This window comes from Roseateles sp. P5_E4 (assembly GCF_054049255.1).
Map to the genome: position 1 here is coordinate 1 of NZ_JBFUMS010000019.1, position 54,773 is coordinate 54,773.

Annotated in this window: 52 protein-coding genes, 1 pseudogene and 1 riboswitch (1 of these 54 running past the window's edge); of the genes and pseudogenes, 29 read left to right on the top strand and 24 right to left on the bottom strand. The window is 66.8% G+C overall.

Annotated elements, in window-relative coordinates; translation table 11 throughout:
* Positions 1–196 (top strand): integrase core domain-containing protein (locus ACXJLH_RS27190; RefSeq protein ID WP_457446189.1); only part of this gene is annotated, 196 nt, incomplete at its 5' end.
* A 261-nt stretch (positions 197–457) separates the two neighbouring features.
* On the opposite strand, the gene ACXJLH_RS27195 is transcribed toward ACXJLH_RS27190, so the two are convergent.
* Genes ACXJLH_RS27195 through ACXJLH_RS27215 form a run of 5 tightly spaced genes read right to left on the bottom strand, consistent with a single transcriptional unit; the run spans position 458 to position 7,107 of the window.
* Positions 458–1,597 carry a caspase family protein gene (locus tag ACXJLH_RS27195; protein ID WP_457447474.1) on the bottom strand — a complete coding sequence of 380 codons (1,140 nt, stop codon included), beginning with the start codon at positions 1,595–1,597 and terminating at the stop codon, positions 458–460.
* The gene (locus ACXJLH_RS27200; protein ID WP_457447476.1) at positions 1,594–4,074 is read right to left on the bottom strand and encodes a GAP1-N1 domain-containing protein; all 2,481 of its coding nucleotides are present in this window, start codon (positions 4,072–4,074) and stop codon (positions 1,594–1,596) included. The genes ACXJLH_RS27195 and ACXJLH_RS27200 overlap by 4 nt, the downstream gene beginning before the upstream one ends.
* Entirely contained in the window at positions 4,074–4,925 is an 852-nt protein-coding gene (locus tag ACXJLH_RS27205) for a TRAFAC clade GTPase domain-containing protein (RefSeq protein ID WP_457447478.1), read from the bottom strand. The genes ACXJLH_RS27200 and ACXJLH_RS27205 overlap by 1 nt, the downstream gene beginning before the upstream one ends.
* Complete coding sequence (locus ACXJLH_RS27210) at positions 4,922–5,893, bottom strand: TRAFAC clade GTPase domain-containing protein (RefSeq protein WP_457447480.1); 972 nt, start codon at positions 5,891–5,893, stop codon at positions 4,922–4,924. The genes ACXJLH_RS27205 and ACXJLH_RS27210 overlap by 4 nt, the downstream gene beginning before the upstream one ends.
* Positions 5,890–7,107 carry a GTPase-associated system all-helical protein GASH gene (locus tag ACXJLH_RS27215; RefSeq protein ID WP_457447482.1) on the bottom strand — a complete coding sequence of 406 codons (1,218 nt, stop codon included), beginning with the start codon at positions 7,105–7,107 and terminating at the stop codon, positions 5,890–5,892. The genes ACXJLH_RS27210 and ACXJLH_RS27215 overlap by 4 nt, the downstream gene beginning before the upstream one ends.
* Before the next feature lie 774 nt (positions 7,108–7,881).
* On the opposite strand from ACXJLH_RS27215, the gene ACXJLH_RS27220 reads away from it, so the two are divergent.
* Genes ACXJLH_RS27220 through ACXJLH_RS27230 form a run of 3 tightly spaced genes read left to right on the top strand, consistent with a single transcriptional unit; the run spans position 7,882 to position 9,983 of the window.
* Complete coding sequence (locus tag ACXJLH_RS27220; RefSeq protein ID WP_457447484.1) at positions 7,882–8,235, top strand: GntR family transcriptional regulator; 354 nt, start codon at positions 7,882–7,884, stop codon at positions 8,233–8,235.
* Positions 8,232–9,101, top strand: a complete 870-nt coding sequence (locus tag ACXJLH_RS27225) for an ABC transporter ATP-binding protein (RefSeq protein ID WP_457325000.1) — start codon at positions 8,232–8,234, stop codon at positions 9,099–9,101. Before ACXJLH_RS27220 ends, ACXJLH_RS27225 begins: the two co-directional genes overlap by 4 nt.
* 15 nt (positions 9,102–9,116) lie before the next feature.
* Complete coding sequence (locus ACXJLH_RS27230; RefSeq protein ID WP_457447486.1) at positions 9,117–9,983, top strand: hypothetical protein; 867 nt, start codon at positions 9,117–9,119, stop codon at positions 9,981–9,983.
* 68 nt (positions 9,984–10,051) lie between these two features.
* Here ACXJLH_RS27230 and ACXJLH_RS27235 read toward each other — a convergent pair whose 3' ends face one another.
* The 3 genes from ACXJLH_RS27235 to corA all read right to left on the bottom strand — a co-directional run bounded on the left by ACXJLH_RS27235 (position 10,052) and on the right by corA (position 13,320).
* Positions 10,052–10,924 carry a ferritin family protein gene (locus ACXJLH_RS27235; RefSeq protein WP_056200052.1) on the bottom strand — a complete coding sequence of 291 codons (873 nt, stop codon included), beginning with the start codon at positions 10,922–10,924 and terminating at the stop codon, positions 10,052–10,054.
* Between the two features lie 27 nt (positions 10,925–10,951).
* Positions 10,952–11,866 carry a MerR family transcriptional regulator gene (locus ACXJLH_RS27240; RefSeq protein ID WP_457350807.1) on the bottom strand — a complete coding sequence of 305 codons (915 nt, stop codon included), beginning with the start codon at positions 11,864–11,866 and terminating at the stop codon, positions 10,952–10,954.
* A gap of 464 nt (positions 11,867–12,330) precedes the next feature.
* Positions 12,331–13,320 carry a magnesium/cobalt transporter CorA gene (gene corA / locus ACXJLH_RS27245; RefSeq protein WP_056200057.1) on the bottom strand — a complete coding sequence of 330 codons (990 nt, stop codon included), beginning with the start codon at positions 13,318–13,320 and terminating at the stop codon, positions 12,331–12,333.
* A 420-nt stretch (positions 13,321–13,740) separates the two neighbouring features.
* Between corA and hpf the strand changes: the two genes are divergently transcribed.
* The 3 genes from hpf to hprK all read left to right on the top strand — a co-directional run bounded on the left by hpf (position 13,741) and on the right by hprK (position 15,803).
* Complete coding sequence (hpf, locus tag ACXJLH_RS27250; RefSeq protein WP_056200061.1) at positions 13,741–14,082, top strand: ribosome hibernation-promoting factor, HPF/YfiA family; 342 nt, start codon at positions 13,741–13,743, stop codon at positions 14,080–14,082.
* Between the two features lie 259 nt (positions 14,083–14,341).
* Positions 14,342–14,812, top strand: a complete 471-nt coding sequence (locus ACXJLH_RS27255; RefSeq protein ID WP_056200063.1) for a PTS sugar transporter subunit IIA — start codon at positions 14,342–14,344, stop codon at positions 14,810–14,812.
* Between the two features lie 34 nt (positions 14,813–14,846).
* A complete protein-coding gene (gene hprK / locus ACXJLH_RS27260; RefSeq protein WP_056200066.1) occupies positions 14,847–15,803 on the top strand; it encodes an HPr(Ser) kinase/phosphatase in 957 nt (318 codons plus the stop codon).
* Positions 15,804–15,826: 23 nt separating this feature from the next.
* Here the strand turns inward: hprK and fur are convergent, their stop codons facing one another.
* Complete coding sequence (gene fur / locus ACXJLH_RS27265) at positions 15,827–16,267, bottom strand: ferric iron uptake transcriptional regulator (RefSeq protein ID WP_056200069.1); 441 nt, start codon at positions 16,265–16,267, stop codon at positions 15,827–15,829.
* A gap of 113 nt (positions 16,268–16,380) precedes the next feature.
* Here fur and ACXJLH_RS27270 point away from each other — a divergent pair, with 113 nt between their 5' ends.
* The 9 genes from ACXJLH_RS27270 to ACXJLH_RS27310 are packed head-to-tail and all read left to right on the top strand — an operon-like array spanning position 16,381 to position 26,060.
* Positions 16,381–16,959: an outer membrane protein assembly factor BamE gene (locus ACXJLH_RS27270; RefSeq protein ID WP_457321221.1), complete on the top strand. Its 579-nt coding sequence runs from the start codon at positions 16,381–16,383 to the stop codon at positions 16,957–16,959.
* The gene (gene dapB / locus ACXJLH_RS27275) at positions 16,956–17,696 is read left to right on the top strand and encodes a 4-hydroxy-tetrahydrodipicolinate reductase (protein WP_268795276.1); all 741 of its coding nucleotides are present in this window, start codon (positions 16,956–16,958) and stop codon (positions 17,694–17,696) included. The genes ACXJLH_RS27270 and dapB overlap by 4 nt, the downstream gene beginning before the upstream one ends.
* A gap of 1 nt (position 17,697) precedes the next feature.
* A complete protein-coding gene (locus ACXJLH_RS27280; protein WP_056200074.1) occupies positions 17,698–18,342 on the top strand; it encodes a MotA/TolQ/ExbB proton channel family protein in 645 nt (214 codons plus the stop codon).
* A gap of 2 nt (positions 18,343–18,344) precedes the next feature.
* Positions 18,345–18,770: an ExbD/TolR family protein gene (locus ACXJLH_RS27285; RefSeq protein ID WP_457447487.1), complete on the top strand. Its 426-nt coding sequence runs from the start codon at positions 18,345–18,347 to the stop codon at positions 18,768–18,770.
* A 40-nt stretch (positions 18,771–18,810) separates the two neighbouring features.
* Positions 18,811–21,471, top strand: coding sequence for a leucine--tRNA ligase (gene leuS, locus ACXJLH_RS27290; RefSeq protein ID WP_457447489.1), 2,661 nt, complete (start codon positions 18,811–18,813; stop codon positions 21,469–21,471).
* Positions 21,471–21,956, top strand: coding sequence for an LPS-assembly lipoprotein LptE (locus ACXJLH_RS27295; RefSeq protein WP_457321213.1), 486 nt, complete (start codon positions 21,471–21,473; stop codon positions 21,954–21,956). The genes leuS and ACXJLH_RS27295 overlap by 1 nt, the downstream gene beginning before the upstream one ends.
* Positions 21,956–23,026: a DNA polymerase III subunit delta gene (gene holA / locus ACXJLH_RS27300; RefSeq protein ID WP_457321211.1), complete on the top strand. Its 1,071-nt coding sequence runs from the start codon at positions 21,956–21,958 to the stop codon at positions 23,024–23,026. The genes ACXJLH_RS27295 and holA overlap by 1 nt, the downstream gene beginning before the upstream one ends.
* Before the next feature lie 39 nt (positions 23,027–23,065).
* Positions 23,066–23,656 carry a methylamine utilization protein gene (locus tag ACXJLH_RS27305; protein ID WP_457447490.1) on the top strand — a complete coding sequence of 197 codons (591 nt, stop codon included), beginning with the start codon at positions 23,066–23,068 and terminating at the stop codon, positions 23,654–23,656.
* A 10-nt stretch (positions 23,657–23,666) separates the two neighbouring features.
* Positions 23,667–26,060: an EAL domain-containing protein gene (locus tag ACXJLH_RS27310; RefSeq protein WP_457447492.1), complete on the top strand. Its 2,394-nt coding sequence runs from the start codon at positions 23,667–23,669 to the stop codon at positions 26,058–26,060.
* Here the strand turns inward: ACXJLH_RS27310 and ACXJLH_RS27315 are convergent.
* The 3 genes from ACXJLH_RS27315 to thiL are packed head-to-tail and all read right to left on the bottom strand — an operon-like array spanning position 26,057 to position 28,019.
* Positions 26,057–26,554, bottom strand: coding sequence for a CinA family protein (locus ACXJLH_RS27315; RefSeq protein ID WP_056200091.1), 498 nt, complete (start codon positions 26,552–26,554; stop codon positions 26,057–26,059). The genes ACXJLH_RS27310 and ACXJLH_RS27315 overlap by 4 nt on opposite strands.
* A gap of 2 nt (positions 26,555–26,556) precedes the next feature.
* Entirely contained in the window at positions 26,557–27,084 is a 528-nt protein-coding gene (locus ACXJLH_RS27320) for a phosphatidylglycerophosphatase A family protein (protein WP_457321205.1), read from the bottom strand.
* Positions 27,081–28,019 carry a thiamine-phosphate kinase gene (gene thiL / locus ACXJLH_RS27325; protein WP_457447494.1) on the bottom strand — a complete coding sequence of 313 codons (939 nt, stop codon included), beginning with the start codon at positions 28,017–28,019 and terminating at the stop codon, positions 27,081–27,083. The genes ACXJLH_RS27320 and thiL overlap by 4 nt, the downstream gene beginning before the upstream one ends.
* Before the next feature lie 90 nt (positions 28,020–28,109).
* Between thiL and ACXJLH_RS27330 the strand changes: the two genes are divergently transcribed.
* From ACXJLH_RS27330 to ACXJLH_RS27340, 3 genes are all read left to right on the top strand, one after another.
* On the top strand, positions 28,110–30,407 hold the full coding sequence (locus tag ACXJLH_RS27330) for an NADP-dependent malic enzyme (RefSeq protein WP_457447496.1): 2,298 nt from the start codon (positions 28,110–28,112) through the stop codon (positions 30,405–30,407).
* 243 nt (positions 30,408–30,650) lie between these two features.
* The gene (locus ACXJLH_RS27335; RefSeq protein WP_457321200.1) at positions 30,651–31,079 is read left to right on the top strand and encodes a ribonuclease domain-containing protein; all 429 of its coding nucleotides are present in this window, start codon (positions 30,651–30,653) and stop codon (positions 31,077–31,079) included.
* A gap of 46 nt (positions 31,080–31,125) precedes the next feature.
* Positions 31,126–31,521, top strand: a complete 396-nt coding sequence (locus ACXJLH_RS27340; protein WP_056200105.1) for a barstar family protein — start codon at positions 31,126–31,128, stop codon at positions 31,519–31,521.
* A gap of 239 nt (positions 31,522–31,760) precedes the next feature.
* Here ACXJLH_RS27340 and rsmA read toward each other — a convergent pair whose 3' ends face one another.
* The 3 genes from rsmA to ACXJLH_RS27355 are packed head-to-tail and all read right to left on the bottom strand — an operon-like array spanning position 31,761 to position 36,276.
* Positions 31,761–32,540, bottom strand: a complete 780-nt coding sequence (gene rsmA, locus ACXJLH_RS27345; RefSeq protein WP_457447498.1) for a 16S rRNA (adenine(1518)-N(6)/adenine(1519)-N(6))-dimethyltransferase RsmA — start codon at positions 32,538–32,540, stop codon at positions 31,761–31,763.
* Positions 32,528–33,838: a peptidylprolyl isomerase gene (locus tag ACXJLH_RS27350; protein ID WP_056200108.1), complete on the bottom strand. Its 1,311-nt coding sequence runs from the start codon at positions 33,836–33,838 to the stop codon at positions 32,528–32,530. Before ACXJLH_RS27350 ends, rsmA begins: the two co-directional genes overlap by 13 nt.
* Positions 33,835–36,276, bottom strand: a complete 2,442-nt coding sequence (locus ACXJLH_RS27355) for an LPS-assembly protein LptD (protein ID WP_457447500.1) — start codon at positions 36,274–36,276, stop codon at positions 33,835–33,837. The genes ACXJLH_RS27350 and ACXJLH_RS27355 overlap by 4 nt, the downstream gene beginning before the upstream one ends.
* A gap of 179 nt (positions 36,277–36,455) precedes the next feature.
* On the opposite strand from ACXJLH_RS27355, the gene ACXJLH_RS27360 reads away from it, so the two are divergent.
* Complete coding sequence (locus tag ACXJLH_RS27360) at positions 36,456–37,019, top strand: hypothetical protein (RefSeq protein WP_056200112.1); 564 nt, start codon at positions 36,456–36,458, stop codon at positions 37,017–37,019.
* A gap of 59 nt (positions 37,020–37,078) precedes the next feature.
* Here the strand turns inward: ACXJLH_RS27360 and ACXJLH_RS27365 are convergent, their stop codons facing one another.
* The 3 genes from ACXJLH_RS27365 to ACXJLH_RS27375 all read right to left on the bottom strand — a co-directional run bounded on the left by ACXJLH_RS27365 (position 37,079) and on the right by ACXJLH_RS27375 (position 40,209).
* Positions 37,079–37,633 carry a PEP-CTERM sorting domain-containing protein gene (locus ACXJLH_RS27365; protein ID WP_457447502.1) on the bottom strand — a complete coding sequence of 185 codons (555 nt, stop codon included), beginning with the start codon at positions 37,631–37,633 and terminating at the stop codon, positions 37,079–37,081.
* Positions 37,634–37,785: 152 nt separating this feature from the next.
* Positions 37,786–38,733, bottom strand: coding sequence for a LysR family transcriptional regulator (locus tag ACXJLH_RS27370; RefSeq protein ID WP_056200116.1), 948 nt, complete (start codon positions 38,731–38,733; stop codon positions 37,786–37,788).
* On the bottom strand, positions 38,734–40,209 hold the full coding sequence (locus tag ACXJLH_RS27375; protein ID WP_457447504.1) for a M20 family metallopeptidase: 1,476 nt from the start codon (positions 40,207–40,209) through the stop codon (positions 38,734–38,736). It abuts the gene before it with no gap.
* Between the two features lie 128 nt (positions 40,210–40,337).
* Between ACXJLH_RS27375 and ACXJLH_RS27380 the strand changes: the two genes are divergently transcribed.
* The 3 genes from ACXJLH_RS27380 (at position 40,338) to ACXJLH_RS27390 (ending at position 43,617) form a co-directional block, all read left to right on the top strand.
* Complete coding sequence (locus ACXJLH_RS27380) at positions 40,338–41,660, top strand: hypothetical protein (protein ID WP_457447505.1); 1,323 nt, start codon at positions 40,338–40,340, stop codon at positions 41,658–41,660.
* Positions 41,657–43,363: an MORN repeat-containing protein gene (locus ACXJLH_RS27385; RefSeq protein ID WP_457447507.1), complete on the top strand. Its 1,707-nt coding sequence runs from the start codon at positions 41,657–41,659 to the stop codon at positions 43,361–43,363. Before ACXJLH_RS27380 ends, ACXJLH_RS27385 begins: the two co-directional genes overlap by 4 nt.
* Before the next feature lie 65 nt (positions 43,364–43,428).
* Positions 43,429–43,617 (top strand): hypothetical protein, encoded by a 189-nt coding sequence (locus tag ACXJLH_RS27390; protein WP_056200133.1) that lies wholly within the window; start codon positions 43,429–43,431, stop codon positions 43,615–43,617.
* 279 nt (positions 43,618–43,896) lie between these two features.
* Here ACXJLH_RS27390 and ACXJLH_RS27395 read toward each other — a convergent pair whose 3' ends face one another.
* The 4 genes from ACXJLH_RS27395 to ACXJLH_RS27410 all read right to left on the bottom strand — a co-directional run bounded on the left by ACXJLH_RS27395 (position 43,897) and on the right by ACXJLH_RS27410 (position 48,460).
* On the bottom strand, positions 43,897–44,748 hold the full coding sequence (locus tag ACXJLH_RS27395; protein WP_457447509.1) for a hypothetical protein: 852 nt from the start codon (positions 44,746–44,748) through the stop codon (positions 43,897–43,899).
* A gap of 69 nt (positions 44,749–44,817) precedes the next feature.
* Entirely contained in the window at positions 44,818–45,393 is a 576-nt protein-coding gene (gene metW / locus ACXJLH_RS27400) for a methionine biosynthesis protein MetW (protein ID WP_457323143.1), read from the bottom strand.
* Positions 45,390–46,562: a homoserine O-succinyltransferase MetX gene (metX, locus tag ACXJLH_RS27405; RefSeq protein WP_457447511.1), complete on the bottom strand. Its 1,173-nt coding sequence runs from the start codon at positions 46,560–46,562 to the stop codon at positions 45,390–45,392. The genes metW and metX overlap by 4 nt, the downstream gene beginning before the upstream one ends.
* A 41-nt stretch (positions 46,563–46,603) precedes the next feature.
* Positions 46,604–46,679: riboswitch (SAM riboswitch) on the bottom strand.
* A gap of 221 nt (positions 46,680–46,900) precedes the next feature.
* Positions 46,901–48,460: a methyl-accepting chemotaxis protein gene (locus ACXJLH_RS27410; RefSeq protein WP_457389249.1), complete on the bottom strand. Its 1,560-nt coding sequence runs from the start codon at positions 48,458–48,460 to the stop codon at positions 46,901–46,903.
* Positions 48,461–48,590: 130 nt separating this feature from the next.
* Between ACXJLH_RS27410 and ACXJLH_RS27415 the strand changes: the two genes are divergently transcribed.
* The 4 genes and pseudogenes from ACXJLH_RS27415 (at position 48,591) to ACXJLH_RS27430 (ending at position 52,128) form a co-directional block, all read left to right on the top strand.
* Entirely contained in the window at positions 48,591–49,220 is a 630-nt protein-coding gene (locus ACXJLH_RS27415) for a TetR/AcrR family transcriptional regulator (RefSeq protein ID WP_056200148.1), read from the top strand.
* Between the two features lie 9 nt (positions 49,221–49,229).
* Positions 49,230–50,171 carry an HlyD family secretion protein gene (locus ACXJLH_RS27420; RefSeq protein ID WP_457447513.1) on the top strand — a complete coding sequence of 314 codons (942 nt, stop codon included), beginning with the start codon at positions 49,230–49,232 and terminating at the stop codon, positions 50,169–50,171.
* Positions 50,168–50,917: pseudogene (ccmA, locus tag ACXJLH_RS27425) on the top strand (heme ABC exporter ATP-binding protein CcmA); the annotation flags it as partial. The gene ACXJLH_RS27420 and the pseudogene ccmA, both read left to right, overlap by 4 nt.
* Positions 50,918–51,000: 83 nt before the next feature.
* Positions 51,001–52,128 (top strand): ABC transporter permease, encoded by a 1,128-nt coding sequence (locus ACXJLH_RS27430; protein WP_457389246.1) that lies wholly within the window; start codon positions 51,001–51,003, stop codon positions 52,126–52,128.
* On the opposite strand, the gene ACXJLH_RS27435 is transcribed toward ACXJLH_RS27430, so the two are convergent.
* Entirely contained in the window at positions 52,129–52,755 is a 627-nt protein-coding gene (locus tag ACXJLH_RS27435) for a glutathione S-transferase family protein (protein WP_056200154.1), read from the bottom strand.
* 120 nt (positions 52,756–52,875) lie between these two features.
* On the opposite strand from ACXJLH_RS27435, the gene ACXJLH_RS27440 reads away from it, so the two are divergent.
* On the top strand, positions 52,876–53,508 hold the full coding sequence (locus ACXJLH_RS27440) for a DUF6515 family protein (RefSeq protein WP_457447515.1): 633 nt from the start codon (positions 52,876–52,878) through the stop codon (positions 53,506–53,508).
* A gap of 89 nt (positions 53,509–53,597) precedes the next feature.
* Here the strand turns inward: ACXJLH_RS27440 and ACXJLH_RS27445 are convergent, their stop codons facing one another.
* Entirely contained in the window at positions 53,598–54,596 is a 999-nt protein-coding gene (locus ACXJLH_RS27445; RefSeq protein ID WP_457447517.1) for an XdhC family protein, read from the bottom strand.
* Between the two features lie 119 nt (positions 54,597–54,715).
* Between ACXJLH_RS27445 and ACXJLH_RS27450 the strand changes: the two genes are divergently transcribed.
* Positions 54,716–54,773, top strand: partial view of a nuclear transport factor 2 family protein gene (locus ACXJLH_RS27450; RefSeq protein ID WP_457320769.1) — the start only. Its footprint extends 434 nt past the window's final position; only the first 58 of its 492 coding nucleotides appear in the window; the start codon lies at positions 54,716–54,718; its stop codon lies beyond the right edge, outside the window.

Genomic DNA, 54,773 nt, shown 5'->3' on the forward strand with positions numbered 1-54,773 from the left:
ATGTCTGAACGAGCATTGGTTCGAGACATTGAAGCAGGCCAGAACCGAGATCGCCGCCTGGCGCCGTGACTACAACGAGGTCCGTCCGCACGGCAGCATTGGACGAATACCGCCGGCGCAATTTGCTGAGCAGCACCGCAGAAACGCGGCCGATCCCGCCCTGCACGCCGGACTCATCAATACAGAGATCCAGTAACCTTCAACCAGGGCTCCGAACTATCAATTGGCACGGCGTTTGGGGGCAGGTCACACGGTCGCTCGCCTGCACCAAGACGCCGGACGCCCTTTCAGCAACGTCCTTCTCTTTGGCCATGGTCAGTTCATCAACGCYATGCGCTGGCGGCGGAGCCACGGGCAGGCGATGTCTAGCTTCCGGGACTTTGATCTCAAAAATCCCGTTGCGCATTGCGAACCGATTGCGCTAGTACCGCTCGATTCCAATAGGCGCCCCAACGGCCTATGAACCGGAAAGCTCCAGCAAGTCCGAATGGCTAGGGTATTCATCGAGCGCTGCTGCGATCAAGGAGGCGTAGCTGATCCCAGCACCGCCACCGCCGTTATCGATGGCTTTCACGGCCGCATGCCATGACGCCTTCCCGCTACCAGATAGCCGAAGGGTCGATACGTCGCCACCGGCTCTAGACCAGATCTCATCGTGAAGTGGGCCTGTCGGATACAGGATCGCAAGAACGCGCTCGAGGCGCCGCGGATCTACGGACGAGGCGCGCGTGGTGGCGGCCGGTGCGCGCGCAGGGTTCGATGCAGGTATCGGACTTTCAACGCCTTTCAGCCATCCGCCTCTTCGCAGCGCGAGTGGAAAGTTCGTCTTACCGCGCATCAGGATCACCGGGGTTTGAACTTCCCCTCTCTGCGGCCGCGCAGGCACTTCCCTAGATAGGTAGATGAACAGATCAAGTACTCCGATGACCCCATCTTCAATTTCGGGCGCCGCGCCCTTCAATCCTTCGAGAAGGAAGTGCGTAAAGAGACTCTGACCCTTGGCACTGTAGGTATAGGAACGCTCGTTCTCACTGCACGAGGCCAGAACGACACGTCCGCTTCCGGAACTCAATTTCTGAAGCACCGGCGCGCGCAACCCCTGCGGCAAAAAGCCTTTCTTTGCTTCATCGGACTTAACAACGGCAGCGGCTTCAGCATGGCAGGCATCAAGGATCAGAACGACGCGCGCAGCCGGAATGGCGTTGACCAAGTTGCTGAGTTCGTCCGTCTTGATACCGGTATTCTCTGGGTCCAGGAAGACATAGTCGGCTGGACAGATATAGCCAAAGGGATCCGCCCCGACCGTCCAGTGCCCGCCGTGGCCAGAGAAGAAGATGATGACCGTGTCGCTCGGTTTGGCGTTGTCCACCAGTTCCCGAAGCGCCGAGAGTATGTTGACTCGTGTCGCGTCAGCGTCCAGGAGCAGACGCACTTGACTCGCTGGGTAACCACACAGGTCTGGATCTCGCAGCACCACGCCCAACGCCTCGGCGTCATGACGCACGACGTCGGGCAGTTCCAAGTGTCCTGAATAGCCTTTGCCGATCCCGATCAGCAGGGCACGCCCCCCCGGGAATTCCTTTCGCTGTCCAGTCATCGCCAAAACCTTTGCCGCTGAAGTTGCTTGAGCGTGTTGTTGTGAGGTAGGTCTTCGATCATCTTTTTGAGGACGGCCTCGGCCCCTGGCGCCATCCCATTTCGGAGGTCCTGTATGCAGCGGTGCCAAGTGGCCTTGCCGGTGCCCTGATAGACCAGATCCTCTTCATCCCCGCCGCTTCGGCTCCAAATCGCATCGTGCCACGGCCCGCTCGGATAGAGATGCGCGGCCTCGGTCGCAAAAGCCTCCCAAGCCTGATCGACGGTGAGGGGCGACGACAAGCCCAACTCCCAGCTCACCCACAGCGTATCGAACATTGATACGAGCGACAGGCACTCGCGGTACATGGGCCGCAGGTCTGGCCGAGCATGCAGCCAATACACGGCACCTCTCGCGGCATCGCGCCAGCCATTCGCAACGAAGGCCTGACCCAGCGCCTTGGATGAGGTTTCCGCCAGGCGCAGGTCGTTGGCTTTGAGCCCGGTGAGGAACCGAAATGCGTCGGCGTCGGTTGCAAAGGAGAAGTCGGCCAGAAATCGAGGAAGTGAGGCCGGCTCACGTCGAAGCGCATCCAGGACATAGTCGGGTTGCCTGGCCATGCCAGAGACGATCGGCTCCAGCCTAGGGTCGAGGTCCGCGGCTGACACAAGCCCTTGTTCGAAGCGACTTAGCCAGCCGCGTGCTGTGGCGTCCAGAATCCCATCAACAAGGTGCGCGGGGATGAGATCCCAGGCACGCTGCCGAGCTGCAACCTCGGACAAGTCAGCCAGCGGGGTGGCAGCCACAACCTGCCAGATCGTTAGCGCCGCCATTTGCGCGGCGATCATCCGCCCCATGCCATCGACTCGATCGGGCAACGCGTCAATGACGTCGGTTGAGAGGTCGTAGGCCGCTTTGAAGAGCTCGAACCACTCGAAGCGCTTCCAGTCAAAGCTGAGGAACACCGATCGGTCCTTCTCGGCAACTTGGGCGGCCAACTGCATCGCGATGGGGTCGCGAACCCCGATGGCGGCGTCGACGAGTTCGATTGGACGCGCGCTGCTCAGTGAGCTACTGATCAGGGCCTTGCGGGCGGTCTTGGTACTCGGCGCCGCAGCCACTGCCGCACGAAGTGCATCGACCGTTGAACGCGACCGCCCGAGCAGTGTCCCGCCCAAGAGCCACCACTCCATCGACAAAGCCGTTGGCAGGATTTGATCCGCGATGCCAGACGAAAGATCAACATCGACGTATGCGGTCAACCGCTTCTCGTGCACAGGCCCATGCAGAATCGAAAGGCCCCGTGGAGCCCTGCTGGGATCGTCCTTGATCGCTTGCCAGATCAGCCTGAAAAGGCCATCCGGTAAATGTTTCCAAGCGAGAGCTGCGGCGAGGCCGGCCTCTACGGAGTCCTTCCAGGGTGGCCTGGGCTTGTCCGTCAGCCAAGCACACAGGACCTCCAGCAGGCCGTCCTGGTCCGCGGAAACGGCTCGCGCCGTCACCCAGGTCTGAATCCCAAACTCGACTTTGTCAGCGCCCTCGACCGACGTCAGGTCGAGGTTCCTCATCTGCATGACGACCGACTGCGGCCAAGTCGCGTGAGCCGCAGCGAGGCGCTGTGCAACAAGAGCCCTGGCTTCAGATGCGCCCGAGCTAGGCAGGGCGACCTCGGCAAGGATCCGGAGCAACTTCACATCGCTCGCCGGCGATGCATCGCCATGCCAGAGTTCGGAGGCTTGGATGGCGTACGAGATGGCATTCGCGGAATCCAATGGAAGCGACACTCGGCTCGCAAACTCGCGGACGGATTGATTGAGCTGCAGGTCCAGCACAGTCGCGACGTGCCCGTCGACATCCTGGTCATGTTCCGGGTCGACGATCTGGGCGGGATCCCATCGAGAGGCAAGCTCCTTCGGGGTGAACACGACGGTGGCCTGTTCAATGTCTCCAGGACTGAAACTTAGGCCGAACGTTAGCTTGCTGCGGAACTCCGATGGGACCCGCCGCCAAAGTTCGAACAGCGCTTCGTCAAGACCGTCCTGCTGGAAGACGACGGCGGGCCTGGTGGGATCGCGCATGACCCAGTGTGCGATCGCAGCGGTGAGCGGAGGAACGTGCGCCTCTGGATCACGGCCAGCGCACTCTGGGATGGCAATCGGTGGGAGCTCTTCTTCTGGCGTCCACGGTTTCTGCAGTTCGGCGGCAAGGTGAGACAGGTCGTGGAGTTCACCGATCCGTGTCAACGGGAGGAGCGCCGCCCGCGAGAACACCATGCCGCCGCGTTGCGCATCGGCATCCGGCCGGGTGTGGACGAAGAACATCCAGCCATCCAGCCGGACCATGCGATAGAACGGCGCCCAAGTGATGCCATACGGACAAGTCGCCGGCAGGTCCGTGAGCCACGCCGCTTCGTTGAACTCCTTGAATAGCTTGTCATCGCTGCAGCGAAGCAAGGCGTGCCCGGTCGACACGCCATAGATGGCTTGCTGAATGACCATCAGCCAACAGACATGTCCGCCAATCTGACGAGCGGGATCGTCAGATCGGAGTCTTCCTCACCGTCCGCTTTGACAACGAATCCAAAGTTTTCCGGGCCGTTGTCAACGAAGTCCTCGTTGGGCACCTTGTCACTGAGTTCAACGCCCAAGGCCGACAGGCCGAGCACCGATGCCCGACCTGCCCAGCAGCATCGGACGTATGAAGCGAGGAGCGGCATGTGGCTGTCGATGACCTGCGACGGGGTAGTACCTTCCGGCAGCTTCAACTCGTCCCAACAGGACAGCAAAAGCACCAGCGGCGGTGGCGCGCTTCGGTCGCAAAGGCCGCGCGCGTGAACGAGCATCTGCAAGAGCTCGACCAGCCTGGCCTGCGTTGAACGCTTGGGCTTCGCACCCGCGGACGCTTTTGCCTTGCCCAGGCTCGCCAACGGCTTCGAGAACACGTCCTCGTCCAGCTTTGCGAGCTTCGGGCGGACGACCAGCATCCAACCATCGGCACCTTGTGTGCGCTCCAGCCATTCCTGGTTCATGGTCCGGCCGTCGATCACCTGCTTCACCTGTTCGCCGGCATAGTCGGGCCAGGTCAGATCCAACGATCGGCCCTTCCCGTCGATCACGGGCCATAGGTTGTCCTTGTACATACCGCTTGGCGTGTGCTCTGCCAACAGGCCTGAGTTCAGCTTCTTGCGGACGTCGTCGTAGGCAGACAGATCCACTGAAGCAGTACGAAGCTTCAGCTCACACTTCTCCGTCTCGATGCGCGACAGGAGTTGGGCGCCGTAGTGGGACTTCCCATGGTCTGATTCACCGAACAGGGCAATCCGGATCTCGCCATTGCTCGCCGCGCTCATGCAAAGCTCCCAAACGTGCGCAGCAGGGCGCTGCCATCGTGATCGGCGACCAACTCTTCCCGGTTGCTCGGTTGAGCATTGATGACCCAGGCAAGCAGCTCGAGGATGCCTTGGCCCTTGTTGCGGCTCTCGCTTCCTGCTTCCGGATGCATGCTGACGCTGAATTCCTGGAAGTCCTTGAGGCTTCGTTCTGCGCCCTCCCTGATGGCCGCTTGAATGCCAGACGGAACAGTGAGATCGGATTTCGTCCAGACCAGCGCCGCGGGGCGACCGTCCCGCTCTGAGCCGACCCTGCGCAGCAAGTCCAGCAGCGCCTGACGCGCCTGTCCGCGATCTGGCCCAGATAGCGCCTTCGAATCAGCAATGACAAGGAACACGTCGGTCCGCTCGGAAAGCCATCGGGCTCCGTCGGAGCGCGGGTTGTCGCGGTGCACCGCCCAATCGGTGAACCACTCGCCCGGCGCGTCAGCTGCGACAAGTTCGCATTCGCTGCTAGAGCTGCGCAGCGTCATGTGAAGCATGCCTGGCGATCGACCGCCGCCGCTGGAGGTGTGCGCTGGGAAGGTCGGACCATTCAGTGCATTCCACTGAAGGCTGCCTGCGATGTTCTCCCACCCCTCGAGAGTCAGGGAACCAGCGAAGTCCACTCCTTCGGGTCGGTAGCCTCGAGCAATCAGCAGATAGAAGGCCGCAAGCAGCGATGTCTTGCCAGCGTCAGATGCGCCGGCCATCGTCAGCAGCCGGATTCGCTTGGCGCCGGCAAGATAGGGCAAATCGGCCGGCCCCATCACGTTGCCGGTCCATGGGAATCGCAGGTCCCTCGCGGCCTGCCCGTCGACCATGACGACCGGCTCACCGTCGGACCCACCCTTGACTCTGCTTTTCCAGGCCGGGCAGTCCTCCATCTCTTCGCCCTGCACACAGGACATCTCCGGGGCGTTGCAGCCCTTATGCGGGCAGCGGTTCATTTCTGTTCTTCCGACTCTTCAGACGCTGCCTGCAGCCCCTCCACGGCGCGCAAGGCCATGAGCTCGCGGATCAACCACACTGCCCAACGATGTGGCGGCAGAAGAGGATCGGCGACAAGGCCGGAGGTCTCTCTTTCCAAGAGAGCGGAAATCATCAGGCCAGCGGGAGCCGCGTACCGCAAGGCTCCGTCGAGCTCCTCGCTCGCCAAAGGCAAGACTTCGAGGACTGCGCCTGAGCCCATGGGCTCGTCCTCTAGATTCAGCGCGAGGATGGCTTCCATGAGGAAGGAGTCCAAGGCAGGTTCATAAGCAGAAGGGATCTGAGCTGCCAGGTCGATCACAGCATGAACGACGGCGTCAGCCTTTGGCAGCGCACGATAGGGCTGGCCTGCGGACCGCGAGTAGAGCGCTTGCCGCCACCACAGCAAGCCGGCCGAGCGATTCAGGGCGGGATCGATTTTGCCAACCGCGGAGAGACTCGCTCCAACCGCGCCATGATTCCTAACGTCAAGTTTGGTCGCCTCCGTGATCGCCAAATCGACGCAGTCGCCAATGATCGCGGTCATGCGATCCGAGAAGTCATAGCTCCACGGGTTGCCTGCATTTGTCCAGTGCGGGTTCGGGGAATCCAGCGCCTGTCCTTGGCGATCATGCGGCCCAACTGCCGCCTCAATGCGCTTTTTTAGGTTGGCGCGGTCGATCTTTGCGGTCTTCGCTGCCGGTGCAAGGGTTGCATCCACCTTCGCTGCGGCCATGTTGCTGGACTCTCGCTCGGACGCGAACGCCTCTTCCGCGGCAACGGCCACGATTTTGATCGCAGGCTCGTATTTTCCCATTGCCAGTTCGGATCGGAGGTTGCGCAGCAAGAGCGCGATCGCCGTACCCAGCGCCGGCGCGTTGTCGATGGCCTCCACGATGGCTTGCAAAGCAACCGCGCGGTAGAGCGTCGTCGCGCGGCCGTCCTTGAAGACGCTCTTGTACGTAGACCAGTGTTCTTCGATCACGTTTGCAACGTCATCAAAGCTGCTATCCGTGGATGCGCCTTCGGGCCGAAGAGTGGCGAACAAGAGTGGGAAGGCAGTAGCTATGGGCCCCGCCTCACAGTCGGCGGCTAGGGCTGTTGCAGCCTCTTGAAGCTTGGCTAGGCGAGAGTCGTCGCCGTCAAGTTCGATGAGGCTTTCGCGAACAAAAGTTTGAAGGACCGACGTGGTCATATATCTCCTCCCCAATATCAGATCGGGCGTAACGCGCTCCACGGCGCGAATGAAATGACGCACCAACTGCGCTGACGTTCTGTAACGTGATCATGCGTGGCTCTAGCGGCAATCGTCAATTCGGTGCTGCGCTAGCAAAGGTTTGAAGGCCTAGACCACTCTCACCAGCCCTTCATCGATCAGAGACGCCCATTTCCTCGTACGTGCCGGAAATCTCCTCTCCAAAGAGATCAAGAATGCTGGGCCGGCGACACGCCCAGGCCCAGGCCCACATCCTGGACCGGAACACTGAAGACGTCGACTCTTAAGCCTTTGCAGGCGCCAGGACGGGCCTCATCATCATCTTCTTGAGCACATTGCGCAGCCTCATGACGTAGGCCTCCTAGTTGGAGTCCATCGGTTCCTGCAACTTGTGGCCAGCAGAGGTCCCTGGGCAGAAAAGATGACGCAGGACAAGTTCCCGCAGCGGTTCAAAGTTCGCTGCAAAAAGCTCAGCCTTCGGTGCGAACCAACGCTGGCGCCTGTCAAGTACCAGAGCTAAAAAACCTTAGCCATCAATAACTTGGGAGCGCTGCCAGTGCGGGACCTGTCGGGTAATTAGTTCCAAGTTAAGCGCAAACAGTTCCAAACTCAGCGCAAACCGACAACGGCCGACGTCGCGTGCGGTCACCAGCAGCTCATCCCGCCAATTCGACGGTTTGTCGCTCGCCGCTAGGTCGCCAACCGGGGTCGGAGATATGGTGTGCTACATCAGCAACACACCTCGGAGCTCCCATGACTCCCACCTGGACAGACCAGGCGCCGATTTACCAGCAGCTCGCCGACCGACTGGCCGTGCAACTGCTTGACGGCAGCCCCCCGGAAGGCGAGGCCCTGCCCTCGGTACGCGCACTCGCCAGCCAGTACGTCATCAACCCGTTGACGGTGACGCGGGCGCTGCAGGCGCTCAGTGACCACGGCCTGATCGAGTCGCGCCGCGGCCTGGGCATGTATGTGATGAGCGGCGCCCGCGAGCGCTTGCTGCGCCAGGAACGTGAGCAGTTCCTGCAGAAGGACTGGCCTGCCCTGCGCGCCAAGCTCAAGCGGCTGGGGCTGACCGCCAAGGATCTGAACTGGGAGTCGACATGAACCTCATCGAAGCCAAGAACATCACGCTGCGCTACGGCAAGAAGACAGCGCTGAACGACGTGTCCGTCGCGGTGCCCAAGGGCCGCGTCGTCGGCCTGCTGGGCCACAACGGCGCCGGCAAGACCTCCCTCATGAAGGCGATGGTCGGCCTGCTGCCGGTGCAGGGCGAGCTGAGCGTGCTGGGGCTGGAGCCGACCAGGAACCGCCAGCAGCTGCTGACCGAACTCAGCTACATCCCCGACGTGGCCGTGCTGCCGCGCTGGGCCCGCGTGCACGAGCTGATCACGCTGATGGGCCGGCTGCAACCCAAGTTCTCTGCCGAGCGCGCGCGCACCCTGCTAAAGCGCACCAGCGTCAGCGAGGGCGACAAGATCAAGAGCTTGTCCAAGGGCATGGTGGCCCAGACGCACCTGGCACTGATCGCCGCCATCGACGCGAAGCTGATGATCCTGGACGAGCCGACGCTGGGCCTGGACGTGGTGTCGCGCAAGAGCTTTTACGAGATGCTCATCGACGAGTGGTGCGACGGCGAACGCAGCGTGCTGATCTCGACGCACCAGGTCGAGGAGGTCGAGGCGCTGCTGTCCGACGTGATCATGCTGGACGAAGGCCGCGTGGCGCTGTCGATCAGCCTGGAGGACATCGACCGCCGTTTCGTGGCGCTGAACCACGACCCGGCCGCCGCCGACGCGATGGCCGCCGCCCACCCGCTGCTGCGCTACCGCGAGCAGGGTCGCACGACCTCGCTGTTCGATGGCCCCCCGCCCGAGCACATCACGAGCCTGGGCCAGCGCGTGCGCCCCAGCCTCGTCGACCTCTTCATGGCGCTGACCCGCAACCCGGCGCTGAACGGCAAGCAAGCCTGAACTGGAGCAAATGCCATGAACAACCACATTCCCACCCTGCTGCTGCGCGAGTGGATGCAGCACAAGCGCGGCTGGCTGATCGCCGCCTTCGCCCCGCCGATCCTTTTCCTGGTCATGCTGCCCTTCGGCCATGTGCAGGGCCTGCCGATGGAACACCCCGAGCTGATCGGCCTGGCCATCCTGCTGCTGAGCACCTGCGCGGTGTATGTCATCTGCCTGCTGGTGGCGTTGTTCCAGTTGCCCGGCTTGGCGCGGCGTGATGCGCAGGACCGCTCGATCGAGTTCTGGCTCTCCCTGCCGGGGCGCCCGAGCGAGAGCGTCGCGTCGACGGTGCTGGCGCATGCCTGGCTGGCGCCTCTGGGCGGCGCCGTCGTGGGCGCTCTCTTCGGCCTGCCGATCGCGATGTCGGTGCTGGGCAGCAAGGCGGGCTTGGGCGCGGCCATGTCGGTGAACTGGGGCGAGGTCGTCTCGGCGGCAACGCCCCTGCTGCTGCGTGGCCTCGTGGGCACCGTGCCGCTGATGCTGTGGCTGGCGCCGATGATCTTCGTGCTGATGGCCGCTTCGGCCTGGCTCAAGCGCCTGGGCGTGCCGCTGGTCTTCGTCGGCGGCTTCGTCGTCACCCTGGTGCTGCACAAGGTCTACAGCATCGACTGGCCGCTGCAGGCGCTGAGCGATTGGAACGAGCGCCTCGGCCACTCGATGATCAATGACGCGGAAGGCCTGAAGTCGGCCCTGATGTCGGACGTCAACCTGTGGACCTGGTCGCTGCAGGACCTGAGCCACACGCTGGCCGATCTCGCCTCGCTGCAGTTCCTGGGCTGGGTCGCCGTGGCCGCCGCTGGTTTCGCACTGGTGGTGATGAAGCGGGCACGCGGCGCCTGATCGGCCGGCCTGCCCAAAAGCAAACCGGGGTCAGTTCAACTGGCCCCGGTTTTTTGTTTCTGAACGCCTCAGGTCGGTGAACTGGCCAGAGCGTCGGGCGCCGCCGGCGGCACGATGCGCGCTGCCACTTCCTTGCGGAAGCGGTTGAGCTCCTGCACGGTGGCGAAGCTGCGGTCCATCAGCAGGCTCATGTTGTGCAGGATGCGCTCGACGACCTTGTTCTCCCAGACCGAGTCGAACTGGATCTGCTTGTCCAGCCAGCGCTCCAGCCACTCGGGATCGGGCAGGCGGCTCTGGATGGTGTCGCGCGGGAAGAGTTTGGCGTTGACGTGCAGATTGGTCGGGTGCAGGGCCTGGGCCGTGCGGCGGGCGCTGGCCATGAGCACGCCGACCTTGGCGAAGGCCGCGCGGGCCTCGTCACCGAACTTGGCCATGGCCCGCTTCATGTAGCGCAGATAGGCGCCGCCGTGCCGGGCCTCGTCGCGCGACAGGGTTTCGTAGATGGCCTTGATGACGGGCTCGTTGTGCCACTCGGACGCACGGCGGTACCAGTGGTTCAGGCGGATCTCGCCGCAGAAATGCATCATCAGCGTCTCGAGCGCTGGCGCGGGGTCGAAGTCGAACCGCACCTCGTGCAGCTCGGCCTCCGTGGGCACGAGATCAGGGCGGAAGCGCTTGAGGTACTCCATCAGCACCAGGCTGTGCTTTTGCTCCTCGAAGAACCAGACCGACATGAAGGCCGAGAAGTCACTGTCTTCGCGGTTGTCGCGCAGGAACATCTCGGTGGCGGGCAGGGCCGACCACTCGGTGATGGCGTTCATCTTGATGGTCTGGGCCTGTTCGTCGCTCAGCAGGCTGGCGTCGAACTTGTCCCACGGGATGTCGCGGTCCATGTTCCAACGCACGGCTTCGAGTTGCTTGAACAGTTCAGGGTAAAGCATGAGAAATCCTCGTCTAGAGGCGGGATTCTAAAGTTCGCGCCAGCGTGCCATCTCCGGCGCGATTGCGGCCAGGCCGTCGAGGCAGCGCACGCCGTCCTGAGAGCCCGGCAAACGGAGTGCCCGGCTGCTGCAGCTGGCCCAGATTTCGACGGCGGCCGGCAGCTGTGTGCGCAAGCTGGCCAGTCCGTCCAGCGCGGCTCGGGGGGCCAGCTGGCCGGCGAAGCTCAGCGCGACGACATCGACCCGGCAGGCCGCCGCGGCGGCAGGCAACTGCGCCAACGGCGTCTGCACGCCCAGTGACAGGCAGGCGGCGCCCTCCAGGCCCAGTAGGGCCTCGACCATCAGCAGGCCCAGCGCGTGGCTTTCGCCGGGCAGGGTTGTCAACAGCACCCGCGGCTGGCGACCGGTCGGGGGCGGCAGCGCATGCATGGCCTGGCGCAGCACCAACTGCAGGGATTCGCTGTAGAGGTGCTCCTGGAAGATCTGCAGCGCCCCGCTCATCCACAACTCGCCAATGCGCGTCGTCAAAGGCGCGAAGACCTCGATGACGCCACGCCCCAGACCGCGGCGCAGCACGACCTCGGACAGCGCACGCCGCAGCCCCTCGACGTCATGGCCTTGCAGCAAGGCGGCACAGGCGGCGATCTCGAAAGGCTCGACAGCCGCGCCCGCGACAGGCACGGCCGCAGGCGGCTTCAGCAGGGCCGACAACTCCTGTACCGAAGCAGCAACGACACGGCCCGGACGGTGGCCGGCGTCCAGCAACCGCTTCACGAGCCGCAGCCGCTGAACCTGTTCCGGCGGGTACAGGCGCTCGCCGGTCGCGTCGCGCCTGGGCGACGGGAAACCATAGCGGCGCTCCCAGACGCGCAGCGTTTCCTTGTGGATGCCGGTATCGCGCTCGACCGCGGTGATGCCGATGCCGTCGAACGAATCATTCATCGCTGGATCTCGGATCGCGCATGGTTCGCCCTGCACAAAGCTGGGACAGTAGTTGATTCCGGCCGCGCGCGAGGGGCGGCCCGCACACCAACAGAAATATTCGACAAAGCGACTTACACGTCCTACTGTTTGTAATTCCGCCGCAGCCACACGGGGCAGAGAAAAACAGCCGCGGCGAGGACAACAATCGTCACAGGAAACCGGTACACGGCCTTGGAATTTCGCGCTCAGTGCCCACTCTCAGGCTACACACCAGTAAAAACCCGAGCCCTGGCTCGACTCGCACTCTCCGCTCAACCACGAATTTAGGTCGCGCAACCTCTCTGATCTCAGAGCAGCAATCTCGAAGCCGTTCTCCTCCTCCTCCCTCCCTCCCTCGTTGGCTTCGAGGCGTTCTGCGGCCGCTTTTATGACCAGGGCCTGCGTCCACGACGCAGGCCCTTGCCTTTTGACGCGCACGGGAGCTATTTCAACCAACCCTTGCGGCGGAAATAGATGAAGGGCGCGGCGACGGACAGCAGCATCAGCACGAGGGCGAATGGGTAGCCCCAGCTCGACTCCAGTTCCGGCATGTTCTTGAAGTTCATGCCGTAGATCGATGCGATCAGCGTCGGCGGCAGCAGGGCGACGCTGGCCACCGAGAAGATCTTGATGATCTTGTTCTGGTTGATGTTGATGAAGCCGACGGTCGCATCCATCAGGAAGTTGATCTTGTCGAAGAGGAAAGCGGTGTGTGAGTCGAGTGAGTCGATGTCACGCAGGATCTGGCGCGATTCCTCGAACTGCTCGGCGTTGAGCATGCGGCTGCGCATCATGAAGCTGACGGCACGGCGCGTGTCCATGACGTTGCGGCGAATGCGGCCGTTCAAGTCTTCCTCGCGCGCAATGGCCGACAGCACCTCGCCGGCGGCGGCGTCGGTCACGTCGCTCTTCAGCACGCGAACGCTGACGGCCTCAAGCTTGTCGTAGATGCCCTCCAGCACGTCCGCCGAGTACTCGGCGTCGGCGTCGTAGAGCTTGAGCAGCACGTCCTTGGCGTCCTCGATCAGGGCCGGAATGCGCCTCGCGCGCAGCCGCAGCAGGCGGAACACCGGCAGGTCCTCGTTGTGGATGGAGAACAGGATGTTGTTGAAGAGGATGAAGGCCACGCGCACATTGCGCGCCGACTTGCCGTCGGGGCCCTCGTCGCCCTCGATGAGGAAGTCGGAGCGGATGTGCAGCTCGCCGTTGTCTTCCTCGTAGAAGCGCGCCGATTCCTCCAGGTCCTCGTCGACGATGTCCTCGGGGATGGTCAGGCCGAAGCGGTCGCGGATCCAGCCCTTCTCCTCGGCGCTCGGGCTTTCCAGGTCGACCCAGACCGGGCGCGACTGGGCCAGGTCCTCGGCGGTTTCGATTTCTTCCTGGAACAGGCCGCCCTTGAGGCGCCCGTTGTCCAGCGTAAACACATTCAGCATGCATCGTCTCCTGGCAGCGCTGGCCAGACTGGCGGAGGACGACGGCGCAGCGCCGTCCGGGGTGGCGGGATTCAGGTCAACCGTCTCACTCCGGGCGGGGCCTCAGGAAGGCCGGCAGCGGGAGTGGACGGTCACCGAGGGTGATCGCTGTCCAAGAAGGGCTCCGTAGGGTGAATAGCCGCGGATTATTGCACCCGCTCAAGACGTGAAAGAAGCCGCGAAAACGAGGCCCTCCAGCCGACAAACGGTCACCGTCATCCCCTTGTCATGCCGCGGCTTCGCGAGCAAACTGGACTCGTCGATTTCCCCACTCCCACCCACCTCCGCTACCCGAAAGACCCTCCTCCTCCCTCCCCCTTCGTCTGTTTTTTCTCAGTTTTCTGGTTTGTTTTCCGACCCATTCCTCTGAAAGGAGGCTTTATGAATCTGACGATCAGTGGCCATCATCTCGAAGTCACGCCCGCTCTGCGCGAGTACGTACTCACCAAGCTGGACCGTGTGACCCGCCACTTCGACCAGGTCGTTGATATCAACGTCCTGCTGACCGTAGAGAAGCAAAAGGAGAAGGAACGCCGCCAGCGCGCCGAAGTGACCCTGCATGTGAAGGGCCGCGACATCTTTGTCGAGCAATCCCACGAGGATCTGTACGCCGCCATTGATCAATTGATGGACAAGCTGGATCGTCAGGTCTGCCGCCACAAGGACAAGGTGCAGGACCATCACCACGCCTCGGCCAAGCGCCTCGAGGTACCCGCACGCTGAAGCCCCTGGCTCATCTCGCGGCGGCCTGCGGGCCGCTTTTGTTTTTGCGATGCACAATCCATGGCTGCTCGCGGCAATCGGTTGTTGCTGCAGTGCCGCAAAAACCCGCATTCATGGGTGGTCAGAGGCGTTTTCCACGTCTCTAGGGGCTACCGCCCACCCCAAAACGACGCACGGTTCCATAATCTGTCGCTCTGATTGACCCACCAGCCCGGCACGGCCGCGCCTATCCGGCGCCCCCGATGCTTGGCCTCAACCCATGAACCGTCTCGCCGCCATCCTGCCTGCCGACAACGTGTTGGTGAACGTGGATGCGTCCAGCAAGAAACGCGCCTTTGAACATGCAGGCTTGCTGTTCGAAAACCACCACCAGATGGGCCGGGCGCTGGTCACCGACAACCTCTTCGCCCGAGAGCGTCTGGGCTCGACCGGCCTGGGACACGGCGTCGCCATCCCGCATGGCCGCGTCAAGGGCCTGAAGAACCCGCTGGCTGCGGTGCTGCGGCTGGCCCAGCCCATCGGCTTCGATGCGCCGGATGACGAGCCCGTCGGGTTGCTGATCTTCCTGCTCGTGCCCGAAGCGGCCACGCAGCGTCATCTGGAGATCCTGTCCGAGATCGCCGAGATGCTGTCCGACCGCGAACTGCGCGAGCAGCTCAAGGCCGAGCCGGACGCCGCCACCCTGCACAAGCTGATTGCGGCCTGGGAGCCGCTGAAATCAGTCGCTTGATGCCGCTTTTCGACGCTTCGCGTAAACCCTTAGTTTGAAACCCACCTCGATCAGCGCGGAAAGGCTTTTCGAAGAGCACCGCGAGGCCTTGCGCTGGGAGTGGATCGCCGGCCACGCCCACCCGGAACGCCGCTTCGACGAAGCGGCCGTGCGCGATGCGCAGAGTGCGGCCGACCTGGTCGGCTACCTGAACTACATCCATCCCTACCGCGTCCAGATCGTCGGCCGTCGTGAGGTGGCCTATCTGAACCAGGAAGGCACCGACGTTCAGGACCGGCGCATTTCCCGCATCGTCACGCTGGAGCCGCCGGTCATCATCGTCGCCGACGACAGCTTGCCGCCGCCGCGCCTCGTCGCCATGTGCGACCGGGCCGAAATTCCGCTGTTCCGCACCAATGAGTCCGCCGGTCATGTCATCGACCTGGTGCGCGGCTACCTGTCCCAGCTGTTCGCCAACCGCACGACCCGCCACGGTGTCTTCATGGACATCCTGGGCCTGGGCGTGCTGCTGACCGGCGAATCGGGCCTGGGCAAGAGCGAACTCGGCCTGGAGCTGATCTCGCGCGGCCACGGCCTGGTCGCCGACGACGCGGTCGACTTCTTCCGCATCGCCCAGACCGCCATCGAGGGCCGCTGCCCCGAGCTGCTGCTGAACCTGCTGGAAGTACGCGGCATCGGCCTGCTCGACATCAAGTCCATCTTTGGCGAGACGGCGGTGCGCCGCAAGATGCGCCTCAAGCTCATCGTCCACCTGGTGCGCAAGGAGACGATGGAGCGCGACTTCGAGCGCCTGCCCTATGAGCCTCTGTATGAGGACGTGCTGGGCATGCCGGTGCGCAAGGTCGTCATCGCCGTGGACGCCGGCCGCAACCTCGCCGTGCTGGTCGAGGCCGCCGTGCGCAACACCATCCTGCAGTTGCGCGGTATCGACACTTACAAGGAATTCGTCGAGCGCCACCAGCGCGCCATCGACAACGGCTCGATGGATTGAAGCCCCTCGCCCGAGGGGAGCGCTCAGCTGCGGTTCGGGCAGTCCGTCTTCAGGCAGGTCGCGTACAGCGCCAGCGAATGCTCCTGCAGCTGGAAGCCACGTTCGCCCGCGATGGCGTGCTGGCGCTCCTCGATGCCGGGGTCGAAGAACTCCTCGACCTTGCCGCAGTTCAGGCAAACGAGGTGGTCGTGGTGGTGGCCTTCGTTGAGCTCATAGACGGCCTTGCCCGTCTCGAAATGGTTGCGGCTCAAGAGGCCCGCCTGCTCGAACTGCTGCAGCACGCGATAGACCGTCGCCAGGCCGATATCGGCGCCCTCGCCAAGCAAAGCCTTGTAAACATCTTCAGCGGTCATGTGACGCTGCGCCGCGCGCTGGAAGATCTCGAGGATCTTGATGCGCGGCAGCGTCGCCTTGAGGCCGCTGTTCTTGATGTCGCTGGTCTGGTTCTTGGCGGAAGAGGGCATGGCGGGGAGCAAAGGAGGCCAGGGAGGGCCCCGCTAGAATCCGCCGATCATAGCCAGCCGGCCTGCCGGCCGGCGCTTCCCGTCCCCTTCCTGCCCCTTCAGCCAGCCGCCCGATGCGTCCCCTGCTTGCCTCTCTCCCGCTGCTTGCACTGCTCGGCGGCTGCTCCTACCTACCCACCTGGGATTCCCTGCCAAGCCTGCCGTCGGTCACCGGCGAAAAGGTGCTGGGCCTGCTGACGCCCTATCGCGTCGAGGTCGTGCAGGGCAATGTGCTGACCAAGGAGATGGTCGCCCGCGTCAAGCCCGGCATGCCCAAGGCGCAGGTGCGCGACCTGCTCGGCTCGCCGCTGCTGACCGACGTCTTCCACGAGGCGCGCTGGGACTATGTCTTCACGATCCGCCGCCAGGGTGCCGCGCCGCAGCAGCGCCTGGTTGTGGCCCTGTTCGACGGCGACAAGCTCAAGTCCCTGGATGTGCCCGACGACCTGCCGGCCGAGAACGACTTCGTGGCCGCCATCAACACCTTCAAGCCGAGCAGCAAGAACCCGAAGCTGGAATTGAGCGAGGCCGAGCGCGACGCCCTGCCCCCGCCCAAGAAGAGCACCGAGGCCGCGCCCACGGCCGCCGCCGAAGGCCCGGCGCCGGGCCGCACTTATCCGCCGCTGGACGCCAAGCCGGGTTCGGGCTCGTGATCAAGGTCGCAGTGATGGGCGCCTCCGGGCGCATGGGCAAGATGCTCATCGAGGCCGTCGAGGCGGCCGACGACTGCAGTCTGCACGTCACGCTGGATAGGGGCGACGACGTCCGCGCAGGCCTGGCTGGCGCCGACGTGATGATCGACTTCACCCGCCCCGAGGCGACGCTGGCCCATCTGGCGGTTTGCGCCGAACTGGGCGTCAAGGCCGTGGTCGGCACGACCGGCTTCGACGAAGCCCAGAAGGCCGAGATCGCCAGATTCGCCGAGCGCACCGCCGTCGTCTTCGCGCCCAACATGAGCGTTGGCGTCAACGTCGTGCTCAAGCTGCTGGACATGGCCGCCCGCGCGCTGAACGAGGGCTATGACATCGAGATCGTCGAGGCCCACCACCGCATGAAGGTGGATGCCCCCAGCGGCACGGCCCTGCAGATGGGCCAGGTCGTCGCCGACGCCCTGGGCCGCGACCTGAAGACTAGCGCCGTGTATGGCCGCGAAGGCGTCACGGGCGCGCGCGACCCGTCCACCATCGGCTTCGCCACCGTGCGTGGCGGTGACATCATCGGCGACCACACCGTCCTGTTCGCCGGCATCGGCGAGCGCATCGAGGTCAGCCACAAGGCCACCAACCGCGGCATCTATGCCCAGGGCAGCCTGCGCTGCGCGCGCTTTCTGGCCGGCGGCAAGAAGGCCGGCCTGTTCGGCATGAACGACGTCCTCGGATTCAACGGCTGATATGGGCGGCTTCGCGGACTTCTGGGCCCAAAGCGACCTGGTCGGTCGCGCGGTGGCGCTGCTGCTGCTGGCCATGTCGGTCAGCGCCTGGGCTCTGATCCTGTGGAAGGCCTGGCTGCTGCGCCGCGCCCGCCGCGGCCTCGTGCGCGCGGTGCCGGCCTTCTGGGGCGCGGCCGGTGTTGCTGAGGGCCGCAGTGCGCTGCTGAGCTTCGACACCGAAGGCCTGTTGCTGCCGCTGCTGGACGCCGCCACGGCCGAGACCCGCAGCGCCACGCTGGACGCCGCCGGCAAACGTGAATCCCGCCTGACCCGCCGCCTGCGCGACGCGCTGCATGCCGTGCTGGCCAAGCTCCAGTTCGGCCAGGTGCTGCTGGCCTCGGTTGGTGCGACGGCCCCCTTTGTGGGCTTGTTCGGCACCGTCTGGGGCATCTATCACGCGCTGGCCAGCATCTCCGCGGCCGGCAACATCACCATCGACAAGATCTCCGGGCCCGTCGGCGAGGCGCTGATCATGACGGCCGCCGGTCTGGCCGTGGCCATTCCTGCCGTGTTGGCCTACAACGTCTTCGGCAAGCTCGTGGCAGCTTGTGAAGCCGACCTTGAAGGCTTCGCGCACGACCTGCGCGAGTTGCTGGACCACGATTGATCATGAGCTTCGGGCGACTTGAAAGGCCTGACGCCGCTCGCCCGATGAGCGACATCAACATGACGCCGCTGATCGACGTCATGCTGGTGCTGCTGGTCATCTTCATGATCACCGCGCCCCTGATGACCGCATCCCTGCGCCTGGACCTGCCGAAGAGCGAGGCCGCCACGCCCAGCGATGCGCCGAGCTTCATCGCAGTGGCCATCACGCCGGACGGCAAGCTTCATCTCGGCGACGACGAGCTGCCGCCCGAGGCCTTCCAGAAGCGCATATCCGAACTCGGCCGCGCCAATGCGCAAATGGAAGTGCAACTGCGCGCCGATCGCACCGTGCCCTACGGCCAGGTCGCCGAACTGATCGGCTGGGTGCAGGCCGCGGGATTGAACCGCATCGCCTTCGTCGCCCAGGCCGCCGCTTCAGCACCGTGACCGAAGGGTCGCCAGAGGGGCGACCCATACAATTTGGCGTATGAACGCCAAGACCGAAGCGCCCAGCTACAACCCGAACGAGATCGAAGCCGCCGCCCGTGCCTACTGGACGGAGCGCGATGCCTACCGCGTGACCGAAGACGCGAGCAAGCCGCACTTCTATGCCTGCTCCATGCTGCCCTACCCGTCGGGCAAGCTGCACATGGGCCATGTGCGCAACTACACGATCAACGACATGCTGGCGCGCCAGCTGCGGATGAAGGGCTTCAATGTCCTGATGCCCATGGGCTGGGATGCCTTCGGCCTGCCGGCCGAGAACGCCGCGATGAAGGGCAAGGTGCCGCCCGCGCAGTGGACCTACTCCAACATCGCCCACATGAAGGGCCAGATGCAGGCCATGGGCCTGGCCATCGACTGGAGCCGCGAGGTCGCGACCTGCCAGCCCAGCTACTACAAGTGGAACCAATGGCTGTTCCTGAAGATGCTGGAAAAGGGCATCGCCGAGCGCCGCACTCAAGTTGTCAACTGGGACCCGGTGGACCAGACGGTGCTGGCCAACGAGCAGGTCATCGACGGCCGTGGCTGGCGCTCGGGCGCGCTGGTGGAAAAGCGTGAGATCCCGGGCTACTACCTGAAGATCACGCAGTACGCCGAGGAGCTGCTGTCGGCCGTGGCCGACCCCGCCGACCCCAACTACCTGAGCGGCTGGCCCGAGCGCGTGCGGCTGATGCAGGAAAACTGGATCGGCAAGAGCCAGGGCGTGCGCTTCGCCTTCCCGCACAGCATCGAAGGCGGCGGCGGGCGCCTGTGGGTGTTCACGACTCGCGCCGACACCATCATGGGCGTGACCTTCTGCGCCGTCGCGCCCGAGCATCCGCTCGCCACCGTCGCGGCCAAGGACAAGCCCGAGGTCGCCCGCTTTATCGAGGAATGCAAGGCCGGCGGCACGACCGAGGCCGAGCTGGCCACGCAGGACAAGAAGGGCGTGCCCACGGGCCTGTTCGTCACCCACCCGATCACCGGCGCGCAGGTCGAGGTCTGGGTCGGCAACTATGTGCTGATGAGCTACGGCGACGGCGCCGTCATGGGCGTGCCGGCGCACGATGAGCGCGACTTCGCGTTCGCGCTGAAGTACGGCCTGCCCATCAAGCAGGTCATCGACGTTGACGGCCAGGCCTACGACGACAAGAAGTGGGCCGAGTGGTACGGCGACAAGCAAAAGGCGCGCTGCATCAACTCCGGCGTGCTCGATGGGCTCGGCCATGTCGAGGCCGTCAACAAGGTTGCCGAGCTGCTGGCCGACAAGGGCCTGGGCGAGAAGAAGACGACCTGGCGCCTGCGCGACTGGGGCGTTAGCCGCCAGCGCTACTGGGGCACGCCGATTCCCATCATCCATTGCGAGACGTGTGGCGTGGTGCCGGTGCCGGAGAAGGACCTGCCCGTCGTGCTGCCCGACGACCTGATCCCCGACGGCAGCGGCAACCCACTGAACAAGCACGCGGCCTTCCTGAACGTCGCCTGCCCGAGCTGCGGCAAGCCGGCCCAGCGCGAGACGGACACGATGGACACCTTCGTCGATTCGTCCTGGTACTTCATGCGCTACTGCGACCCGATCAACGACCAGGCCATGGTCGCCGAGGGCACCGAGTACTGGATGGGGGCTGACAAGGCCAACCCTGGCCGGGTTGGCATGAACCAGTACATCGGCGGCATCGAGCACGCCATCCTGCACTTGCTGTACGCGCGCTTCTGGACCAAGGCGATGCGCGACCTCGGCCTGGTGACGATCAGCGAGCCGTTCGAGAAGCTGCTGACCCAGGGCATGGTCTTGAAGGGCGCGTTCTTCCACAAGCCCGAGGGTGGCGGCAAGGACTACTACTGGGACCACGAGATCGACGTCATCCACGACGACAAGGGCGGCATCGCCGGCGCCAAGCTGAAGAAGGACGGCACGCCGCTCGAGTACGAGATGACGACGATGTCCAAGTCGAAGAACAACGGCGTGGACCCGCAGGCCCTCATCGACCAGTACGGCGCCGACACGGCCCGCCTGTTCGTCATGTTCGCCAGCCCGCCCGAGCAGACGCTGGAGTGGAACGACGCGGCCGTCGAAGGCGCGCACCGCTTCCTCAAGCGCGTGTGGAACTTCGGCGCGCGCAATGCCGACGCGATCAAGTCCGGCGGCCAGGACTTCGCCGYGCTGAACGGCGACGGCAAGGCGCTGCGCCGCGAGGTGCACAACGTGCTCAAGCAGGTCAGCTACGACTACGAGCGCATGCAGTACAACACCGTCGTCTCCGGCGCAATGAAGCTGCTCAATGCACTCGAGGGCTTCAAGGCCGAAGGCCAGGCGGCGGCGGTGCGCGACGGCTTCTCGGTGCTGCTGCGTGTGCTCTACCCCGCCACGCCCCACGTTGCCCACCAGCTCTGGCAAGACCTCGGCTTCGCGGCCGAACTCGGTGACTTGCTCGACGCACCCTGGCCGACGGTCGACGAGGCCGCGCTGGTGCAGGACGAGATCGAACTGATGTTGCAGGTCAACGGCAAGCTGCGCGGCGCAGTCAAGGTGCCGGCCTCAGCCGACAAGGCGGCCATTGAAGCTGCGGCGCTCGCGACCGAGGAGTTCGCCAAGTTCAGTGAAGGCAAGGCGCCCAAGAAGGTCGTCATCGTGCCCGGCCGCCTCGTCAACATCGTCGTCTGATGGACCGCCGCATCGCTCTGTTCAGCCTCGCAGCCCTCGCCGGCTGCGGCTTCGAGCTGCGCCACGAGCCCGTGCTCTCCTTCCAGACGCTGGCGCTGACTGGCTTCCCGCCGGAATCGCCGCTGGCCGCCGGCCTCAAGCGCCAGATCAAGCGCACACCGGTGCAGCTGCTGGACGACCCGGCCCGCGCCCAGGTCGTGCTGGAAGCCACCCGCGAGTTCCGCGACCGCACCGTCGTCGCGTCCACCAGCGTCGGCCAGGTGCGTGAGTTCCAGCTGCGCCTGCAGTTCGACTACCTGATCCGCACGGCGGCGGGCGAGCTGCTGGTGCCCAAGGTGGAGCTGCGCCTGGCCCGCGACATGACATACACCGAGACCTGGGCGCTGGCCAAGGAGCAGGAGGCTGCCAACCTGTACGGCGCGATGCACTCCGACGCGATAGCGCAAGTCATGCGCCGCCTCGCCGCCGTGAAGCTCCAAGGCTGATGCAACTGCGCGCCGAGGGCCTTAGCGCCCACCTTGCCAAGGGCCTGGCCCGCATCTACACCGTGCACGGCGATGAGCCGCTGCTCGCCCAGGAGGCGGCGGACCAGATCCGCGCCGCCGCCCGCGCCAATGGCTTTGGCGAGCGGCAGATCTTCATCGTCAGCGGTGCCTATTTCGACTGGGCACCGGTGCTGGCCGCCGCGCAGGCCATGAGCCTGTTCTCGGAGCGCCAGTTCATCGAGATCCGCATCCCCAGCGGCAAGCCCGGCAAGGAGGGCTCCGAGGCCCTGCAGCGCTATGCCCAGGCCGCGCCCGACGACGTGCTGACCCTGGTCACGCTGCCGCGGCTGGACAAGACCCAGCTCTCCAGCGCCTGGTTCATGGCGCTGGACGGCAACGGCGCGTCCATCCGCGTCGAACCCGTGGAGCGACGCCTGCTGCCCGCCTGGCTGGCCCAACGCCTGCGCGCGCAGGGGCAGTCGGTGCCCGAGGGCGAGGATGGGCAGAAAGCCCTGGCCTTCTTCGCCGACCGCGTCGAGGGCAATCTGCTCGCAGCCCACCAGGAGTTGCAAAAGCTCGCCCTGCTGCACCCCAAGGGCGAGCTGACGCTGGAGCAGATCGAGGCGGCCGTGCTGGACGTGGCGCGCTTCGACGTCTTCAAGCTCAGCGAGGCCGTGCTGTCGGGCGCTGTTCCGCGCATGCTGCGCATGCTGGACGGCCTGGAGGCCGAGGGCGAGGCCGCCGTGCTGGTGCACTGGACGCTGGCTGAGGACGCGCGGGCTTTGGCCCGCGTGCGCGCCGCGCTGGACGCCGGCAAGCCGCTGCCATTGGCGCTGCGCGAGGCGCGCGTCTGGGGCGCCAAGGAGCGTCTCATTGAACGCATCGCGCCGCGGCTGGACGCCGCCCAGGCGGGCACCCTCGTGCAGGCTGCCCAGATCTGCGATGGCCTCGTCAAAGGCCTGCGCCACCCCGACTGGCCCAGCGACCCCTGGGCCGCGCTGCGCCGCCTGGCCCTGATGCTTGGCGAGGCCGCCAGCGGAAAAACTGGGGCAGTTCTGGCTGCCCGTTGACCCCGATTGGGCTATCGTCGGGGCGGTAAACCTGCCGTCATGCCGCCGTCTCTTCACAAACTCGTCCCTACTGCTCTTGCGCTGAGTTCGCTGGCGGCCCACGCCGTGCCCGTCACGGTGCAGTTGCACGGGCCAGGCGGCCAGCCGCTGGCCGGCGCCGCGGTGGCCATCGAGGTCAAGGGCCGCACTGGCAAGACCAGCACCACCAAGGCCGAGATGGGTCAGCGCGACCGCCAGTTCACACCCGAGCTCCTCGTCGTGCAGACGGGCACGGCCGTCAGTTTCCCGAACTTCGACGCCGTGCGGCATCATGTCTACTCGTTCTCGCCCATCAAGGTCATCGACATCAAGCTCTACTCGGGCACGCCGGCCGAGCCCATCGTGTTCGACAAGCCGGGTGTCGCCACGCTGGGCTGCAACATCCACGACCGCATGAGCGCCCACGTCGTCGTGGTGGACACGCCGACCTTCGGGCGCACCGATGACAAGGGCCAGGTGGCGTTTGACCTGCCGGTGGGCGAGCACGTCGCCAAGGCCTGGCATGGCGGCCAGAAGTCAACCAACCTGCAAAGCGTCAAGCTCGAAGTGCCGGCGGGCGGGGGCCCCGTGGCCCTCACGCTCGCCGAGTAACGCCACCGCAATGCGCTGGCCAGCCTGGCTGAACCTGCGCCGCCTCGAGGGGCGCATCGTCGCCCTCTTCCTGGCGCTGCTGCTGGTCGTGCAGCTGGTCAGCTTCGGCGCCATCCACGCCAGCATCACGCACAACGCCGAGGATTCCCTCGCCAGCGAGCTGCAGACCGGCGAACGCGTGCTGCGCCGCCTGCTCGACCAACGCGCCGGCAAGCTGCGCGACGCGGCCGAGCTGCTGGCCAAGGACTATGGCTTTCGCAGCACCGTCGGCCTGTCGCTGGCCGAGGCCGGCACCGTAGAGACCATCAAGGACGCGCTCGTCAATCAGGGCGAACGCGTCGGCGCCTCGGTCGTCGCCTACTTCGATGACCAGCAGCACCTCGTTGCCGCCACCCGCGACGGCGCGGCCGGTTTCGGCGCAGCGCTGGGCCAGCTCGTGCACAGCAAGGATGGCGCGGCCCTGGCCGTGCAGGGCAGCAAGGTCTACCAGGTGGTCGCCGTGCAGGTGCGCACGCCGGCACCGGTGGGCTGGGTGTTGATGGCCTTTGCGCTGGACCGCGAGGTGCTGGACGATCTCAAGGCGCTGTCGGAGCTGCAAGGCGTCGTGCTGCTGCAAGGTCCGACCAAGCAGTGGCAGACCACCGTCGACAACCTCGATGGCAGAGCAGTCAACGCCTTGCGTGCTGCGCTGGGTCAGGCCGCTCCAGCCGACGGCATCGTTGAGCTGGCCGGCGAACGCATGCGCGCCCTCTTCGTGCCCCTGATCGGTGGCGATCAAGCCCTTGGCGTGCTGCTGTTGCGGTCGCTGGACGCGGCCCTGGCGCCCTATCAGCAGTTGCAGCTCATCCTGCTCGGCCTGACCGTGCTGGGCGTCGTCGTCTTCGCCCTCGTCAGCGTGCTGCTGGCACGCGGCATCAGCAATCCCATCACGGCCCTGTCGGCCTCGGCGCGCCGGCTGGAGCGCGGCGACTACGACACGCCCGTGCCGTCGACCTCGCGGCTGGAGGAGGTGCACAAGCTGGCCCTGGCGCTGGAGAGCATGCGTGAGGGCATCCGCCGCCGCGATGCCCTCGTCAACAACCTGGCCTACGTCGACCCGCTGACGCTGCTGCCCAACCGCGCGCGTTTCGCCGAATTCCTGCAGCACCACCTGACCCACAGCAACACGCCGGGTGCCGTGCTGATGCTGGACCTGGACCGCTTCAAGCACGTCAATGACGTGCTCGGCCACGAGGTGGGCGACCGCCTGCTGCAGTCGGTCGCCGAGCGCCTGCAGGCGTTGTGCGCGCCGGCGCATTCGGTGCTCGCGCGGCTGTCGGGCGACGAGTTCGCCGTGCTGCTGGCGCATACGGACGCCCATGCCGCCAGCGAGGCGGCGCTGGCCATCCTGAAGGACTTCGAGCGTCCGCTGCAGATCGACAACGAGACCATCGACCTCGGCGCCGGCATCGGCATCGCCCTCTTCCCCGAGCATGGCCGTGAGGTCAACCTGCTGCTCGGCCGCGCCGAGCTGGCCATGTATGCGGCCAAGGCCCGCCAGTGCGGCAGCCTGATCTACCACGCCCAGCTGGATGCCGGCAGCCAGGAGTCGCTGTCCCTGCTGACCGAGCTCCGCCACGCGGTCGAGAAGGATGAACTGCGCCTGTACCTGCAGCCCAAAATCGACCTGCAGCAGGGCAAGATTCTCGGCGCCGAGGCCCTGGTGCGCTGGCAGCACCCGACGCGCGGCCTGGTACCGCCGATGCAGTTCATTCCTTTTGCCGAGCAGACGGGTTTCATCCGCCTGCTCAGCGCCTGGGTGCTGTCCAACGCGGCCAGGTTCGCGCGCCAGGCCGCGGACGCGGGCCTGACGCTGCGGCTGTCGGTCAACCTGTCCACGCGCGACCTGATGGACCAGGACCTGCCGGCCAAGATCGAGGCCATGCTGGCGCCGCTGCAGGTGTCGGCCGACTCGCTGTGCCTGGAGATCACCGAGAGCACCATCATGGACGACCCCGAGCGGGCCCTGTCCACACTGGAGCATCTGCATGCGATGGGCTTCAAGCTGTCCATCGACGACTTCGGCACCGGCTATTCGTCGCTGGCCTATCTGAAGCGCCTGCCGGTGGATGAGCTCAAGATCGACAAGAGCTTCGTCATGGCCATGGAGCGTGACCTCGACGACGCGCGCATCGTGCGCTCGACGATCGAGCTGGCGCACAACCTCGGCCTCACCGTCGTCGCCGAGGGGTTGGAGACGCTCAAGGCCTGGGCCATGCTGGCCCGCCTGGGCTGCGACGAAGGCCAGGGCTACTTCATCAGCAAGCCCATGCCGCAGGAGCAGTTCATCGCCTGGGCCAAGAGCTGGCAGCCGCCGGACATCTCGGTCGTCACGGCCGAGAGCCTGATGGCCAAGCTCGGCTAGTTGTCCCGGTCTTCCAGCGCTTCACACAGCGCCGTCAAACCCGCCGTCACCGTCTGCAAGCGCACCGCATGGCGGTCGCCGCTGAAGTTCTCGCGCCAGACCTGGGCCGGCCGCCCCGCATGCACCAGGGCCAGCCAAACGGTGCCGACCGGCTTGGCCTCGCTGCCGCCCGTCGGCCCGGCCACGCCGGTGACGGCCAGTGCCCAATCGATGGGTGCGTGCGCCAGCAGGCCACGCGCCATGTGTTCGGCCACCTCGGCGCTGACGGCGCCGTGCAGCGCGATCAGCCCCTTGGGCACGCCCAGCAGTTCGGCCTTGGCCTCGTTGCTGTAGCTGACGACGCCGCGCTCGAACCACGCGCTGGAGCCGCTCAGGCTGGTGCAGGCGGCGGCGATGAGGCCGCCGGTGCAGCTCTCCGCCGTGCCGATGCGCTCGCGCCGCTGAATCAGCGCCACGGCGATGCGGTCGATCAGTTCAAGGTCGTCGGCAAACATGCTTACCCCATCACAAAGCGGTAGAGCGCGATGACGGCGAGCGTACAGCCGGCCGCGACGAAATCGTCGAACAGGATGCCGAAGCCCTGCGCCCAGGTGACCGCCGCGCCGCGCTCACCCTTGAAAAGCCGGTCCGCCCAGCCCACCGGTCCGGGCTTGGCGGCGTCGAAGAAGCGGAACAGACCGAAGGCAATGAGCTGGCCCAGCCAGCCCACCGGCGCGATCAGCCACAGGATGAGCCAGAAGGCCAGCACCTCGTCCCAGACGATGGAGCCCGGGTCGGGTGTGTTCATGTCGCGCGCCGTGCGCGTGCAGGCCCACCAGCCCACCAGCGTGCCGATGCCGATCAGCAGGCCCCAGGCCAGCTCGCTCATCCACGGCGAGATCACCCAGAACACCAGCCAGGCCCACAGGGTGCCGACGGTACCCGGTGCCTTCGGACTCAGGCCGCTGCCGAAGCCCAGCGCGATCCAGCGCGCCGGGTGGCGCAGCATGAAGGCCGGCGTCGGACGGATCGGTGCGCCGCTCATGACTTGAAGTGGTCGAAGGAGCGCAGGCCGTGCTCGACCACTGCGCCGCGCGCGTCGACAACGCGCAACCCGGGCTCGGCTTCGATGACGCCGATGCGCGTCAATGCCACGCCCACATCGGGCAGCCTCGCACCGGCCGGCGCGGTGAAGACCAGTTCGTAGTCGTCGCCGCCCGCCAGCAGGCATTCCTGCTGCACGGCGGCCGCCTGCGCAGCCAGCACCTCGCTGCGGGGCAGCGCATCGACGTCCAGACGCGCGCCAACGCGGGAAACCGCCAGGATGTGGCCCAGATCGCCAAGCAGCCCGTCTGACACATCGATGGCCGCTGTCGCGATGCCGCGCAGCGCCTGGCCCAGTGCGACGCGCGGCGTTGGCAGCTCCATCGCGGCACGCACTTCCTCGAAGCCGGCGCCATCCACGGCCACAGTGCCACGGAACACCTCCAGCGCCAGCCGCGCATCACCGAGCCGCCCCGACACCCAGATCTCGTCGCCCACTTGCGCGCCGCCGCGCAGCAAAGCCAGCCCCGGCGGCGCCTCGCCGAAGACGGTGATGCAGAGATTCAACGGCCCCTGCGTAGTGTCGCCGCCGATCAGCGGGCAGGCGTGGGCGTCGGCCAGGGCCAACAGGCCGCGCGAGAAACCGGCCAGCCAGGCTTCGTCAACGCGCGGCAGGGCCAGGGCCAAAGTGAAGCCTCGCGGCGTCGCACCGCAGGCGGCCAGATCGCTCAGATTGACGGCCAGCGCCTTGTGGCCGAGACGCACCGGATCGACCGTCGACAGGAAGTGCCGGCCCTCGACCAGCATGTCACTGGAAACCAGCCAGCGCGCACCCGGCGTGGGCACGAGCACGGCGCAGTCGTCACCGACGCCCACCTCCACGCCTGGCCCCGCGGGGCGCTGGAAATAGCGCCGGATCAAATCGAATTCGCCCATGGCTGCGATTAGACCTTGTGGACATCCACAGCGCCCGGCGCGCCCTTGGGTGGCATGATTCCAGCCCCGTCGGCACCTTGTGATCCCGCCATGTCCAGCTCCGAAGAAAAACGCGCCCAACTCCGCCAGGCCGCTCTCGAGTACCACGAGTTCCCGACGCCGGGCAAGATCGCCATTGCGGCGACCAAGCAGCTCGTCAATCAGCACGACCTGGCGCTGGCCTACTCGCCCGGCGTGGCCGCGGCCTGCGAAGAGATCGTCGCGGACCCAGCCAATGCCTTCCGCTACACCTCGCGCGGCAACCTGGTCGCCGTCGTCTCCAACGGCACGGCCGTGCTGGGCCTGGGCAACATCGGGCCGCTGGCGTCCAAGCCGGTCATGGAAGGCAAGGCGGTCCTCTTCAAGAAGTTCGCCGGCATCGACGTCTTCGACCTCGAAGTGGCCGAGAACGATCTCGACAAGCTGGTCGACTGCATCGCCGCGCTGGAGCCCACCTTCGGCGGCATCAACCTCGAGGACATCAAGGCACCGGACTGCTTCTATGTCGAGCGCAAGCTGCGCGAGCGCATGAAGATCCCCGTCTTCCACGACGACCAGCACGGCACCGCCATCGTCGTCGGCGCGGCCTTCCTGAACGGCCTCAAGGTCGTCGGCAAGGACATCAAGCAGGTCAAGCTCGTCACGTCGGGCGCTGGCGCCGCAGCGCTGGCCTGCCTGGGCCTGCTCGTCAAGCTGGGCCTGCCGCGCGAGAACATCTGGGTGACCGACCTTGCGGGTGTCGTCTACGAAGGCCGCACCGAGCTGATGGACCCGGACAAGGCCGTCTTCGCGCAGCCGACCTCGCAGCGCAGCCTGCGCGAGGCGATTGCCGGCGCCGACGTCTTCCTGGGCCTGTCGGCCGGCGGCGTGCTGAAGGCCGACATGGTCGCGACCATGGCCGCGCAACCGCTGATCTTCGCGCTGGCCAATCCGACGCCGGAAATCCTGCCGGAAGAAGTCCAGGCCGTGCGCGGCGACGCCATCATGGCCACGGGCCGCACGGACTACCCCAACCAGGTCAACAACGTCCTGTGCTTCCCCTACATCTTCCGCGGCGCACTGGACTCGGGCGCGACGACGATCAACGTCGAGATGGAGATCGCCGCGGTGCACGCCATTGCTGATCTTGCCCAGGCCGAGCAGAGCGAAGTGGTGGCGGCCGCCTATGTGGGCGCGACGCTGAGCTTTGGCGCGGAGTACCTGATTCCCAAGCCCTTCGATCCACGGCTGATGATGCGCATCGCGCCGGCCGTCGCCAAGGCGGCTGCCGACTCCGGCGTCGCGGCGCGGCCCATCCAGGACTGGGATGCCTACCGCGAGAAGCTGCAGAGCTTCGTCTACGCCTCGGGCAACACGATGAAGCCCATCTTCACCGCGGCCAAGCGGGCGCCCAACAAGCGCGTCGCCTACGCCGAGGGCGAGGAGGAACGCGTGTTGCGCGCCGCACAGGTCGTCGTCGACGAAGGCCTGGCGCGCCCGACGCTGGTGGGCCGCCCGCAGGTCATCGCCGAGCGCTGCGAGCGCTTTGGCCTGCGCCTGCAGCAGGACCGCGACTATGACGTCGTCAACGTCGAGCACGACGACCGCTACCGCGACTACTGGCAGACCTATCTGCAGATGACCGAGCGCAAGGGCGTCACCCAGCAGCTTGCCAAGATCGAGATGCGCCGCCGGCTGACGCTGATCAGCTCCATGCTGCTGCACAAGGGCGAGGTCGACGGCCTGCTCTGCGGCACCTGGGGGACGACCGCCACGCACCTGCAGTACATCGACCAGGTCATCGGCAAGCGCGCCGGCGTGAAGACCTATGCCTGCATGAACGGGCTGATCCTGCCGGGCCGCCAGGTCATGCTGGTAGACACCCACGTCAACTACGACCCGACCGCCGAGCAGCTTGCCGAGATCACCGTCATGGCCGCCCAGGAGATGTGCCGCTTCGGCCTGACGCCGAAGGCCGCGCTGCTGTCACACAGCAACTTCGGCACCAGCGACAAGCCGTCGGCCGTGAAGATGCGCGACACGCTGGCGCTGCTGCGGCAGCTCGCGCCCTGGCTGGAGGTCGACGGCGAGATGCACGGCGATACCGCGCTGGACGCCCCCTACCGCAAGCAGATCATGCCCACCAGCCCGCTGACGGGCGAAGCCAACCTGCTGGTGCTGCCCAATATCGATGCCGCCAACATCTCCTACAACCTGCTGAAGACGGCCGCCGGCGGCGGCATCGCCATCGGGCCGGTGTTGYTCGGCGCGGCCAAGCCGGTGCACATCCTGACGCCTTCGGCGACCGTGCGCCGTATCGTCAACATGACGGCCCTGACCGTCGCCGACGCGAACGCGGCACGCGCCTGAACCTCGCACCGGCTCCAAGGGGGAACAGGGCAAAAACGCCCGGACTCCCCCAATTGACAGAAGTTTTCACGACCCAAAACTGCGTCATGCAGCTGTCATGCCGCAAGTGAAATCAATCACTTAGACGCGCGTGAGTGCTGGCTCACATGACCCTATTCCAGACTCCGGCGCCCGCACCGAGCTTGAGCTTTTGGGGTCGCTTCGGTACCATTACGGTTTCTCGTTCAGGGTTAACCCGTGTTTTTGCTCTCGTGGCTGGCGCGCTCCGGCGCCTCGGCGGTCACCACCGCCCTGCTGCTTTCCGGCTTGGCCGGAGGCGCGCAAGCCAAGGAAGCCGTCGGCGATAAGCCCCCCACCGCAACGCCCGCTCTGGCTGAAATTTCGCTGAGCGAGCTGCCCGCCCAGGCCCAGGAAACGCACCGGCTCGTTCTCGCCGGTGGCCCGTTTCCTTATGCCAAGGACGGCGTGGTGTTCGGCAATCGCGAGCGTCTGCTGCCCCGCAAGGCTCGCGGCTTCTATCGCGAATACACGGTCAAGACCCCTGGCGCCCGCAACCGCGGTGCCCGCCGCCTTATCTGCGGTGGCACGCCGCCGACGGCGCCCGAGATTTGTTATTACACCGGCGATCACTATGCCAGCTTCAAGCGCGTTCGCGCCCAAGCGGCCCGGTGAAGTCGAGGGTTCAGCAGTTTTGTGACTTGAAAGGAGGAACGCGACCATGCTTTTGCAGACCGTCCGTCCCAATATCGTGCAGGCCATACGGGCCTACAGGGTCGAGGACTTGATGCAGGCCGCCCAAGAAGCGGGCCAGCATTTCCTGTACGCCAACCTGTCGGAGGCGCAGTCCAAGCAGGACGTGCTCGATGGCATCGCGCAGGCCTTCCTGTTTCCAGCGCATTTCGGCAAGAACCTGGACGCCCTGCATGACTGCATGACCGACCTCGTCCACAAGTCCGGCTCCCAGCCAGGCTTTGTCGTGGTGCTGGAGCAGTTGCCCGACAACGTGCGATTCGACCGCGAGGCGAGAGAGCAATTGCTCGATGTCTTCCGAGACACGGCCGACTATTGGGCCGACAGGAAGATAGCGTTCAGGTGCTTCTATTCTTTTCAGTAGCCCGCTCCCAAGATAACGGGTCATGGGAGCGGGCTACTGAAGTGGCCCCGGTTATTGAAAAGCCTGCGCCGAAAAGCGCCAAGGCGACGGTTGGCAACCCCAACTTCGGCATGAACATGCCGATGATGTGCAGTGCCTTCGACACCTCGATGTGGCTCAGCGCAGCTTGAAGCGCTGAACTATCGAAAGCAGAACGGGACCCTCGGGTCCCGTTTTTATTTGGGACCCAAGGGCCCCACTCATTTCTGCTGCGGCACTTCGAGCGCCAGCGCGACGAATTCGTCGACCGGCACCTCCTCGGCGCGGCGCTGCAGGTCGAAATGGCCCGAAAAACCACGCTCGGCCAGCCAATGGCCCAGGCTGTGGCGCAGCAGCTTGCGGCGCTGCGAGAAGGCGCTGGTGACCAGGGCCCCCAGCAGGGCCGGGTCTACCGCTGGCGGCCTGGCCAACGGCTGCATGCGCACGATGGCCGAGTCCACGCGCGGCGGCGGGTCGAAGGCCTCGGGCGGCACGTCCAGCACCGATTCGATGTCGTAGCGCCACTGCAACATCACGCTGAGGCGCCCATAGTCCTTGCGGCCCGGCGCGGCGGCCATGCGGTCCACCACTTCCTTCTGCAGCATGAAGTGCTGGTCGACGACGTCGTCCACCGCGTTCAACAGGTGAAAGAGGATGGGCGTGGAGATGTTGTAGGGCAGGTTGCCGACCACGCGCAGCTTGGCGCCCTTGGTGGCAGCCAGCGCCTTGAAGTCGACCTTGAGCACGTCCGACTCGATGACCTCGACGTCGTCGCGCTTGCGCAGGCGCGCAGCCAGGTCGCGGTCCAGTTCGATGACGGTCAGCGGCTTGTGTCGCGCCAGCAGCGGCAGCGTCATCGCGCCCAGGCCAGGGCCGATCTCGACCAGGGTCTCGCCCGGCTGCGGATCGATCAGGTCGACGATGGCCTCGATCAGCGCCTTGTCGGTCAGGAAATGCTGCCCGAAGCGCTTGCGGGGGATATGGGAACTCAGTCGAGCCATTCCCGGACTTCGACAAACGCCTTCGCCCGCAGATCCTTGACCCACTCCTGATAGGCCTCGTCGTATTTCTGCTCGCGCAGTGCGCCGCGGGCCTGGTCGCGCAGCTGCTTCATCTCGACATCGACCGTGCGGCGCTCCAGCACCTGGATCAGGTGCACGCCGAAGCGCGACACGACCGGTCCCGAGATGCCGTTCAGCGGCAGCACGTTCATCGCTTCCTCGAATTCCGGCACAAAACCGCCGGCAGCCATCCAGCCCAGGTCACCGCCTTCGGGGGCGCTGCCGTCCTCGGAATTGGCGCGGGCGAGTTGCTCGAACTTGGCCGAACCGGTCTCGATCTGGCGCTTGAACTCGGCCAGGCGGCGGGCCGCGACTTCGGCCGTCAGCTGTGCCGAGGGGCGCAGCAGGATGTGCCGGGCATGGGTCTGCACGGCCTGCGTCAGGGATGCGCCACCTTGGCGCTCGATGACCTTGAGGACGTGAAAGCCCGCGCCGGTGCGCAGCAGCTGAGGCGCGACCTCGCCGCTCTTCAGCCCCTTGACGGCATTGACGAACACGTCGGGCAGCCGATCGGCCGGGCGCAGGCCGATCTCGCCGCCGCGCGCCTTGTTGCTGTCTTCGGACACCTCGCGGGCGACGCGGGCGAAGTCCTCACCGCCCTTGATGCGCGCCAGGGCGCCTTCAGCACGGGTGCGGCGTTCGGTGACGACGCTTTCCGGCGCGCCATCGGGCACCGGCACGAGCACCTGGGCGAGGTTGACCATGCCGCCGCTGGCGAGTTCATTGCGCTTCTTGTCGAGGTAGGCATCGATCTCGGCGTCCGTCACCTTGATGCGTCCCTGCACTTCGCGCTCGCGCACGCGCTCCGTCATCATCTGGTCGCGCAGGTTCTCGCGAAAGCTCTTGTAGTCGGTGCCGTCCGCCTTCAGGCGATCACGCAGCTGCGCCATCGTCAGCTTGTTCTGCGCGGCGACGTTGGCCACCACGCGATCCAGCTCGGCCTCGTCGATCTTCTGGCCGGTCTCGCGGGCGTAGGTGACGAGGACGCGATCCTCGATGAGGGCCTCCAGCGCCTGCTTGCGCAGGCCGGCCGTCTCGGGCATGACCTCGCCCTTCTGGCGGGCCTCCTGGCGCAGGCGTTCGGTGCGCTGGATGACCTCACTGGCGGCCACGACGTCCTGGTTGACGACGGCGGCGATGTAGTCCCCCGGCTGCAGCGTGGGCGTCTGGGCCTGGGCCTGGAAAGCGGCCAAGGCCAGCGTCACGGCAAGAAAGAGGGGAGCTAGGCGATAGATCATGGTTGGAAATCTGAACTCGGTGAGCGGTCGGAGCTCAGCCTTCGGTAACCGGGCACATTGTCCTTCAAGACTTTGAGGGCGTTCGAACCGAGCTGTGACAGGCCGACGAGCTCCAGTTGCAGCATCAGCCGCGTGTTCGTTTCAGCGCGGCCGGTGGACAGCCGCTCGACGCCCCAGCGCAGCACCCAGCAACCGGCGTCGTACTCGAAGCCCATGACCGAATCGGTCAGGCGCCGGTCGCGCAGCGAGTACTGCACGCGGCCGGCGCTGTACCAGGCGCCGCCGCAGGCCTTGCTGTCGGCACCGCGTGAGGTGACAGGCGTACCGTAGATCGGCCATTGCCAGGCCAGTTCGACCTGCTCGCTTTGGCCCCGCGCCAGGCGGTAGGCGACGCTGACAGTCTTGTAGGGGCCGGGCGAATAGCGCGCACGGAGCACCGAGCGCACCGAACGGTTGGTCTCGGGGTTGAACTCCAGCGTGCCGTCGGCCCACCACTTCTCGTCCAGATGGGCGGCGGCAGCCAGCAGCAGATCGGAGAAGCGCTGCGTGACGGGCTGGCCGTCGGGTGTGATCTTCTGATCGCGGAACAGGAAGCGCTGCACGGCGCCCAGGCGCAGGATCTCCTCGCCCGTGTTGGTGCCGATCCAGCGGCTGGTCACGCCCGCGCTCAGCGCGTGCAGGTCCGACACCCGGTCCACGCCCGAGAAGGGGTTGTCGGTGTAGATGGAGTCGAAGTTGAAGTCCTTGGCCGCCGCGTCGAAGTTGGGCAGGTTGGCCTGGTCGCGGAATGGCGTGTTGACGTACAGCAGCCGCGGTTCGAGGCTTTGGCGGTAGTCGCGGCCGAACAGCGTCGTGTCGCGCTCGAACACCCAGCCGTGGTCGATGCTCAGCGTCGGAATGACCCGGCCCATGCGCCGACGGCCGTCGGGCTGGGGCCGGTCGAGGTCGTAGGCAGCCGCATTGAACGAGGCTCGCGGGATGAACCACCAGGCCTCGCCACCCAGCGGTGCGCTGATGTGGCCCAGCGCATGCACGCGCTGGCCGCCACGCGGCTGGCCGGCCAGCGCCGAGCCCGGCAGGTCGAAACGGTTGTACTCCAGCTCCAGCCCGCCCTCCAGCCTTGCCTTGCGGCCCCAGGGGCGAAAGCTGTCCAGCACGGCCTCGTCGGCCGCCGTCGTCACGCGAACGCCGACCTGCGGGCTGCGCTGGAACGGCGAATCGAACTGCGAGGGGACGTCGGTGCCCTGCAGCGCCTGCCAGCGCTGCACGCGGGCATAGGTGTCGATGACACCCCAGGACAGCTCGCGCTGGCGGTTCAGCGTGAAGTCGTTGGCCAGCAGGCGCGGCGTCTGGCTCTCGACGCGGCGCGACATGTCCTTCCAGTAATCGTCATCGGACACGCGCTCGCTCTTGAGCCGGTAACGCCAGTCGCCAAAGACATGGCCGTCGTTGTTGAGCTTGAGGCTCCAGCGCGAACGGCCGAAGACGCGGTCGCCGGGCAGCAGGTCGACGTTGATGCGGCCGGCATGGTCAGGCTCGAGGTAGCGGAACTCGCTGTCCAGACCCACGCCGCGCTTGCTCATGATGAAGGGCGTGAAGGTCGCATCGCGTTGCGGCGCGATGTTCCAGTAATAGGGCACGCCGAACTCGAGGCCGCTGCGGTTGTCCAGGAACAGATTCGGCGGCAGCCAGCCCGACTTGCGCGCCGAGCTGAGCGGGAAGCTCAGGGAGGGTGCCGCCAGCAGCGGCATGCCCAGGAAGCGCAGCACTGCGCCGTCGGCCTGGCCCTCATTGGCGGCCAGGTCCATGCGCAGCTGCTTGGCAGTGATCTGCCAGGCCGGCTCCTGGTTCTCCACGGCGGGGCAGCTGGTGTAGCTGCCCTCGGTGGCGCTCATGTGCTCGCTGTCCTGGAACTTCAGCACCTTGGCCTTGCCGGCGCCGCCTGTGGCCGCGAGGAAGAAGCGGGGGGTCAGGAACTCGCCCTCGAAACGGCTCACATAGAGCTGCAGCAGCGGGCCGGAGAAGACATTGCCGTTGTGGTTGATGCGCACCTGGCCTTCGGCCCGGGCAAGGTCGTCCACGACGCTGTAGTCCAGCTTGTCGGCGTTCAGCACCAGCTCGCCGTAGCGCAGCTCGACATCGCCCAGGCCCTCGGCCTTCTGATCCAGCTGGGCCGAGACCTTGTTGGCGCTGATGACCAGGGCCGGCTTGGCACCGGTCTTGGACGCCGGCCCGAGCACGCGGCTGCCGCGCAGTGGCAGGGCCTCTGCGGGGCCAGCCTGCTGCTGGGCCGACGCCTGCCCCCAGGCGCACAGGGCCAGGGCAACGAGGGCGGGTAGCAGGGCTGGGGTGGGAAATCGGGAGAAGCGCGGCACGGACGGCAAAGGCTCGGAGTCGGTGAGGATGCCGGGGCCGGCAGGTAAGGAAGCGCTGAACAAGTTCCTCGCGCGCGGCGCATCCGTGTTTTGGGCGGTCTGCGGCGTTGCAAATGCTCGCCATGGCCCCAGCCATGGCTGTGCTTTGCGCCTTGTAGCCCATCCCAAATCACGGCGCGCCGCATCGCGGGAACTCATTCAGCGCTTCCCTAGAATTTCATTATCCACGAGGGCCCTTCCCTATGACCTATGCCCCGACCTCGGCCTTGATTGCCGAACTGCTTGCCCGCCCCGCCGACGCCGACCGCCTGATGCGCGCCGCCTGCGCCGAGTTGCGCGCCCATCCCCTGCCGCCAGCCCCGCCCGATGCCAACGCCCTGCGCACCGGCCTGGGCCGCGTTGCCGAGGCGGGGCTGGACGGCGTGCTGCATCGCCTCGTCGCCGATGTGCCACACGGCTGCGTGACGGAGAGCCTCGCTGCACTACTGCGCCCGCCCGAGCTGGCCTGGGACGAGGCCCAGGAGATCGACTGGGCCGCACGCCATTGGCAGGAATGCCGCGCCGAGGGTCTGCTAGACGAGGACCTGGCGGCCGACTTCGGCGAGTACTGGCGGCGCCTGGAATGGAGCGCGTTGCGCCAACACCTTGTGCTGCTGGCGACCCTGGGCGAAGGCCACGCCGACGAGCGCCGGCTGATGGCTCATGTCGCCAAGACATCGAGCCGCTACGTCGCCTTCGGGCCGCTCAAGCGAGCCATGGAGGCCCGCCATCCCGAATTCTTCGTGCTCGGCTTCAGCCTGCGCTGAGCCGAAAGCAAAACGACCCCGGGGCCGAGGCCGCGGGGTCGCCGTGGGGCGCGGATGAATCAGGCTTTGCGGCGGCGCTTGGCCAGGCCGACACCGGCCAGGGCAATGCCCACCAGCGCATAGCTGGCCGGTTCAGGCAGAGCGGCGGCACCGGTCTGGTAGGCCCACAGGCCCAGGTCGCTGTAGGCCGAAGTGTTATTGGGGTTGTAGTGGTCCCAGCTGCCATTGGTGCCGGCGTAGGCGTAGGCATAGGCATTCGGGTTGCTGGCACCGACGTCGGCGTAGTTGCCCCACATCAGGCCGCGCGAGGACGAACCACCGATGACCGAGCTCAGCGCGTTCCAGTCGCTGCCGGGCGTGCTGGTCCACAGCGCATCCACGTCGCTCAGCGAAGCGACCGAGAAGCCGGCAGCGGTGGCCGTGTTGACCTGAGCCGTGTAGTTCATGTTGAACAGGTCGGGCAGCTGGAGCCAGACACGGCCGGTGGTCGTGTCCTGGAAGGTGGCATAGCCGTTCACATCGGCGTGCGCCACGAGGCCGGCGTGAGCGGCACCGGCGCCCAGGCCGACGCCGGTAGTGAGGGCGGCGGCCAACAGCTTGGTCGAGAAGGTCATTTGATTTATGAACTAGGGGTTGACGATGGACGCATGTTGCCCGCGTCATCTCCAAGTTCCGCCCCCTCGCCTCCAGGGGGTCAGGCCATGCCTTGTGAACAAGTTCGCAGCCGCCCGGCCGCATCTTCCCCCGTGATCACGGGGGAAGCGCCTCAGGGGCAGGTCGCGCAGCCCGCTGCGACCAGCCAGGGGTCCTTGTCCTCGCCGCCGAAGATCTGCAGCAGGAAGTCGAGGAAGGCGCGCGTGCGCGCCGGCACGTATTTGCGGGTCGGCATGCCGGCCCACAGCGTCGTGCCAAACAGCCGCCACTGTGGCATGACGCGCTCCAGGGCCTGCTCCAGCAGCGCGTCCTCGACCATGAAGCTGGGCAGCCCGGCCACGCCCAGGCCGTGCAGGGCGGCGGCGTAGTTGGTGTCCATGTGCGTCGTCGACAGCGCCGCGCGCGAGGGCACGATGGGCAGGGTGATCTCCTCGGTGCCGTCGCCGCGCTGCAGCGTCAGGCCGCGCATCAGCGAAGGCGTGGGCGGCAGCAGCGCGTCGTGTTGCTTGAGGTCGTGCGGATGCTGGGGGCGGCCGCGCTGGTCCAGATAGTCGGGCGAGGCGCACATGATGAATTCACTGCGTGCCAGGCGGCGGGCGATGAAATCGCCGTCCAGCGTCTCGCGCGACAGGAAGATGGTCAGGTCGTAGGCATCGTCCACCGTGTCGACCGGGCCGGGCGACGTGATCTCCAGCGTCACCAGCGGGTACTCGCGATGGAACTTGGGCAGGTGCTTGGCGAGCTGATGCACGGCGATGGCCGGCGGGCACAGGATGCGCAGCAGGCCGCGCACCTCTTGGGTGGCCGAGGCGGCCAGCGCCGCGGCCTCGTCGACATCGGCCAGGATGCGCCGCGCCCGCTCCAGATAGGCCTCGCCGATCTCGGTCAGCGACAGCCGCCGCGTCGTGCGGTTCAAGAGCCGCGTGCCGAGATGCTCTTCCAGCTCGGCCACCAGCCGCGTGACGACGGCCGGCGCCAGGTCCAGCCCGCGTGCCGCGGCGGCAAAACTGCCCTCGTCGATGACGCGGACGAAAACCTTGATGGCGCGTAGCTGATCCATTCAGGGATGCGCAGCCATGACCTGGGCCACGGCTGCGGTCAAGCGCTTGCCATAGGGCACGTGCAGGAACTCGTTGGGCCCGTGGGCATTGCTCTTCGGTCCGAGCACGCCGCAGACCATCATCTGCGCCTTGGGGAAGCCCTTTTGCAGCATGCTCATCAGCGGGATGGTGCCGCCCTGGCCGATATAGCCGACCGGCGCGCCGAAATGGGCCTGGCTGGCGTCGTTGAGCGCCTGGCTGAGCCAGGGCGACAGCTCGGGGGTGTTCCAGCCGGTGGCGCCGTAGGCCCCGGCGCGGCCGTCGGGCGTGAAGGTCACCTTGGCGTTGTAGGGCGCGTTGTCCTCCAGCAGGGCCTTCAGCTTGAGCGCCGCCTCGTTGCCATCAACCAGAGGCGGCAGGCGCAGCGACAGCTTGAAGGCGGTGTAGGGCCGCAGCACGTTGCCGGCGTTCTTCAGCTCGGGGAAACCGTCGGCGCCGACCACCGACAGCGTCGGCCGCCAGGTGCGGTTCAGCAGCACCTCGACCGGATCGGTCGTCACCGGCAGCACCGGGCCGCCGTCCGCACCGCAGGCCCAGGGCATGCGCTTGTAGACCTCTTCCTTCAGGATGGCCGCTGTCGCTTTGACCTGCTCCAGGCGGGCGCCGGGGATGTCGCAGTGGAAGCTCTCGGGCAGCAGGCGACCGGTCTTGCTGTCCTCCAGCCTGTCCAACACCTGGCGCAGGATGCGGAAGGACGAGGGCACGACGCCCGAAGCGTCGCCGCTGTGGATGCCTTCGGCCAGCACCTCGACCTTCAGCACACCCGACACCATGCCGCGCAGCGAGGTCGTCAGCCAGAGCTGGTCGTAGTTGCCGGCGCCAGAGTCCAGGCAGACCACCAGGGACACGTTGCCCAGCCGGGGACCGAGCAGGTCCAGGTAGGCCGGCAGGTCGAAGCTGCCGCTTTCCTCGCAAGTCTCGATCAGGCCGACGCAGCGCGGGCGCGGGATGCCCTGCTTGTCCAGCGCCATGATGGCCGTCAACGACGCGTAGACCGCGTAGCCGTCGTCGGCGCCGCCGCGGCCATAGAGCAGGCCGTTCTCATACTTGGGCGTCCAGGGACCGAGGTCGTTGCGCCAGCCGCTGAACTCGGGCTGCTTGTCCAGGTGGCCGTAGACGACGACCGTGTCTTGCGAATCTGCCTTGGTGGCCGGCACCTCGAAGAAGATGACCGGCGTGCGGCCGGGGATGCGCACCACTTCGAGCTTCAGGCCGGCAACCTTCTTGCTCTCGACCCAGGCGGCGGCCTGGGTCAGCACCTTCTCGATATGGCCGTTCTTCGCCCAGTCGGCGTCGAACATCGGGCTCTTGGCCGGAATGGCGATGTAATCGGTCAGCGCGGGGACGATTTCCTCGTCCCAGACGCGGGCGGCAAATTCACCCAGCGCGGCGGTCTCGTCGGCTTGCAGGGGCAGGTGGGGATCACGTGCGTTCATGGCGTACTCCTGGCGCTTGTGGCGCGACTTACCAGTTTAGGCTTGGCCGCGACAGCCATCACGCCGCCTGGGATAACTACCGGCGGCGCTCATGGCATCAAGCGCTTAGGCTCGACGCCAAGATGCGCTTGTTACTGATTGTTCTGATTGCGCTGCTGACCGGCTGTGCCTCAGGCCCCAAATTCACCATGGACGACGGCCGCAAGGTCGACGAGACGCTGCTGGCCGGCATGCGTGCCTATGGCGCCGGCGAGCGCCTGATCCGCCCGGCCATCGCGCGCAGCGCGGCGCTGAAAGACAAGGACTGCGACAAGCAGTGGGAGTTGCCCTTCGCCGTGGCCACCAGCGCCGGCTGGAGCGCCGATGACCGCGTCGCCTGGGTGCGCGCCCTGCAGGTGGACGAGAGGCTGACCGTCATCGCCGTCACCCAGGATTCGCCGCTGGCCCCGAGCGACCGCATCGTGCGCGTCGGCAGCCGTGAGGACATCGACGGCGAGCGCCTGCTGGAAACGCTGGCCGAGGCGCGCGACGCTGGCAAGCCCTTCAACGTCGGCCTGGCCTCAGGCCGCACCGTCGCCATCAAGCCCTTCGAAGTCTGCCGCGGCTACACACGCTTCGCACCGCCCAACACGGCGCAGCTGCAGGACTACCACTGGCTGCTCAGCCTGCACCCGCTGGAGGTGACCCAGGCCGAGCCCACACCCGACGAGGCGCTGTGGATGGTGTTGTGGACGCAGGGCCTGTCCGAAGAGGGCGGGGCCCGCATGAAGACCTACCACTACGCGATCAAGATCGCCGGCACCCTCTACAACCTGGCCACACTGGCCTCGGGCGTCAAGGCCGCGGCGCTGGCCGCCGACGCCGCGATGAGCGCGGCCAAGAGCGCCGCGGCCAACGTGGCCAGCGAGTTCCTCAAGCAGCAGCTCATCGAGCAGGGCAAGGCGCTGGCGACGCAGAAGATCCGCGAAGGCCTGGTGGACGCTGCTCAACAGCTGACGCGCCAGCAGGTCATGAACGTGATGCAGGCCGCGGCCGCCAACCGCGGCTCGCTGTCGGGCGTCTCCCGCATCGCGGCCACCACCTTCGACTATGCCGACGCCTGGGCCTTCACGCGCATGGCGGCCCTGGGCGCGTCGCCGCTGGCGGGCTTCACGCTGCACCAGAAACTCATCGAGCGCAGCCTGGCCGCCAACGCCTTCCTGTTCGACGCCGACCGCCTGGCGGCCATCAACAAGATCGCCGCCGCACGCGGTTTCGAGGCCGAGGTGGTCGCCATCCTCGGTGGCCTGCGCGCCGACACGCTGCGGGCCGAGATCGGCGCCATGCCGCTGGCCTCGTCGCGCGGCAGCTTCAGCTTCGACAACCCCGACGACCCCGGCGCCAGCCGTTTCTCCCGCGGCCTGGTCGACGCCATGCTGGAACTGCCCGCCGAGTCGGCCACCAAGAAATGAAGTTCGCCATCACGCTGCTGCTGTTGACGGCCGCCTGGGCTCAGGCCCAGACGCCTCCCGAAGCCGCGGCGTCGGCACCCGAGCCCGCAGCTTCCGAGCCCGTCGCCGCGCCGGCCCCACCACCGCCCAGCTGCGCCCAACTGTCGAGCCGGGCGCTGTCGGCCGACCTGCGTGCCGCCACGGCCCAATCGCAGAACCAGCCACTGGAGGCCCTCGTCAAGCTCTACGACGAGGCGGTTGCGCAATGGGGCGGGGCACTGGCCAGCTGCGACGGCCGCGCTCGCGAACGCGCCCAACGCAACCTGGCCGACAGCCAGAAGACCCGCGAAGCCCTGGCCGAGAAGCTGCAGTCCGGCAGCCAGTGCGAGAGTGCCCACCGCGATGCCGCCTCGCTGCAGGAGCTGGCCCGCGCGGCCTTTGGCGAGCGACGCTTTGGCGACGCCGCCAGCCTCTACCGCAAGGCCGAGGGCATGTGGGAGCTGGCCGCCGAGCAGTGCAACGGCAGCCAGCAGCAGACTGCCCAGCGCCGCCGCGAGCAAAGCGAGATCGACGGCCACAACGCCGAGTTCTGCGCCGCGCCCTTCGAGCGCGCCCGCGAGTTCTCCAGCAAGCTGCGCAACACCGGCGCCGCCCTGCCGCTGGCCGAGCGCCAGACACAAAGCCAGATCGGCGAGACGCTGTGGCGCGACACCGCCAAGCTCTGCAAAGGCAGCGCCCAGGAGCTGGCGACGAACAACGCCCAGGCCCTGGCTCGCGAGCGCGGCACGCCCTGGGTGGCGACACCGCTGCCCGGCGCGCCGGCACCGGTGGTTGCGGCTGCGCCCAAACCGGCGGCCGCGATGGCGGCACCCGTCACCAACAAGGCCGCTGCCAGCGCGCCACCGCCGGCCACGCCTGCGCTGCGCCAGGCAGCAGCCACACCGATCACGCCCCTCGCCCAGCCCACAGCAGCGCCGGTGCCGGTTCCCGAGCCCAAGCTTTTCGATCGCATGGCCGGTGACACGCGCTACGTTGGCCAGTTCGTGCGCAATGACGACGACACCGTCACTGGCACCGGTCGCGTCGAGTGGAAGAACGGCGACGTCTATGAAGGCCCGCTGCTGCGCAGCCAGCGCCAGGGCGTCGGCGAGATCCGCTGGGCCGCCGGCCAGCGCTACAAGGGCGAATGGGTGGCCGATCGCGCCACCGGCCGCGGCACCATGAGCTTTGCCAACGGTAATCACTACGAAGGCACGTTGATGGACGGCCAGCCAGAGGGCGAAGGCAAGCTGACCTATGCCTCGGGCGACGTCTACAGCGGCCAGATCCGCCAGGGGCTGCCGCATGGCCGCGGCAGCTATGTCTGGATGAGCGGCCAGCGCTACGAGGGCGAATGGGTCAACGACAAGCCACAGGGCCAGGGCAAGATGCGCTTCAGCAACGGCAACCAGTACGAAGGCCAGATGGCCGCCGGCCTGCCCCAGGGACGCGGCCGCATGATCTTCCCTGGCGGCGACGTCTACGAGGGCGAGTTCGACGCCGGCAAGGCCCACGGCCAGGGCAAATACGCCTGGCGCAGCGGCGAGCGCTACGAAGGCGCCTGGGCGCGCGGCCTCAAGCATGGCCAGGGCACCTTCCACTGGCCCAGCGGCGATCGCTGGGAAGGTGTGTTCAAGGACGACGAGCGCACGGACGAGGGCTTCATGGTGCGCAAAGGCAGCTGAGGGACGGCCCGAGACTGCCGCCTCCGTTACGCTTGCCCCATCAGCTTTTCTTTTGGAGATCCACGATGAAGACCCTGCTCACCGCCCTCGTCACCGCCCTCGCCATCGCTGCCCCGGCGGCCGAGGCGCGCGTGGCCCAGCACCACAAGACCAGCCAGGCCAGCAGCGGCATCCATGCCAAGACCGCCGCCAAGAAGACGACCAAGGCCAAGCACAAAAAGGCGGCCAAGAAGGGCCACAAGAAATCGGCCTGAGCTGCTGAAACCTAGGAGGCTGTCGGGCTTGGGGTCGGGTGCGCGCCAGGGCGAGTTGCGGGGTGAGACAAGGCGCGGGCGAGGCGTGTGGCGGGCCACACAACGAGTTCGCAACGCCGGATCGCCCCGCAAATCGCCCTGGCCCTGCGGGTTGGGCCTGCAAGGGCGCCGATCCTGCGTTGCAAATGCTCGCGGTACGCCCGGTACCGCTGCGCTTTGCGCCTTGTCTCAGCACCCTTGCAGGCCCAACGCGCACCCGACCCCAAGCCCGACAGCCTCCTAGGGCCGGATGAAGTAGCGCGCCGGGATGGCGCGCGTTGCCTCACTCAGCCCGGGGTTGTCGATCTGCAGCACGCGGCGCTCGGCCAACCGGGCCTGCGCGAGCCCCGCATGCCGGGCAGTGAACAGCGTGTTGAACGAGCCGTCTTCGAAGGCCCGCGTCAGCCCCTCGGTGATGGCCGCGTAGCGCTCGCCGTCGCCGCGACGCACGAAGAGCAGGCGCGCGAACGGGTAGACCAGGGCGAGGTCGGGCTCCACGACAACATCCGGCGCCAACGCCTGCCATTGGGTCAGCAGGCCGTGGATCTCGTTCAGGCCCAGGGGCAAGTAGTCGAAGCGGCCCGCCTGCAACTGGCGGAACAACGTCGGCAGATCGCTGCCGCTGACGACCCCCAGGCCGGCGGCGAGCAGCAACTGCGTATCGGGCCAGTCCTGGCCCTGACCGGCACGCCGCCGGGCGAGGCCGGCCAGGTCGTGCACTGCGCGGAACGCGGGCACCATGCCGGCACGGACCAGCAACAGTCGCCAGCCACTGAGGCCCCGGTCGACAGGCAGGTGCACCGGCTGAAAACGGGCTTCGAAGGCTCGACTGGTGCCCATGTCTATCACGTCGATTTCGCCCGTCTCCAGCTGATACAGCGAGCGCCGGTAATTGGTGGACGTGGGCGCCAGCAACAGCTCGAAGGGCCGCCCCCATTTCTGCAGCGCCAGGCGCAGCCCCTGGAAGCCGAAGGCCTCTTCGCCCTGGTCGTTGACGCGCGGGTAGACGAAGCGCAGCGGCGCGGCCTCAGCCCGCACCCAGGGCGCCACACCGGCGGCCAGCATGGAGGCGAGGAAACGAGCACGCAACATGTAGCGAGCCTAGCGAATCAAGGCGCGCCGTGGGCTAGGGTTTGAGTCCGTTGCGCGCCGGCCGGGTGCTCACTCTCGTTCGAACTTGAACACCGCCACGCTGGCCATCAGGTTGGGCCGCGTGCGCACCACGCCGCCATCCTGCAGGCCGAAGCTGTCCAGGATCTTGAGCCGGTTCTTGCGCGCCAGCACGCCGAAGTCGGCAAAGGTGCCGACGCGGATATTGGGTGTGTCGTACCACTCGTAGGGCAGGGCTCGGGTGACTGGCATGCGCCCGAACAGCACCTGCAGCCGGTTGGGCCAGTGGGCGAAGTTGGGGAAGCTGACGATGCCCATCTTGCCCACGCGCGCTGTCTCCTTGAGCATGGCCTCGGCATTGCGCAGGTTCTGCAGCGTCTCCAGCTGCAACACGACGTCGAAGCTCTGGTCCTCGAAGATGGCCAGGCCCTCTTCCAGGTTGCGCTGGATGACGTTGACACCGCGCTTCACGCAGGCCAGCAGGTTGGCGTCGTCCAGCTCCACACCGTAGCCGCTGCAGCCCTTGTGCTTGATGAGGTGCTCGAGCAGCTCGCCTGTGCCGCAGCCCAGGTCGAGTACACGTGAGCCGGGCGGCACCAGCGCCGCGATGGCCGGGTCGAAGCTCATATGGCCACCCCCTTCAGCTGCAAGCCGGCGGGCCGCTCCAGGCTCGTGGCGATGCGCTCGAAATAGGCCCCCAGCACACCGTGATAGCGCGGATCGTCGAGCAGGAAAGCGTCGTGGCCATGCGGCGCATCGATCTCCGCATAGGACACGTCCAGCCGGTTGTCGAGCAGCGCCTTGACGATCTCCCGCGAGCGGTCGGGCGAGAAGCGCCAGTCGGTCGTGAAGCTGACGATGAGGAACTTGGCGCGAGCGGTTGCGAAGGCGCGCGTCAGGTCGCCGCCATGCTCGGAGGCGGGGTCGAAGTAGTCGAGGGCGCGAGTGATGAGCAGATAGGTGTTGGCGTCGAAGTAGTCGCTGAACTTGTCACCCTGGTAGCGCAGATAGCTCTCGATCTGGAACTCGATGTCCTGGGTCGAATAGCCCAGTGCGCCACCCTTGAGCTCGCGGCCGAACTTCTCGGCCATGACGTCGTCGCTCAGGTAGGTGATGTGGCCGATCATGCGCGCCACGCGCAGGCCGCGCTTGGGCACCACGCCGTGGGCGTAGAAGTGGCCGCCATGAAAATCGGGGTCGGTGACGATGGCGCGGCGCGCGACCTCGTTGAAGGCGATGTTCTGCGCCGACAGATTCGGCGCGGTCGCCACGGCGATGCAGTGGCTCACGCGCTCGGGATAGCGCAGCGCCCAATCCAGCGCCTGCATGCCGCCCAAGGACCCACCCAGCACGGCTGCCAGCTTCAGGATGCCGAAGCGCTCGACCAGGCGGGCCTGGGCATCCACCCAGTCCTGCACGGTGACGACGGGGAAGTCGGCGCCCCAGGCCCGGCCCGTGGCGGGGTTGACATGCATGGGGCCGGTCGAGCCGAAGCAGGAACCGAGGTTGTTGACGCCGATGACGAAGAACTTGTCGGTGTCCAGCGGCTTGCCCGGGCCGATGAGGTTGTCCCACCAGCCCTCGCTCTTGGCTTGGCCGGCCAGGGTGCCGGCGACGTGGTGGCTGGCGTTCAGCGCATGGCAGACCAGCACGGCATTGCTGCGCTCGGCATTGAGCTGGCCATAGGTCTCGACCATCAGGTCGTAGGGCCCGAAGCTGCTGCCGCTGCGCAGCGGCAGCGGCTCGTCGAAATGAAAACTCTGCGGCGACACGTCGCCGACGCTACGGCCCGTCATGGCCTACTCCAATAAAAAAACCGGCGCCACTGTTGCGGGACGCCGGTTGATCGGAGCCCTGTTTAGCGGCATTTGTAGAGCGCCCGCAATCCGGAACAAATCGGCGCTGATGAATTGTAGGCCCCTCGGCCAAGGAGTACCTTGGCCGGTCTTGCAGACCGCGCTGCGGCAGGCGCCGCAGCCCTTCGGCAGGCACATCGCGCCCACTGGGCGCAATGTGTCCGGCCTCAGCCCCCGCGGGGACGGCGATGCTTGCGGCATTGAACCGCAAGCACATCGCCAGCGGGGCCGGCTTGGGGCGGCCCGGCGCTCGCCCCCAAGAACGCACTACGGCCGCATCAGAACCTGAACTGCGAGACCGCGCCGGTCAGCAACTGCAGCTGCTGGCGCAGGCTGTCGGCAGCGGCGGCGGACTCCTCCACCAGCGCAGCGTTCTGCTGCGTCATGTGATCGAGCTGACTGACGGCGCCGTTGATCTGGCCGATGCGCGAGCTCTGGTCGGCCGCACCGGCCGCCACCTCGCCGATCATGTCGCTGACCTTTTGCACGTTGTCGACGATCTCCTGCATGGTGGTGCCAGCATGCTGCACGAGCCGGGAGCCCGTCTCGGTGCGCTCCAGGCTGGCCGAGATCAGCGACTTGATCTCGCGTGCCGCGTCGGCCGAGCGCTGCGCGAGCAGGCGAACCTCGCTGGCGACGACCGCGAAGCCGCGCCCCTGCTCGCCGGCGCGTGCCGCCTCGACGGCCGCGTTCAGCGCCAGGATGTTGGTCTGGAAGGCGATGCTGTCGATCAGCCCGAGGATGTCGCCGATGCGGCGCGAGCTGGTGTTGATCTCTTCCATCGTCGCGACGACGTCGGCCACCTCCTGGCCGCCGCGGCGCGCGACTTCGGCTGCGCCTTCGGCCAACTGGCGGGCCTTGCCGGCAGCGTCGGCGCCATGGCGCACGCCGCTGGTCAGGTCCTCCATCGAACTGGTCGTCTGCTGCAGGCTGGACGCCGCCTGCTCGGTGCGCTGGCTCAGGTCCTGGTTGCCCGAGGCGACCTCGGTGCTGGCCGTCTCGATGCTCATCGCGGAAGTCTTCACCTGCCGCACCAGATCGCGCAGGCTGGATTGCATCGCATCCAGGGCGCGCAACAGTTCGGAGGCTTCGTCGCGACCGACGATACGGATGGCGTTGTTCAGGTCGCCGCTGGCGATGGACTGGGCCACGCTGCCGGCATAGCGCATCGGGCTGGTGATGGTGGACGAGTTGATCAGCGTGAGCGGCACGACGAGCACCATGACGAGGACCAGCACGGCCAGCGATCGCCAGGCGATGCGGCCCATCTCGGCGCCGAACTCGGCCTCGGTGGCCTTGGCCTGGGCATCGATGAGGGCGGCGATGCTCTCAACGCGCTTCTCGGTCTCGCGCATCGCTGCCTTGGGCCGGTTCAACATGCGGTCGGCCACCTTGGCGGTGTCAAAGCCGCCGGCCTCGATCTGGTTGAGCACCGGCTGGGCCGCCGTGCGGTAGTCCTGCAGGAACTTCAGCGCCTCGGCCGCCACGGCCTTGTTCTCCTCCCGCGTGCCCTCCTGCAGGCCCTGCAGCGCCGCTACCAGACGCTGGGCTGCGGCGTCCCAGCGCTGGCGGAACTGCTTGACCTGCTCGGGCGTCTCGTAGGCGATGACCATCTCCTTTTCCTCCAGCCGCACGTCGGCCAGCCCCTGGCGGATGGCGGCCAGGTGCTGCAGGTCGCGCATCGCATGCGTGGTGACGTCGACATTGAGCGCCATCAGCTGGCGGCCGCCAAGCAAGCCGGTCACGCCCAAAGCGGCAAACATCAGCAGCACCAGCAAGATGGCCCCGTGCATGCGGGTGCGGATGGTGAAGCTGCGCATCCAGGTGGCGAGGTCCATGTTCGTGTCTCCTAGTTAGGCCGCTTGGGCAGCGGCCTCGTTGCCTGCATGCTAGTGAAGCGGCTACTGATGGCAAGCGACCTTTTGCCGCAACTTGTGGTTACTGAACACTTGACCAATAATCGCCGACATGCCCCGCCCCAGCCAGGATCAGGATCAAGCCCTGCTCGCCGCCGGCGCCGCCCTCTACCCGGGGCTCGGCTGCGCGGGTCTGTCGGTGCGCCGCGTGGCCGAGGCGGCCGGCGTCAACCCGGCCATGGTCCACTACCACTTCGGCAGCAAGGACGCCTTCCTGCGCGCCTTGCTGCAGCGGCATTACGAGGAGATGTTCAGCGCGCTGTCGCTGAGCAGCCAAGGTGAAGCCGATGTCATGGAGCGACTGGCCACGGCCCTGCTGGGCGTGGCGCGCTTTGTGCGCGAGCACCGGCCGCTGATCGCGCGGGTCTGGGCCGATGCTCAGGCCGGTCAGGGCGTGGCCCAGGATTTCTTGCGCGCCAACGCGCCGCGCCACCTGGGCGTGCTGCTTGCCCTGCTGCAGGAGGCCGAGGCGCGCGACTGCCTGCCGCGGCAACCGCTGCTGACACGCTTTTCCTTCCTGATGGGCGCAGTCGTTGCGCCGCTGATCCTGGTCGGCGGCATGAAATCCATCGATGTTGTCCCCCCCGCGCTGCTGGCCGCGGTGGACGACGAAGTGCTGTCGGATGCGGCCTTGCAACGGCGCATCGAATGGGCGCTGCTCGGCCTGGCCAGCGGCGTCTGAGGAGTCGACATGAAACGAATCCTTCCCTTGCTCGCCGTGCTGCTGGTCGGCTGCGGCGACAAGCCGCCCGAGGGCTGGACGGGTTATGCCGAGGCCGAATTGGTCTATATCGCGCCGCCGGTGGCCGGTCGGCTGGCCACGCTGGCCGTTCGCTCCGGCGAGGCCGTCACCGCCGGCCAGGCGCTGTTCGAACTGGACGCGACACCTGAGGTCGCCGCCGACGCCGAGGCCAGCGCACGCGCCAGAAGCGCGCAGGCCCAGGCACTGAACGCCGACAAGGGCCGGCGCGGCCCCGAGCTGGCCGTCACGAAGGCTCAACTCGACCAGGCCCGCGCCGCCGAACGCCTGGCCAGCATCGACCTGACGCGCCAGCAGGAGTTGTTAGGCCGGGGCTTCGTCGCCCAGGCTCGCGTCGACGACGCCGCGACGGTGCTGGCCCAGGCCCGTGCTCGCGTGATGGAGCTGGACGCCGCGTTGCAAGTGGGCCGGCTGCCGGCGCGGGATGACGAGCGCAATGCCGCCCGCGCTCTGGCCGACGCAGCCCAGAGCAGCCGCGCGCAGACGGCCTGGCGCGTCGAGCAGAAGCGCCAGAGCGCACCCATGCCGGCGCGCGTGCAGGACGTCTTCCTGCGTCCCGGCGAGTGGGTGGCCGCTGGCCAACCCGTGCTGGCCCTGCTGCCGCCGGCCAACCGCAAGGCGCGCTTCTACGTGCCGCAGTCGGCGCTCGGCGGCTTGAAGCTGGATGCGCCGGTGAACCTGCGCTGCGACGGCTGTGGTGCGGCCATTCCCGCGCGCATCAGCTTCATCGCCGCCGGCCCGGAATACACGCCGCCAGTCATCTACTCCAACCAGCAGCGCGACAAACTCGTCTTCCTTGTCGAGGCGCGGCCGGTGAAGGCCGAGGACGCGGAGCGCTTGCATCCGGGGCAGCCGTTGGATGTCACGCCATGACGGCGCCGAGCGCAGGGCCGCCCCAAGCCGGCGCGCATCCCCTCGGGGGATCGGACGCGGTACACCGCGACCGAGGGGCCAGCGACCTCGAGCTGGCCATTGATGTCCGGGGGCTGAGCAAGTCCTATGGCAAACGCAAGGTGGTCGACAACGTCGACATGCAGGTCGCCACCGGCCACATCGTCGGTTTCCTCGGCCCGAATGGCAGCGGCAAGACGACGTCCTTGCGCATGCTGTGCGGGCTGCTGACGCCCGATGCTGGCGAAGGGAAAGTGCTGGGCCTGGACTTCCGCCGCCAGGCCGCCGAGGTCAAGCGCCAGGTCGGCTACATGACGCAGAAGTTCGGCCTCTACGAAGACCTGTCGATCCGCGAGAACCTGGACTTCATCGCACGCCTGTTCTCGATGGAGAACCGCCACGAGGCCGTCGATGCGGCGCTGCAGCGGCTCGGGCTCAAGACCCGCGAGAAGCAACTCGCCGGCGCGCTGTCCGGCGGCTGGAAGCAGCGCCTGGCCCTGGCCGCCTGCCTGCTGCACAAACCTCGCCTGTTGCTGCTGGATGAACCCACGGCCGGCGTCGACCCCAAGGCACGGCGCGAGTTCTGGGACCAGATCCACCAGCTCGCTCAGGAAGGCATCACCGTGCTCGTGTCCACCCACTACATGGACGAAGCCGAGCGCTGCGACGAGCTGGTCTATATCGCCTATGGCCGCGTGCTGGCGCGCGGCACGGCGGCATCCGTCGTGCAGGAGGCGGGCGCCAAGGATCTCGAAGACGCCTTCGTCAAGCTCGTCGGCCAGGCCACCGACAACTATTCGGAAGCGCACTGATGCAGTCCCTGGCCCGCATCGTCGCCATCGCGCTGAAGGAAGTGCAGCAGATGCTGCGCGACAAGCTCACCTTCGCGATGGCGGTGGGCGTGCCCATCATGCAGCTGGTGCTGTTCGGCTATGCCATCAACACCGACCCCAAGGGCCTGCCCACGGCCGTCGTCTCGCAGGACACCAGCCCGATGGCACACAGCCTGGTCGCGGCGCTGCAGACGAGTGGCTACTTCCACATCGTCGAGAGCGGCATCGCGGAGTCGCGCGGGGACGCGCTGCTGCAGAGAGGCGACATCCAGTTCCTCGTCGTCGTGCCGGACGACTTCGGCGCCCGCGTTGTGCGCGGCGAAAAGCCCGCCGTGCTGATCGCCGCCGATGCCACCGATCCGTCGGCCGGCGGCAATGCCATCGCCGCCTTGAGCCAACTCGGCCAGACGGCGCTGAACCGCGACCTGCGCGGCGCCCTGGCCTCGCGGGCCCCGCAGCCCCTGCCCTTCGAGGTGCGCATCCAGCGCCGCTACAACCCCGAAGGCCTGTCGCGCTACAACATCGTGCCCGGGTTGGTCGGCACCATCCTGACGATGACCATGGTCATGCTGACGGCGCTGGCCATGACGCGAGAACGCGAGCGCGGCACGATGGAGAACCTGCTGGCCACGCCGGTGCGGCCCTTCGAGGTCATGGCCGGCAAGATCCTGCCCTATATCGTGCTGGGCTATGTGCAGCTGGGCGTCATCCTCGGCGCGGCCTTTGCGCTCTTCAACGTGCCCATGGTGGGCAGCGTGACGCTGCTGCTGGCCATGATCGGCGTCTTCATGCTGGCCAACCTGGGGGTGGGCTTCACCTTCTCGACGCTGGCGCAGAACCAGCTGCAGGCCCTGCAGCTGACCTTCTTCTTTTTCCTGCCGTCCATGCTGCTGTCGGGCTTCATGTTCCCTTTTCGCGGCATGCCGCAATGGGCGCAATACCTGGGCGAGGTGCTGCCACTGACCCACTTCCTGCGCATCGTGCGCGGCGTCATGCTCAAGGGCTCGGGCGCAGCCGAGCTGCTGCCGGAGTTGTGGCCCATGCTGGCCTTTCTGGCCGCGGCGGGTGGCATCGCATTGCTGCGCTACCGGCAGACTCTCGACTGATCAATAGACGGGATCCGGCAGCTTTTCCTTGGCCACGACGCGCTGCGTTGCCGCCCGCTCGAACACCCGCTTCAGATAGGCGCCCAAAGCCGGCCGCGTCTTGGCCGGGTTGGCCTGCATGCGCGTCCAGCGGCACAGCATGAAGGCCAGCGGGTCGATGGCCGTGAACTGGTCACCCAGGAACCAGTCGCCGCCATGGCGGGCCAGCTCGGCGTCCATCTGGTCCAGCATGGGCGCGATCTGCGCCTCGGCACGGGCCTTCACCTCGTCGGCGTTGGCGGCCATGCGGTCGGGGTAGAAATAGTGGATCAGCATGGCCTGCAGCGTGTTGGTCAGCCAGACCATCCACTTGTAGTACTGGGCCCGCTCGGCGGTGCCGGGCGCTGGCGCAAAGCCGGCGTGGCAGTCGGCCAGATGCATCAGGATGGCGGCCGTCTCGTAGAGCACGAGATCACCGTCGACCAGCACGGGGATCACGCCGTTCGGGTTGAGCTTCAGATAGGCCGGCGACTTGTGCTCGTTGTTGGCACGGTCCACCTGGCGCAGCGTGTAGGGAATGCCCATTTCCTCGAGCAGGAGATGGGGCGCGAAGCTCGCGTTGCTGGGGTAGTAAAACAGTTCGATCATGGCGGTGCGACAGGCTGGGAACAGGAAGCGGTGAACTTTACGTGGCCGCAATGCCACCGCAGTGCACCCGCGCGACGCTGACGGCGTTGGCAATCCACCCCTGACTTCGGGTTGAAGACGATGAAGACTCTGCTCCATTCCTCTGCTGCGGCCTTGCTGGCGCTGACCGCTGTTCTGGCCGCACCGGCCGCCCACGCCGACGTGCGCGTTCGCGCCAACATCGGCATGGTGTTCGACAACCGCTACCACCACGACCACTACTATCCCGCGCCGGGCTACGTGGCGCCTTATGTGCCGCGCGGCGCCGTCGTCGTCGGCGCCGGCCCGGGGCGCTACTGGTTCCATGGCGGTGTCTGGTATCAGCCCTATGGCCCGCGCTACCGCGTCGTGCTGCCACCGGTCGGCGTCGTCATCCCGCTGTTACCGCCGTCCTATGTCACGCTGACGCTGGGCGGCCTGCCCTACTACTACGCCAACGGCGTCTACTACCGGCCGGTGCCGGAAGGCTACGTCGTCACGACACCGCCGCCCGAAGCCGCCACGGCCCAGGTGATGCCGGCACCTGCGGCCCCGGCGCCGAGGCCCGAACCCATCGTCTATCCGCGCAATGGCCAGTCGCCCGAGCAACTGGAAAACGACCGTCGCGACTGCAACCGCTGGGCGACGACGCAGCCGAATGCGCAGGCCGACAGCAGCGTGTTCAACCGCGCCATCGAAGCCTGCATGGACGGCCGCGGCTACACGATGAAGTAACGCCTCTCTGGGGCCGAGCGCCGGGCCGCTCCCAAGCCGGCCCGTCAGGCGATGTGCTCGCGGCTCAACGCCGCGAGCATCGCCGTCCCCTAGGGGGACCGACCAGGCGCGTCCGCGTTCAGCGAGACGCGACTGGGCGAGGGGCGCCCGTACCTCACGGCGGTCATCTCGGCCAGGATGCTGAGCGCAATCTCCGGCGGCGTGCGCGCACCGATGTCCAGGCCCACGGGGCCGTGCAGGCGATCCAGCTCCGCATCGGTCAGCCCGAAATGCTCGCCCAGCCGCGCACGGCGCTTGGCCTGGTTGACGCGCGAGCCGATGGCGCCCACATAGAAGGCCGCGCCCTTGAGCGCCTCCATCAGCGCGAGGTCGTCCAGCTTGGGGTCGTGCGTCAACGCCACGATGGCCGTGGCGCCATCGGGCTTGAAGGCGATGACGACGTCATCGGGCATGTCGCGCGTCAACGTGACGCCAGGGATGGCGAAACCATCGGCGTACTCGGCGCGCGGGTCGCAGACGGTGACGCCATAGCCCAGTGCCAGCGCCATCTGGGCGAGGTAGTCGGTCATCTGGCCGGCGCCGATGACGAGCAAGCGCCATTGCGGGCCATGGTGGCTGACGAGCTGGGTGTCGGTCAGCGTCAAGGTGTCGGCACCCGGCTCGGCGTCGGCCAGCGTGGCGATGCCCGTTACCAGGTCCAGCGTGCGGCGCACGCGCTCGCCGCGCTCCAGCCGTGCCAGCAACGCGTCGACACCCGACTGCGGCCCCAGTGGCTCCAGCATCAGCTCCAGCGTGCCGCCGCAGGGCAGGCCGAAGCGGCGCGCCTCCTCGGCGCCAACGCCGTAACGCAACGGCGTTGGCCGGGCCAACTTCAAGCTGCCCGCACGCAATTGGGCGACCAGGTCGTCCTCGATGCAACCGCCGGACACCGAGCCGGCGATCAGCCCGTCGTCGCGAACGGCCACCAGCGACCCGACCGGCCGCGGCGCCGAGCCCCAGGTGCGCGTGATCGTGCCCAGCACGACGCCACGTGCCTCGGCCCGCCACGCGGCGGCCGTGCGCAAAACGCTGAGATCGAGGTTGTCCATGTCTTGTCGGTGAGGTCAGCCGCCACCATACCGCGAGCGGCGCCAGCTTGCAGCGACCATGACGTGCGGCCACACACGGGCCGCTTCCTACACTGGCCGACCCTCGTTGAAAGTCCCTCATGAAGAAAGCCTTTCTCGCTGCCCTCCTCTTTGCCAGTTTGGCCAGCCTGGCCGGCT

What these genes read in the sequence shown, in the direction of transcription:
- rsmA (WP_457447498.1), bottom strand. Translation starts at nt 32,540, where the DNA reads ATGGCTCGACTGAGTTCCCATATCCCCCGCAAGCGCTTCGGGCAGCAT.
- ACXJLH_RS27215 (WP_457447482.1), bottom strand. Translation starts at nt 7,107, where the DNA reads ATGACCACGTCGGTCCTTCAAACTTTTGTTCGCGAAAGCCTCATCGAA.
- ACXJLH_RS27280 (WP_056200074.1), top strand. Translation starts at nt 17,698, where the DNA reads ATGGGCGGCTTCGCGGACTTCTGGGCCCAAAGCGACCTGGTCGGTCGC.
- ACXJLH_RS27340 (WP_056200105.1), top strand. Translation starts at nt 31,126, where the DNA reads ATGCTTTTGCAGACCGTCCGTCCCAATATCGTGCAGGCCATACGGGCC.
- ACXJLH_RS27210 (WP_457447480.1), bottom strand. Translation starts at nt 5,893, where the DNA reads ATGAACCGCTGCCCGCATAAGGGCTGCAACGCCCCGGAGATGTCCTGT.
- ACXJLH_RS27385 (WP_457447507.1), top strand. Translation starts at nt 41,657, where the DNA reads ATGAAGTTCGCCATCACGCTGCTGCTGTTGACGGCCGCCTGGGCTCAG.
- ACXJLH_RS27255 (WP_056200063.1), top strand. Translation starts at nt 14,342, where the DNA reads ATGAACCGTCTCGCCGCCATCCTGCCTGCCGACAACGTGTTGGTGAAC.
- metX (WP_457447511.1), bottom strand. Translation starts at nt 46,562, where the DNA reads ATGACGGGCCGTAGCGTCGGCGACGTGTCGCCGCAGAGTTTTCATTTC.
- ACXJLH_RS27310 (WP_457447492.1), top strand. Translation starts at nt 23,667, where the DNA reads ATGCGCTGGCCAGCCTGGCTGAACCTGCGCCGCCTCGAGGGGCGCATC.
- ACXJLH_RS27395 (WP_457447509.1), bottom strand. Translation starts at nt 44,748, where the DNA reads ATGTTGCGTGCTCGTTTCCTCGCCTCCATGCTGGCCGCCGGTGTGGCG.
- ACXJLH_RS27350 (WP_056200108.1), bottom strand. Translation starts at nt 33,838, where the DNA reads ATGATCTATCGCCTAGCTCCCCTCTTTCTTGCCGTGACGCTGGCCTTG.
- ACXJLH_RS27370 (WP_056200116.1), bottom strand. Translation starts at nt 38,733, where the DNA reads ATGGATCAGCTACGCGCCATCAAGGTTTTCGTCCGCGTCATCGACGAG.
- ACXJLH_RS27220 (WP_457447484.1), top strand. Translation starts at nt 7,882, where the DNA reads ATGACTCCCACCTGGACAGACCAGGCGCCGATTTACCAGCAGCTCGCC.
- ACXJLH_RS27235 (WP_056200052.1), bottom strand. Translation starts at nt 10,924, where the DNA reads ATGCTTTACCCTGAACTGTTCAAGCAACTCGAAGCCGTGCGTTGGAAC.
- ACXJLH_RS27390 (WP_056200133.1), top strand. Translation starts at nt 43,429, where the DNA reads ATGAAGACCCTGCTCACCGCCCTCGTCACCGCCCTCGCCATCGCTGCC.
- ACXJLH_RS27240 (WP_457350807.1), bottom strand. Translation starts at nt 11,866, where the DNA reads ATGAATGATTCGTTCGACGGCATCGGCATCACCGCGGTCGAGCGCGAT.
- ACXJLH_RS27285 (WP_457447487.1), top strand. Translation starts at nt 18,345, where the DNA reads ATGAGCTTCGGGCGACTTGAAAGGCCTGACGCCGCTCGCCCGATGAGC.
- ACXJLH_RS27420 (WP_457447513.1), top strand. Translation starts at nt 49,230, where the DNA reads ATGAAACGAATCCTTCCCTTGCTCGCCGTGCTGCTGGTCGGCTGCGGC.
- ACXJLH_RS27365 (WP_457447502.1), bottom strand. Translation starts at nt 37,633, where the DNA reads ATGACCTTCTCGACCAAGCTGTTGGCCGCCGCCCTCACTACCGGCGTC.
- ACXJLH_RS27430 (WP_457389246.1), top strand. Translation starts at nt 51,001, where the DNA reads ATGCAGTCCCTGGCCCGCATCGTCGCCATCGCGCTGAAGGAAGTGCAG.
- ACXJLH_RS27375 (WP_457447504.1), bottom strand. Translation starts at nt 40,209, where the DNA reads ATGAACGCACGTGATCCCCACCTGCCCCTGCAAGCCGACGAGACCGCC.
- ACXJLH_RS27360 (WP_056200112.1), top strand. Translation starts at nt 36,456, where the DNA reads ATGACCTATGCCCCGACCTCGGCCTTGATTGCCGAACTGCTTGCCCGC.
- ACXJLH_RS27315 (WP_056200091.1), bottom strand. Translation starts at nt 26,554, where the DNA reads ATGTTTGCCGACGACCTTGAACTGATCGACCGCATCGCCGTGGCGCTG.
- ACXJLH_RS27270 (WP_457321221.1), top strand. Translation starts at nt 16,381, where the DNA reads ATGCGTCCCCTGCTTGCCTCTCTCCCGCTGCTTGCACTGCTCGGCGGC.
- ACXJLH_RS27305 (WP_457447490.1), top strand. Translation starts at nt 23,066, where the DNA reads ATGCCGCCGTCTCTTCACAAACTCGTCCCTACTGCTCTTGCGCTGAGT.
- ACXJLH_RS27320 (WP_457321205.1), bottom strand. Translation starts at nt 27,084, where the DNA reads ATGAGCGGCGCACCGATCCGTCCGACGCCGGCCTTCATGCTGCGCCAC.
- metW (WP_457323143.1), bottom strand. Translation starts at nt 45,393, where the DNA reads ATGAGCTTCGACCCGGCCATCGCGGCGCTGGTGCCGCCCGGCTCACGT.
- ACXJLH_RS27230 (WP_457447486.1), top strand. Translation starts at nt 9,117, where the DNA reads ATGAACAACCACATTCCCACCCTGCTGCTGCGCGAGTGGATGCAGCAC.
- ACXJLH_RS27295 (WP_457321213.1), top strand. Translation starts at nt 21,471, where the DNA reads ATGGACCGCCGCATCGCTCTGTTCAGCCTCGCAGCCCTCGCCGGCTGC.
- holA (WP_457321211.1), top strand. Translation starts at nt 21,956, where the DNA reads ATGCAACTGCGCGCCGAGGGCCTTAGCGCCCACCTTGCCAAGGGCCTG.
- ACXJLH_RS27200 (WP_457447476.1), bottom strand. Translation starts at nt 4,074, where the DNA reads ATGGTCATTCAGCAAGCCATCTATGGCGTGTCGACCGGGCACGCCTTG.
- ACXJLH_RS27205 (WP_457447478.1), bottom strand. Translation starts at nt 4,925, where the DNA reads ATGAGCGCGGCGAGCAATGGCGAGATCCGGATTGCCCTGTTCGGTGAA.
- corA (WP_056200057.1), bottom strand. Translation starts at nt 13,320, where the DNA reads ATGCTGAATGTGTTTACGCTGGACAACGGGCGCCTCAAGGGCGGCCTG.
- ACXJLH_RS27440 (WP_457447515.1), top strand. Translation starts at nt 52,876, where the DNA reads ATGAAGACTCTGCTCCATTCCTCTGCTGCGGCCTTGCTGGCGCTGACC.
- ACXJLH_RS27225 (WP_457325000.1), top strand. Translation starts at nt 8,232, where the DNA reads ATGAACCTCATCGAAGCCAAGAACATCACGCTGCGCTACGGCAAGAAG.
- ACXJLH_RS27415 (WP_056200148.1), top strand. Translation starts at nt 48,591, where the DNA reads ATGCCCCGCCCCAGCCAGGATCAGGATCAAGCCCTGCTCGCCGCCGGC.
- ACXJLH_RS27445 (WP_457447517.1), bottom strand. Translation starts at nt 54,596, where the DNA reads ATGGACAACCTCGATCTCAGCGTTTTGCGCACGGCCGCCGCGTGGCGG.
- hpf (WP_056200061.1), top strand. Translation starts at nt 13,741, where the DNA reads ATGAATCTGACGATCAGTGGCCATCATCTCGAAGTCACGCCCGCTCTG.
- fur (WP_056200069.1), bottom strand. Translation starts at nt 16,267, where the DNA reads ATGCCCTCTTCCGCCAAGAACCAGACCAGCGACATCAAGAACAGCGGC.
- ACXJLH_RS27410 (WP_457389249.1), bottom strand. Translation starts at nt 48,460, where the DNA reads ATGGACCTCGCCACCTGGATGCGCAGCTTCACCATCCGCACCCGCATG.
- ACXJLH_RS27435 (WP_056200154.1), bottom strand. Translation starts at nt 52,755, where the DNA reads ATGATCGAACTGTTTTACTACCCCAGCAACGCGAGCTTCGCGCCCCAT.
- thiL (WP_457447494.1), bottom strand. Translation starts at nt 28,019, where the DNA reads ATGGGCGAATTCGATTTGATCCGGCGCTATTTCCAGCGCCCCGCGGGG.
- ACXJLH_RS27195 (WP_457447474.1), bottom strand. Translation starts at nt 1,597, where the DNA reads ATGACTGGACAGCGAAAGGAATTCCCGGGGGGGCGTGCCCTGCTGATC.